The 55,775-nt window shown below is 55.2% G+C and carries 61 protein-coding genes, 2 tRNA genes and 1 riboswitch (2 of these 64 running past the window's edge); of the genes, 36 read left to right on the top strand and 27 right to left on the bottom strand.

What is annotated here, in order from left to right; genetic code table 11:
* The 4 genes in view from leuS to Q0746_RS09800 are tightly spaced (at most 9 nt apart) and all read left to right on the top strand, a layout consistent with a single transcriptional unit that may run on beyond the window.
* On the top strand, window positions 1-39 hold the end of the coding sequence (gene leuS / locus Q0746_RS09815) for a leucine--tRNA ligase (RefSeq protein ID WP_298259678.1). The gene continues 2,493 nt to the left of window position 1, outside the view; 39 of the gene's 2,532 nt are visible here — the last part of the coding sequence; its start codon lies off the left edge, out of view; the stop codon is at window positions 37-39.
* On the top strand, window positions 26-511 hold the full coding sequence (lptE, locus tag Q0746_RS09810) for an LPS assembly lipoprotein LptE (protein ID WP_298259677.1): 486 nt from the start codon (window positions 26-28) through the stop codon (window positions 509-511). The genes leuS and lptE overlap by 14 nt, the downstream gene beginning before the upstream one ends.
* Before the next feature lies 1 nt (window position 512).
* Window positions 513-1,535: a DNA polymerase III subunit delta gene (holA, locus tag Q0746_RS09805; protein ID WP_298259675.1), complete on the top strand. Its 1,023-nt coding sequence runs from the start codon at window positions 513-515 to the stop codon at window positions 1,533-1,535.
* A gap of 9 nt (window positions 1,536-1,544) precedes the next feature.
* Window positions 1,545-2,132 carry a glutathione S-transferase family protein gene (locus Q0746_RS09800; RefSeq protein WP_298259673.1) on the top strand — a complete coding sequence of 196 codons (588 nt, stop codon included), beginning with the start codon at window positions 1,545-1,547 and terminating at the stop codon, window positions 2,130-2,132.
* Window positions 2,133-2,424: 292 nt separating this feature from the next.
* Here Q0746_RS09800 and Q0746_RS09795 read toward each other — a convergent pair whose 3' ends face one another.
* From Q0746_RS09795 to Q0746_RS09780, 4 genes are all read right to left on the bottom strand, one after another.
* Entirely contained in the window at window positions 2,425-3,582 is a 1,158-nt protein-coding gene (locus Q0746_RS09795) for a TIGR03862 family flavoprotein (protein WP_298259671.1), read from the bottom strand.
* Window positions 3,579-4,862, bottom strand: coding sequence for a mechanosensitive ion channel domain-containing protein (locus Q0746_RS09790; protein ID WP_298259740.1), 1,284 nt, complete (start codon window positions 4,860-4,862; stop codon window positions 3,579-3,581). The genes Q0746_RS09795 and Q0746_RS09790 overlap by 4 nt, the downstream gene beginning before the upstream one ends.
* 84 nt (window positions 4,863-4,946) lie before the next feature.
* Window positions 4,947-5,558, bottom strand: coding sequence for an enoyl-CoA hydratase/isomerase family protein (locus tag Q0746_RS09785; RefSeq protein ID WP_298259669.1), 612 nt, complete (start codon window positions 5,556-5,558; stop codon window positions 4,947-4,949).
* Window positions 5,555-6,310, bottom strand: coding sequence for an SDR family oxidoreductase (locus Q0746_RS09780; RefSeq protein ID WP_298259738.1), 756 nt, complete (start codon window positions 6,308-6,310; stop codon window positions 5,555-5,557). The genes Q0746_RS09785 and Q0746_RS09780 overlap by 4 nt, the downstream gene beginning before the upstream one ends.
* Before the next feature lie 130 nt (window positions 6,311-6,440).
* Between Q0746_RS09780 and Q0746_RS09775 the strand changes: the two genes are divergently transcribed.
* From Q0746_RS09775 to lpxK, 5 genes are all read left to right on the top strand, one after another.
* A complete protein-coding gene (locus Q0746_RS09775; protein ID WP_298259667.1) occupies window positions 6,441-7,787 on the top strand; it encodes a TldD/PmbA family protein in 1,347 nt (448 codons plus the stop codon).
* Window positions 7,774-8,565 (top strand): 3'(2'),5'-bisphosphate nucleotidase CysQ, encoded by a 792-nt coding sequence (locus Q0746_RS09770; protein ID WP_298259665.1) that lies wholly within the window; start codon window positions 7,774-7,776, stop codon window positions 8,563-8,565. The genes Q0746_RS09775 and Q0746_RS09770 overlap by 14 nt, the downstream gene beginning before the upstream one ends.
* Before the next feature lie 69 nt (window positions 8,566-8,634).
* Window positions 8,635-8,877, top strand: coding sequence for a DUF4170 domain-containing protein (locus Q0746_RS09765; RefSeq protein ID WP_298259663.1), 243 nt, complete (start codon window positions 8,635-8,637; stop codon window positions 8,875-8,877).
* A 35-nt stretch (window positions 8,878-8,912) separates the two neighbouring features.
* Entirely contained in the window at window positions 8,913-10,190 is a 1,278-nt protein-coding gene (locus Q0746_RS09760) for a 3-deoxy-D-manno-octulosonic acid transferase (RefSeq protein WP_298259661.1), read from the top strand.
* A complete protein-coding gene (lpxK, locus tag Q0746_RS09755) occupies window positions 10,190-11,167 on the top strand; it encodes a tetraacyldisaccharide 4'-kinase (protein WP_298259659.1) in 978 nt (325 codons plus the stop codon). The genes Q0746_RS09760 and lpxK overlap by 1 nt, the downstream gene beginning before the upstream one ends.
* Window positions 11,168-11,176: 9 nt before the next feature.
* Here lpxK and Q0746_RS09750 read toward each other — a convergent pair whose 3' ends face one another.
* Window positions 11,177-11,830 (bottom strand): DsbA family protein, encoded by a 654-nt coding sequence (locus tag Q0746_RS09750; protein WP_298259657.1) that lies wholly within the window; start codon window positions 11,828-11,830, stop codon window positions 11,177-11,179.
* 15 nt (window positions 11,831-11,845) lie between these two features.
* Window positions 11,846-12,313, bottom strand: coding sequence for a DciA family protein (locus tag Q0746_RS09745; protein ID WP_298259736.1), 468 nt, complete (start codon window positions 12,311-12,313; stop codon window positions 11,846-11,848).
* A gap of 170 nt (window positions 12,314-12,483) precedes the next feature.
* On the opposite strand from Q0746_RS09745, the gene mutY reads away from it, so the two are divergent.
* A complete protein-coding gene (mutY, locus tag Q0746_RS09740; RefSeq protein ID WP_298259655.1) occupies window positions 12,484-13,542 on the top strand; it encodes an A/G-specific adenine glycosylase in 1,059 nt (352 codons plus the stop codon).
* 88 nt (window positions 13,543-13,630) lie between these two features.
* Window positions 13,631-14,740, top strand: coding sequence for an alkane 1-monooxygenase (locus Q0746_RS09735; RefSeq protein ID WP_298259653.1), 1,110 nt, complete (start codon window positions 13,631-13,633; stop codon window positions 14,738-14,740).
* On the opposite strand, the gene Q0746_RS09730 is transcribed toward Q0746_RS09735, so the two are convergent.
* The 4 genes from Q0746_RS09730 to Q0746_RS09715 all read right to left on the bottom strand — a co-directional run bounded on the left by Q0746_RS09730 (window position 14,741) and on the right by Q0746_RS09715 (window position 18,319).
* Window positions 14,741-15,790, bottom strand: coding sequence for a hypothetical protein (locus Q0746_RS09730; protein ID WP_298259651.1), 1,050 nt, complete (start codon window positions 15,788-15,790; stop codon window positions 14,741-14,743).
* A 189-nt stretch (window positions 15,791-15,979) separates the two neighbouring features.
* Window positions 15,980-17,080 carry a site-specific DNA-methyltransferase gene (locus Q0746_RS09725; protein ID WP_298259649.1) on the bottom strand — a complete coding sequence of 367 codons (1,101 nt, stop codon included), beginning with the start codon at window positions 17,078-17,080 and terminating at the stop codon, window positions 15,980-15,982.
* 109 nt (window positions 17,081-17,189) lie between these two features.
* Window positions 17,190-17,804 (bottom strand): ribonuclease HII, encoded by a 615-nt coding sequence (locus Q0746_RS09720; RefSeq protein WP_298259647.1) that lies wholly within the window; start codon window positions 17,802-17,804, stop codon window positions 17,190-17,192.
* 104 nt (window positions 17,805-17,908) lie between these two features.
* Entirely contained in the window at window positions 17,909-18,319 is a 411-nt protein-coding gene (locus Q0746_RS09715) for a hypothetical protein (protein WP_298259645.1), read from the bottom strand.
* Window positions 18,320-18,479: 160 nt separating this feature from the next.
* On the opposite strand from Q0746_RS09715, the gene Q0746_RS09710 reads away from it, so the two are divergent.
* The 8 genes from Q0746_RS09710 to Q0746_RS09675 all read left to right on the top strand — a co-directional run bounded on the left by Q0746_RS09710 (window position 18,480) and on the right by Q0746_RS09675 (window position 25,645).
* Window positions 18,480-18,776 carry a hypothetical protein gene (locus Q0746_RS09710; protein ID WP_298259643.1) on the top strand — a complete coding sequence of 99 codons (297 nt, stop codon included), beginning with the start codon at window positions 18,480-18,482 and terminating at the stop codon, window positions 18,774-18,776.
* Window positions 18,748-19,452: a hypothetical protein gene (locus tag Q0746_RS09705; protein ID WP_298259641.1), complete on the top strand. Its 705-nt coding sequence runs from the start codon at window positions 18,748-18,750 to the stop codon at window positions 19,450-19,452. Before Q0746_RS09710 ends, Q0746_RS09705 begins: the two co-directional genes overlap by 29 nt.
* Window positions 19,453-19,713: 261 nt before the next feature.
* Window positions 19,714-21,591: a nucleoside-diphosphate sugar epimerase/dehydratase gene (locus tag Q0746_RS09700; RefSeq protein ID WP_298259639.1), complete on the top strand. Its 1,878-nt coding sequence runs from the start codon at window positions 19,714-19,716 to the stop codon at window positions 21,589-21,591.
* 53 nt (window positions 21,592-21,644) lie between these two features.
* Window positions 21,645-22,487, top strand: a complete 843-nt coding sequence (locus Q0746_RS09695) for an NAD-dependent epimerase/dehydratase family protein (protein WP_298259734.1) — start codon at window positions 21,645-21,647, stop codon at window positions 22,485-22,487.
* A complete protein-coding gene (locus Q0746_RS09690) occupies window positions 22,484-23,077 on the top strand; it encodes a sugar transferase (protein WP_298259637.1) in 594 nt (197 codons plus the stop codon). The genes Q0746_RS09695 and Q0746_RS09690 overlap by 4 nt, the downstream gene beginning before the upstream one ends.
* Window positions 23,078-23,200: 123 nt before the next feature.
* On the top strand, window positions 23,201-24,532 hold the full coding sequence (locus Q0746_RS09685; RefSeq protein WP_298259635.1) for a UDP-glucose/GDP-mannose dehydrogenase family protein: 1,332 nt from the start codon (window positions 23,201-23,203) through the stop codon (window positions 24,530-24,532).
* A gap of 77 nt (window positions 24,533-24,609) precedes the next feature.
* Entirely contained in the window at window positions 24,610-24,789 is a 180-nt protein-coding gene (locus Q0746_RS09680) for a PLD nuclease N-terminal domain-containing protein (protein ID WP_298259634.1), read from the top strand.
* A gap of 1 nt (window position 24,790) precedes the next feature.
* The gene (locus Q0746_RS09675; protein ID WP_298259631.1) at window positions 24,791-25,645 is read left to right on the top strand and encodes a YihY/virulence factor BrkB family protein; all 855 of its coding nucleotides are present in this window, start codon (window positions 24,791-24,793) and stop codon (window positions 25,643-25,645) included.
* Here Q0746_RS09675 and Q0746_RS09670 read toward each other — a convergent pair.
* On the bottom strand, window positions 25,642-26,685 hold the full coding sequence (locus Q0746_RS09670) for a LacI family DNA-binding transcriptional regulator (protein WP_298259629.1): 1,044 nt from the start codon (window positions 26,683-26,685) through the stop codon (window positions 25,642-25,644). The genes Q0746_RS09675 and Q0746_RS09670 overlap by 4 nt on opposite strands.
* A gap of 126 nt (window positions 26,686-26,811) precedes the next feature.
* Here Q0746_RS09670 and Q0746_RS09665 point away from each other — a divergent pair.
* The 4 genes from Q0746_RS09665 (at window position 26,812) to Q0746_RS09650 (ending at window position 29,918) form a co-directional block, all read left to right on the top strand.
* Window positions 26,812-26,888: transfer RNA gene (locus Q0746_RS09665), tRNA-Arg, on the top strand.
* A 155-nt stretch (window positions 26,889-27,043) separates the two neighbouring features.
* Window positions 27,044-27,901: a hypothetical protein gene (locus tag Q0746_RS09660; protein WP_298259627.1), complete on the top strand. Its 858-nt coding sequence runs from the start codon at window positions 27,044-27,046 to the stop codon at window positions 27,899-27,901.
* Window positions 27,898-28,371 carry a plasmid mobilization relaxosome protein MobC gene (gene mobC / locus Q0746_RS09655; protein WP_298259625.1) on the top strand — a complete coding sequence of 158 codons (474 nt, stop codon included), beginning with the start codon at window positions 27,898-27,900 and terminating at the stop codon, window positions 28,369-28,371. Before Q0746_RS09660 ends, mobC begins: the two co-directional genes overlap by 4 nt.
* The gene (locus Q0746_RS09650; protein WP_298259623.1) at window positions 28,368-29,918 is read left to right on the top strand and encodes a relaxase/mobilization nuclease domain-containing protein; all 1,551 of its coding nucleotides are present in this window, start codon (window positions 28,368-28,370) and stop codon (window positions 29,916-29,918) included. Before mobC ends, Q0746_RS09650 begins: the two co-directional genes overlap by 4 nt.
* A 196-nt stretch (window positions 29,919-30,114) precedes the next feature.
* Here Q0746_RS09650 and Q0746_RS09645 read toward each other — a convergent pair whose 3' ends face one another.
* Together Q0746_RS09645 and Q0746_RS09640 are read right to left on the bottom strand one after the other, a co-directional pair.
* Window positions 30,115-31,545: an HD domain-containing protein gene (locus Q0746_RS09645; RefSeq protein WP_298259621.1), complete on the bottom strand. Its 1,431-nt coding sequence runs from the start codon at window positions 31,543-31,545 to the stop codon at window positions 30,115-30,117.
* Window positions 31,546-31,594: 49 nt separating this feature from the next.
* Window positions 31,595-32,989, bottom strand: a complete 1,395-nt coding sequence (locus tag Q0746_RS09640) for a radical SAM protein (protein WP_298259619.1) — start codon at window positions 32,987-32,989, stop codon at window positions 31,595-31,597.
* 45 nt (window positions 32,990-33,034) lie between these two features.
* On the opposite strand from Q0746_RS09640, the gene tmk reads away from it, so the two are divergent.
* Window positions 33,035-33,655, top strand: coding sequence for a dTMP kinase (tmk, locus tag Q0746_RS09635; RefSeq protein WP_298259617.1), 621 nt, complete (start codon window positions 33,035-33,037; stop codon window positions 33,653-33,655).
* A 283-nt stretch (window positions 33,656-33,938) separates the two neighbouring features.
* Window positions 33,939-35,051, top strand: coding sequence for a hypothetical protein (locus Q0746_RS09630; RefSeq protein ID WP_298259615.1), 1,113 nt, complete (start codon window positions 33,939-33,941; stop codon window positions 35,049-35,051).
* A 104-nt stretch (window positions 35,052-35,155) separates the two neighbouring features.
* Here the strand turns inward: Q0746_RS09630 and mcrC are convergent, their stop codons facing one another.
* Genes mcrC through Q0746_RS09605 form a run of 5 tightly spaced genes read right to left on the bottom strand, consistent with a single transcriptional unit; the run spans window position 35,156 to window position 39,698 of the window.
* The gene (mcrC, locus tag Q0746_RS09625) at window positions 35,156-36,226 is read right to left on the bottom strand and encodes a 5-methylcytosine-specific restriction endonuclease system specificity protein McrC (protein ID WP_298259613.1); all 1,071 of its coding nucleotides are present in this window, start codon (window positions 36,224-36,226) and stop codon (window positions 35,156-35,158) included.
* Window positions 36,226-38,019, bottom strand: a complete 1,794-nt coding sequence (locus Q0746_RS09620; RefSeq protein WP_298259611.1) for an AAA family ATPase — start codon at window positions 38,017-38,019, stop codon at window positions 36,226-36,228. Before Q0746_RS09620 ends, mcrC begins: the two co-directional genes overlap by 1 nt.
* 51 nt (window positions 38,020-38,070) lie before the next feature.
* Complete coding sequence (locus Q0746_RS09615; RefSeq protein WP_298259610.1) at window positions 38,071-38,970, bottom strand: HNH endonuclease; 900 nt, start codon at window positions 38,968-38,970, stop codon at window positions 38,071-38,073.
* Window positions 38,971-38,974: 4 nt separating this feature from the next.
* Complete coding sequence (locus Q0746_RS09610; RefSeq protein ID WP_298259608.1) at window positions 38,975-39,271, bottom strand: hypothetical protein; 297 nt, start codon at window positions 39,269-39,271, stop codon at window positions 38,975-38,977.
* A 4-nt stretch (window positions 39,272-39,275) separates the two neighbouring features.
* Window positions 39,276-39,698: a helix-turn-helix transcriptional regulator gene (locus tag Q0746_RS09605; RefSeq protein WP_173488226.1), complete on the bottom strand. Its 423-nt coding sequence runs from the start codon at window positions 39,696-39,698 to the stop codon at window positions 39,276-39,278.
* A gap of 367 nt (window positions 39,699-40,065) precedes the next feature.
* Between Q0746_RS09605 and Q0746_RS09600 the strand changes: the two genes are divergently transcribed.
* A complete protein-coding gene (locus Q0746_RS09600; RefSeq protein ID WP_298259604.1) occupies window positions 40,066-41,160 on the top strand; it encodes a tyrosine-type recombinase/integrase in 1,095 nt (364 codons plus the stop codon).
* 268 nt (window positions 41,161-41,428) lie between these two features.
* Here the strand turns inward: Q0746_RS09600 and queF are convergent, their stop codons facing one another.
* The 5 genes from queF to Q0746_RS09575 all read right to left on the bottom strand — a co-directional run bounded on the left by queF (window position 41,429) and on the right by Q0746_RS09575 (window position 44,045).
* Entirely contained in the window at window positions 41,429-41,890 is a 462-nt protein-coding gene (queF, locus tag Q0746_RS09595; protein ID WP_298259602.1) for a preQ(1) synthase, read from the bottom strand.
* A 19-nt stretch (window positions 41,891-41,909) separates the two neighbouring features.
* On the bottom strand, window positions 41,910-42,620 hold the full coding sequence (gene queE / locus Q0746_RS09590) for a 7-carboxy-7-deazaguanine synthase QueE (protein ID WP_298259600.1): 711 nt from the start codon (window positions 42,618-42,620) through the stop codon (window positions 41,910-41,912).
* Window positions 42,617-42,970, bottom strand: a complete 354-nt coding sequence (queD, locus tag Q0746_RS09585; RefSeq protein WP_298259598.1) for a 6-carboxytetrahydropterin synthase QueD — start codon at window positions 42,968-42,970, stop codon at window positions 42,617-42,619. Before queD ends, queE begins: the two co-directional genes overlap by 4 nt.
* The gene (queC, locus tag Q0746_RS09580; protein WP_298259595.1) at window positions 42,970-43,671 is read right to left on the bottom strand and encodes a 7-cyano-7-deazaguanine synthase QueC; all 702 of its coding nucleotides are present in this window, start codon (window positions 43,669-43,671) and stop codon (window positions 42,970-42,972) included. The genes queD and queC overlap by 1 nt, the downstream gene beginning before the upstream one ends.
* A 298-nt stretch (window positions 43,672-43,969) precedes the next feature.
* Window positions 43,970-44,045 (bottom strand) — tRNA-Lys (locus tag Q0746_RS09575).
* A gap of 107 nt (window positions 44,046-44,152) precedes the next feature.
* Here Q0746_RS09575 and dapF point away from each other — a divergent pair.
* The 6 genes from dapF to Q0746_RS09545 are packed head-to-tail and all read left to right on the top strand — an operon-like array spanning window position 44,153 to window position 48,538.
* Window positions 44,153-44,989, top strand: coding sequence for a diaminopimelate epimerase (gene dapF, locus Q0746_RS09570; RefSeq protein ID WP_298259593.1), 837 nt, complete (start codon window positions 44,153-44,155; stop codon window positions 44,987-44,989).
* Window positions 44,986-46,218 (top strand): tRNA (N(6)-L-threonylcarbamoyladenosine(37)-C(2))-methylthiotransferase MtaB, encoded by a 1,233-nt coding sequence (gene mtaB, locus Q0746_RS09565; protein WP_298259591.1) that lies wholly within the window; start codon window positions 44,986-44,988, stop codon window positions 46,216-46,218. The genes dapF and mtaB overlap by 4 nt, the downstream gene beginning before the upstream one ends.
* Window positions 46,215-46,844 (top strand): glutathione S-transferase, encoded by a 630-nt coding sequence (locus Q0746_RS09560; protein WP_298259589.1) that lies wholly within the window; start codon window positions 46,215-46,217, stop codon window positions 46,842-46,844. Before mtaB ends, Q0746_RS09560 begins: the two co-directional genes overlap by 4 nt.
* 18 nt (window positions 46,845-46,862) lie before the next feature.
* A complete protein-coding gene (locus Q0746_RS09555) occupies window positions 46,863-47,495 on the top strand; it encodes an FMN-binding negative transcriptional regulator (protein WP_298259587.1) in 633 nt (210 codons plus the stop codon).
* Window positions 47,492-48,106 carry a glutathione S-transferase gene (locus tag Q0746_RS09550; RefSeq protein WP_298259585.1) on the top strand — a complete coding sequence of 205 codons (615 nt, stop codon included), beginning with the start codon at window positions 47,492-47,494 and terminating at the stop codon, window positions 48,104-48,106. The genes Q0746_RS09555 and Q0746_RS09550 overlap by 4 nt, the downstream gene beginning before the upstream one ends.
* 3 nt (window positions 48,107-48,109) lie before the next feature.
* The gene (locus Q0746_RS09545) at window positions 48,110-48,538 is read left to right on the top strand and encodes a GNAT family N-acetyltransferase (RefSeq protein ID WP_298259584.1); all 429 of its coding nucleotides are present in this window, start codon (window positions 48,110-48,112) and stop codon (window positions 48,536-48,538) included.
* A 31-nt stretch (window positions 48,539-48,569) separates the two neighbouring features.
* Here Q0746_RS09545 and Q0746_RS09540 read toward each other — a convergent pair whose 3' ends face one another.
* On the bottom strand, window positions 48,570-49,022 hold the full coding sequence (locus tag Q0746_RS09540; RefSeq protein ID WP_298259582.1) for a TrmH family RNA methyltransferase: 453 nt from the start codon (window positions 49,020-49,022) through the stop codon (window positions 48,570-48,572).
* Window positions 49,023-49,158: 136 nt separating this feature from the next.
* On the opposite strand from Q0746_RS09540, the gene petA reads away from it, so the two are divergent.
* From petA to Q0746_RS09525, 3 genes are read left to right on the top strand one after another with little or no spacing between them, the layout of a single operon-like run.
* Window positions 49,159-49,722, top strand: a complete 564-nt coding sequence (gene petA, locus Q0746_RS09535; protein WP_298259581.1) for a ubiquinol-cytochrome c reductase iron-sulfur subunit — start codon at window positions 49,159-49,161, stop codon at window positions 49,720-49,722.
* Between the two features lie 13 nt (window positions 49,723-49,735).
* Entirely contained in the window at window positions 49,736-51,070 is a 1,335-nt protein-coding gene (gene petB, locus Q0746_RS09530) for a cytochrome b (protein ID WP_298259579.1), read from the top strand.
* A gap of 13 nt (window positions 51,071-51,083) precedes the next feature.
* A complete protein-coding gene (locus Q0746_RS09525; protein ID WP_298259578.1) occupies window positions 51,084-51,893 on the top strand; it encodes a cytochrome c1 in 810 nt (269 codons plus the stop codon).
* 66 nt (window positions 51,894-51,959) lie between these two features.
* Here Q0746_RS09525 and Q0746_RS09520 read toward each other — a convergent pair whose 3' ends face one another.
* From Q0746_RS09520 to thiB, 3 genes are read right to left on the bottom strand one after another with little or no spacing between them, the layout of a single operon-like run.
* Entirely contained in the window at window positions 51,960-52,655 is a 696-nt protein-coding gene (locus Q0746_RS09520) for an ATP-binding cassette domain-containing protein (protein ID WP_298259576.1), read from the bottom strand.
* A complete protein-coding gene (locus tag Q0746_RS09515) occupies window positions 52,642-54,189 on the bottom strand; it encodes a thiamine/thiamine pyrophosphate ABC transporter permease ThiP (RefSeq protein ID WP_298259574.1) in 1,548 nt (515 codons plus the stop codon). The genes Q0746_RS09520 and Q0746_RS09515 overlap by 14 nt, the downstream gene beginning before the upstream one ends.
* Window positions 54,165-55,148, bottom strand: a complete 984-nt coding sequence (gene thiB, locus Q0746_RS09510) for a thiamine ABC transporter substrate binding subunit (RefSeq protein ID WP_298259572.1) — start codon at window positions 55,146-55,148, stop codon at window positions 54,165-54,167. The genes Q0746_RS09515 and thiB overlap by 25 nt, the downstream gene beginning before the upstream one ends.
* Before the next feature lie 36 nt (window positions 55,149-55,184).
* A riboswitch (TPP riboswitch) is annotated at window positions 55,185-55,284 on the bottom strand.
* 92 nt (window positions 55,285-55,376) lie between these two features.
* On the opposite strand from thiB, the gene aroC reads away from it, so the two are divergent.
* On the top strand, window positions 55,377-55,775 hold the 5' end (the start) of the coding sequence (gene aroC, locus Q0746_RS09505) for a chorismate synthase (protein WP_298259570.1). The gene runs 696 nt beyond the window's last position; 399 of the gene's 1,095 nt are visible here — the first part of the coding sequence; it begins with the start codon at window positions 55,377-55,379; its stop codon lies off the right edge, out of view.

Raw genomic sequence — 55,775 nt, 5'->3', positions numbered from 1 at the left:
ATCGTGGTACCGGGTCGGATCATCAATGTCGTCATTTAGCCGTCGCTTCTTTCTGCTAGCCTTGCCCGCCTTAACTGCCGCATGCGGGTTTGAGCCTGTGTATGGCACGGGCGGCAGCGCGGAAAAACTGCGTGGGTCGATCCTTGTGGACGAGCCAACGACACGCGACGGCTTTGACTTAGTGGCCCAGCTAGAGCAACGTTTGGGCCGCGCCCAAGCGCCGACCTACGGGATGACCGTTACGCTCACCGTCGAGGAAAACGGCCTCGCAATTTCCGACACCAACGACATCGAGCGCTATAATGTTCTGGGTCGTGCGGATTACGTGGTGCGCAATCTCAGCACCAACGAAGACGTTCACAGCGGCAAAGTGAACACATTCACCGCCTATTCTTCTTCGGTCCAACCGGTGGCGACCCTAGCTGCGGAACGGGACGCAACATCCCGCCTGATGATTGCGCTCGCGGATAAGATCACATCCGACTTGTTGATAAACTCCGGCAAGTTCTAGGATGAAGCTGGCCCCGAAAGACGCCCGCGCGTTCTTCGCAAAGCCCGACCGAACCCGCGCCGGTTTGCTAATCTATGGACCAGACGCCATGCGGATCGCCATGCGCCGCCAAGAGGTGATCACAGCCTTGGTGGGGCCTCAGGGCGAAGAAGAAATGCGCCTGACCCGCATTCCCGGCTCCGAGCTGCGCAAGGATCCCGCCATGTTGATGGACGCGATCAAAGCGCAAGGGTTCTTTCCCGGTCACCGCGTGGCCTTTGTGGAAGATGCGACTGACACGGTGGCCAAGGCCGTCGATGCGGCGTTGAAGGACTGGCAACAGGGAGACGCGACGATCTTGGTGACCTGCGGTCAATTGACCCCGCGTTCTGCCCTGCGCAAGCTGTTTGAAGGCCACAACAATTCCTATGCCGCGGCGATTTACGCCGATCCACCCGGGCGCGACGAAATCGAGGCAGAGTTGCGCAACGCCGGTGTGACCGACATCCCACCAGAGGCGATGGGCGATTTGATGGATTTGGGCCGCGTGCTGGAGCCTGGTGACTTTCGTCAAACAGTTGAAAAACTGTCGCTCTATAAGCATGGCGACGCTACTCCGGTCACCTCGGAAGACATCGCGAATTGTGCCCCCGCCACCTCGGAGGCTTCCCTGGATGATGCGCTGGATATTGTCGCCGAAGGGCGGTTCCAAGAAATCGGCCCGATCCTGACCAAACTCGAAGCCCAAGGAGTCGCCGCTGTGCGCTTGTGCATCGGCGCCACCCAGCATTTTCGGAAATTGCATCTGGCTGCAAGCGACCCCAAAGGGCCTGAGGCGGGGATGGCACGCGCCCGCCCGCCGGTTCCCTTCAAACGCAAAGACCGGATGTTGCGGCAGGCCCGCGCTTGGGGGACGCATAGGTTGGAAACTGCTTTGCAGCTTTTGACCGATACGGATCTACAGCTTCGTTCTGCCAGCACTGCCCCGCAAATGGCGCTGATGGAACGTGCTTTGATCCGCCTTGCAATGATGAACCGCAGATAGGAGCCTCTTATGTATACTTTGATCGGAGTTACCCAAACCCGCGCCCTTCGCGTAAAGTGGACTTTGGAAGAACTGGGGTTGCCCTACACACAAGTGCCAGCTGCGCCGCAATCCGATGAAGCAAAAGAGCATAATATATCTGGCAAGGTCCCCGCATTGATCGATGATGGGGCGACCCTGACCGACAGCGTCGCAATCATCACATATTTGGCCGACAAACATAATGGCCTCACCTTCAAAGCAGGCACATTGGGGCGCGCACGACAAGACGGGTTCACTCATTTCATTCTGGATGAAATGGACGCAATCCTTTGGACTTCGGCCCGCCATAGCTTCATCCTGCCGCCCGAAAAGCGTGTCGCCGAGGTGAAGCCGTCCTTAAGGTGGGAATTCGCCCGCTCCGAGAGCTTGCTGGTCGCGCAAATGGGGGACGGCCCCTTTTTGATGGGGGAAGAGTTCACCATTTGCGATATTGTGTTGGGCCATTGTCTGGATTGGGCGAAGTCGGCAAAATTCGAACTGTCCGAACCCCGCCTTCAAGAGTACCTCGCGACCCTCCATGCGCGGCCTGCCTATATAGCCGCTCGCGCGTCATAACTGGATTTCCTGATGAAATACGCAATTCTCACTATCATGTTTCTGGGCGCTTGTTCTGCGCAGGCTGTGATTGACTCCGCCTTTCCTGACCGCGAAAAATTTGCGTTTCGCAGCAGTAACGGGGAAACTATTCTCACCTATGTTTGCGAGCCAAGGCAGTTGACGGCTTTGTTGATGTAATCACCCAATCTGAGCGCAAAGTCAGTCCACTGGGGTTAAACAAGGCTTTGGACAAGGAAATGGGCGACATAGTCGAAAAAACCGAAGAGCAGTTCCAATGCCTATTCTTCGATTACCGAGAGGCGTAGATCGCGGCGGCCTGACCAGCTTTGCGACCTGTCGCTAGACACCCAGTGATCAGATATCCGCCTGTTGGGGCTTCCCAATCAAGCATTTCACCGGCGGCAAACACACCTACACGACGACGCAGCATCAAATTGCCGTCAAGCGCCTGTGCTGCCAAGCCGCCCGCCGTTGAAATCGCCTCATCCATCGGACGCGGACCTTCATGCGAAATGGGAACCGCTTTGATGACTTGGGCCAGTGCCGCAGGTTGCTCAGGCAGTGGTCGCCCGAATTCCTGCAAAAGAGCCAACTTCGCAGCATCCACGCGCAGGTGCTTGCGCATGTGGTTCGACAAACTGTCTTTTCCACGCTTTCGACGCAGCCGCTTTTCTACGTCTTGCGATGATAGGTCGGGTAGCAGGTCTATAGTGAATGGCGCCCCGTCGCGCACAGCGGCCGACACCGCGTAGATGCCGCCACCTTCAAGACCTTTGGCGGAAATGACGGCCTCGCCGCGCGTGGACCCGTTTAAAGCGATGTTCTTCAAAGGTGCTCCGAGGTGGTCTTTCATATGCGATGACCACTGGACCTTGAACCCCATATTGGCGGGTTGGAAAGGGTGCAGGTCCTGAGGTTCAAAGTGCTTTGTCCATGCTCCATCAGAGCCTAACTTGCCCCAAGAGGCCCCGCCCAAGGCCAGAACAGTCGCGCTTGGGTTTTTTTCTACTACTCCGTCCGGGGTGTCAAAAGTGACGGCATTCCCTGCCCAGCCAGTCCAGCGCCACCGCGTATGAAATGTTACTCCCTTTGCGGTCAATCGCGCCAACCACGCCCGCAGCAATGGGGATGCTTTCATCGCTTTGGGAAAAACCCGACCAGATGAGCCCGTGAAAATCGGTTGCCCCAAATCCTCCGCCCAAGCCATGACTTCTGTCGGTCCGAAGTCTTGAAGTATCGGTCGCAGCCAATCCGCATTATATGCCTCAAGAAACGATTTCTCGGGTTCGTCTTTTGTCAGGTTCAAACCCGACTTCCCCGCCATAAGAAACTTGCGCCCGACCGAGGGCTTTGTGTCCGCTACCGTGACCTCATGCCCTGCGTCAGCCAGCATTTCAGCCGCCATCAGGCCTGCAGGTCCGGCTCCAATGACCAGTGCTTCGCTCACTTGGGCATCTCACCCTTGAACTCAATCACGCGGTGCGGATACGGGATTTCAATGTCGTTGTCTTTCAGGGCGTTCCAAATGCGGAACAGCACGTCTGATGTGTACTTGTGACGACCATCGTCGATCCCGTTGACCCAAAACTCGACCGAAAAATCGATCCCGCTGTCGCCAAAACCACGCAATTCACAATCCGCCGGATAAGGTTTCAGCAAGACGTCTGGATGCGACTGCACCGCCGCTTCGACGATGGCGGGAACCGTGTTGATATCCGTGTTGTAGGACACCGAGAACGCGGCTTCATACCGATTGGCGGAGCCTTGGTCGGAGTAGTTTACAACACGGGTAACGATGAAATCTTCGTTTGGCACCACAATCCAGCGCCCGTCGTAGGTTTCCAAAATGATCGCGCGGGCAGTCATCTTGACAATTGTGCCAGCTTCGCCGCCATCCAGCTCCACGAAGTCACCCACTGTGGCTTGGCCTTCCAACAGCAAAATCACGCCGGATATAAAGTTCGACGCAATCTTTTGCAGACCAAACCCCAAACCCACACCAATCGCACCGCCCAACACGGCAAGGCTGGCGAGGTTAATTCCCATGATGTTCATCAACAACAAGAAGGCCGCGCCGAAAATCACAATCTCAACAGCTTTGACGGCAAGTTGGCGCGTGGCGGGTCGCAACTCTTCTTGCTTGCCGATCATTGACGCACTTTGATCGTTGGACCATCGGCCCAACCAGAACAGCAGCGATCCCGCGATCACCCCGCGTACAAGCGACATGATCGAGAAGGAAATATTGCCGATATTAATGCGGAACTCGGTCAAAGCCACGGTGGCCGTGTCGAGCAGCCCCAGCGCATAGAGCGCCGCGATCGGGATAAGTATGAACTTGCCCAGAAGCTTTAGGAACGAATCTGTGACGATCTGTTTCACGAGAATGCGAGCGGCAAGGAACAAGAATATCCGTTTCCCGAAGGCAATCACTGCGCCGCTGTCAAACAAAGACCGCACAACTTGTTCACCGACGGCGGTGAAAGCATAGGCCAGCAAGGGCATCAAAAGGGGCAAGAACTGCAAAACAAAGCGACGCGTCGTCGCGACCAATCCCGCCGCCCCTTCTTCTGGTGTCAGCACACCGCTCAAAGTTCTGGTCAAGCGGCGGCTTACATAAATCGCCAGCACATAGGCCACCACCAGCAAAGCGAACTGCGACCATGCCGCAGGGCTGGTTAACCAACCGAGCGCTAGATCCATAGCTTGCGTGCCGTAGCCAAGCATCTTTTGAACAAATGGGTTGCTATCCAAGTTACCAGCCTTTGATGTTTTTTGGTTTACAGAGAACTATTAGATGCACGATGGCGCCTAGGCCAGCATTCCCTTGATTGCGGCGCTATGTTCGGGCGTCGCGGAGACAACATCCGCTGCAAGTGAAGTGGCCGTCTCCATCAGCGCGTCCCTCGTGACGATCCGGTCGATCAGCCCCCATTGCAATGCCTCGGGTGCCTCGATCTTCTGCCCAGATACCAAAATCATCTTCGCGCGGGACGGGCCGACAAGCGCAGATAGCCGCGCCGGATCGGAAGGTTGCGGTAAAAATCCCAATCGCATGACGGGGTAGAAAAACTTTGCACTCGGAACGCTAATGCGCAGATCGCAGGCCAACGCCATGCCCATGGCTCCACCAGCGAGGGTGCCATTTAGTGCCGCGATACTTAGTCCTGGGAAGTTTTCGACAGCTGTCGACAGGCGCTCCCATATCCGGTCAACGGCCAAGCCCTCTTTTGCCGCCTCCAAGTCTGCGCCTGCACTGAAGACTTCGCCTTCTCCGGTCAGAATTATCGCCTGCGCGCGACCTGCGGCTTCCTCAATGGTGATCGCCAGATCCTTCAGCATGCGCCGTGTCAGGGAATTCGCCTTTTCAGGCCTATTGATAGTGATAATCCAGATCGCATCGTCTTTGGTCACGTTTATCATCCCTCAACGCCTGCTCGTCTGCGCACAACCTCATCGCGCAGCGAAATCTCCTGACCCAAGTAGTCGTTCGCATCCGCCCCGCACATCCAAAGCAGTGCCTTGGCGGGCCAATCTGCGGGAATATGTACCGAAGGATCGAGCGTGCTGACCGGATTGATGCCGCTGGCTTTGATCTTGACCTGCATTTCTGTCGCTACCGTCCCCGGAGACAAACTCATGACGCGAATGCCTGCCGCCCCATGTTCTTGGTGGATGCAGCGGGTTAGCATCGCCGCCCCCGCCTTGGAGGCACAATACGCGCTCCACCCTTCCAATGGGCCATGCGCCGCTCCTGAACTGATGTTCAAAATGGTACCTTCCCCAAGGGACATCATGGTCGGCAAGACGGCTTTTGCGCCATAATAGACACCTTTTAGATTCACATCTATCAAAGTGCTCCATTGCTCGGGATCTCCGTCTTCGATCCGAGAGATAGGATCAATCAGACCCGCATTATTCACCAAAATATCTATACGACCAGTTTGCTCCAATGCGATTGTGACCGCCCGAACCCAATCATCATAGTTGGCGACATCAGTGGTGCAAACAATGGCCTGCGCCCCAATTTCAGCCGCAAGAACTTCTAGGTCGCGCTCGTTGCGCGCAAGGAGCACCACATTTGCACCAGCGCTTGCCATCACGCGCGCGGTGTCGGCGCCAATGCCTCGGCTTGCCCCAGTGATCAAAGCTGTTTTTCCTGATAGATCAACCATGCGATCCTCCATTGCTATACGCCCCATCTGACCCGTCTCAACCCGCAGTTGCAAGCAAAGCTTGCTGATGTCACCTTGCAAGGCAGCTCCCATAGGACTACCTCCAACCATAGATTTACCGGAGCACCCCATGTCCCAAAACCTATCCGCCCTGACCGACCGCATGTTGCAAGCCGCGCGCAATGCTGGCGCCGATACCGCAGATGCGATGGCCGTGGACGGCACATCGGTGTCGATCGATGTCCTAGGTGGCAAACTGGAACACGCCGAGCGATCAGAGGGGATCGATATCGGCCTGAGGGTCATGATCGGCCAGCGGCAGGCGGTTGTGTCGTCTTCCCTATTTGATGATGCAACCCTAGCCACCATGGCTCAGCGCGCTGTGGCAATGGCCAAGGAAGCACCGGAAGACCCCTATATCGGCTTGGCCGACCCGTCCCAACTGGCCAAGGATTGGGACGCTGACGCCTTGGAGCTATACGACCCCACCCCAGAGCCGAAGGCGACCGAACTAGAAGAAGACGCTAAACGTGCAGAGGCCGCAGCCCTAGCTCAACGTGGCATTAGTCAGGTTCAATCCGCCTCGGCCGGATATGGGCAACGGCGCATTCATCTGGCCACATCTAACGGGTTTTCTGGGGGCTACCAACGCTCTAGCCGAAGCTTGTCGTGCGTCGCCATTGCAGGTGAAGGCCCTGACATGGAACGAGACTATTACGGCGAAGGCCGTATCTTTCAAAATGAGCTGCCCAGCGCTGAGGACATCGGGCGCATCGCCGGAGAACGGACTATCGCAAGGGTCGGTGCACGACGCCCTAAAACCGGATCATACCCAGTGATCTTTGATGAACGCATCGCGGCCTCTTTGATCGGCCACCTGCTAGGGGCCTCGAATGGTGCCATGATCGGGCGCGGGTCTTCATGGTTGATGGGCAAGCTGGGTGAGCAGATATTGCCGGACGGGCTTTCGATCACCGAGAACCCCCACCGCAAGCGCATCTCTGGTTCCAAGCCCTTTGACGGCGAAGGGCTTCCCACTGCGCCACGTGATATCGTACGTGACGGGGTGCTTCAGGGCTGGACTTTGGACCTTGCGAACGCCCGAAAGCTTGGGATGACAAGCTCGGCCTCCGCCTCGCGCGGGACGTCCGGCCCACCAAGCCCAACAGTGTCTAACATTGCGCTAACTCAGGGAAGCGTGACCCTTCAGGACATGATGAAGGACATGGGAACCGGCCTTTGGATTACGTCCATGATCGGTTCGACAATCAACCCGAATACGGGGGAGTATTCACGCGGTGCATCAGGCATATGGGTCGAAAATGGCGAGCCACAATATGCGATCAACGAATGTACCGTCGCGGGCAACCTGCTGGATATGCTGCGACACATCCAACCCGCCAATGACGCACGCACGCATTTGTCACGGGTCGTTCCAAGCCTTTTGGTAGAGGGATTAACCCTTGCCGGAGACTGACGATCTACAGCTGCTGATAGACGCCGCACACGCAAGTGGCGATATCGCGCGCACATATTTCAATGCTCAACCGCAGGTGTGGGACAAGGCGGGCGGGGCTGGCCCTGTCACTGAGGCCGACCTTGCCATAGACACGATGTTGAAGGCGGATCTACTGGATGCACGGCCAGACTATGGCTGGCTTTCGGAAGAAACCGAGGATGACACCGCCCGCCAAACAAACGAGCACATCTTCATCATCGACCCGATAGACGGCACGCGTGCCTTTATCGCCGGAGAGCGCCATTTTTCGCATTCTTTGGCAATTGCCAGAAACGGCAAGGTCTGCGCGGCGGTCGTCTACGTCCCGATGATGGACCTGATGTTTACCGCCACAGAGACGGCCAATTCGACCCTAAACGGCGAGAATATCATCACTTCGGCACGATCAGACTTGGATGGCGCGACCCTGCTCACCACCAAACCAAACCTGAAGCCAGAGTTTTGGAACGGGGATGTGCCACCTGTAGAGCGCAAGTTTCGACCTTCCTTGGCCTATCGTTTGTGCCTTGTGGCGCAGGGGCGATACGACGCCATGCTGACTCTGCGCGACTGCTGGGAATGGGATATCGCGGCCGGTGATTTGATCGTGCGACAAGCTGGGGGCACGGTGACAGATCGACACGATGCGCCCCTCGTGTTCAACAACCCCCACCCGATGACAAAGGGGTGCCATGCAGCGGGGCCTAGCCTGCACAAAGCCCTGCAATCTCGCATTCGCCAACCCTGTCCACAATAAGCCCCTGTCCCTAACTTCGACCATCGCTTATTGTCGCCCTAAACCATGTACCAAATCCGGAGCTATCCCATGTCCCAGCGCCTGCATCTCGTCTTTGGTGGCGAGCTTGTCGATCCCACGAAAAATGCCTTCAAGGACGTCAACGACATCCACATTGTGGGGATGTTCCCAAATTACCAAACGGCATATGATGCGTGGAAATCCGAGGCGCAAAAGACAGTCGACAATGCGCATATGCGCTACTTCATCGCACATATTCACCGTCTGCGCGACGAACAAGCCGAAGCCTCTTCAACCGAAGAACTCGGCTAAGCAACGGCTGCCGCGCGGGTATGGCGTTTTCTCCTATGTTGGCACTCTACCTGACGGCTTCGCGCTGGATGGTTCCGCTCGCCAATCGCACACTTGCGTCGCGCATGGCGGAGGGCAAGGAAGACCCTGATCGCATCGACGAACGACGTGGTATTGCGTCTGCGCCCCGTCCGCGTGGGGAACTGGTGTGGTTTCACGCCGCTTCGGTTGGAGAATCTCTGTCTCTGCTCGACCTGATCGACGCCTTGATTGACGAGCGACCGGATCTCAATGTTTTAATCACGACTGGCACACGCACCTCGGCGGATCTGTTAAAGTCGCGCCTTCCGGATCAAACTGTTCATCAGTATGTGCCGCTGGATGCACGCCCCTTCGTTCGGGCGTTTCTTGACCATTGGAAGCCCGATGTTGCAGTTTGGACTGAAAGCGAGCTGTGGCCCGCGTTGATCCATGAGACCAAAGAACGCGAAATTGGGATGCTGTCGCTTAACACCCGCATGTCACAAGAATCCTTTCGCAAGTGGGCCCGATTTCGGGGGGCCGCACGGGCCCTTCTAAGCAAATTCGATCTGTTTTTGACCCAAGATCGGATAACGGCGAAACGCCTAGAGCGGCTTGGAGTAGCAAAGGATCGCTTGCGCGTTAACGGATCGCTAAAGGAAAGCAGCGGTGCCTTGTCGCATGACGAGAACCAGCGCCAATCCATTGCGTCGGCTCTCGAGACCCGACCGGTTTGGCTTGCAGCGTCCACCCACCCCGGAGAGGAAGAGATGGCGGCGGAAGCCCAAAGGATTGCCCGCCGTGCATCTCCTAGGTTGTTGCTAATCATCGCCCCCAGACATCCTGAACGCAGCGCTGCGATCGCGGCCTCATTGCGCAAGAAAGGCTGGCGCGTGGCCTTGCGGTCAGAAGATGTGCAACCAGATGGCGTTATGGACATCTACATCGCCGATACATTGGGCGAGATGGGCCTATGGTACCGCATTGCACCGTTGACCTTTTTAGGCGGCTCCTTGGTCAAAATTGGTGGGCATAATCCCTACGAGCCAGCGGCTTTGGGATCGGCAATCGTGCATGGGCCGCATGTATCGAATGCTCAAGGTATATATGATCGCTTGGACGAGGCGAATGCTGCCCGACAGGTGTTGAGCGCGCGGGACCTTGGTGAAACCGTTATGGAACTTCTAGAGCCGCATCGATCTGCCGAAATGGCACATGCCGCTTGGCAGGTGACCAGTGAGGGCGCAAAGGCCGCCGAAGTGGCCTTTGAAGAAATCAACGCCGCGCTTGATTCTTCGCCGGAGCAGCGCTGATGCAGCCGCCCGAATTTTGGCATCGCCCTGCGGGGTTGTTTTCGGCATTGCTCACCCCCTTTGGCGCGCTCTATGCCTTTGGGACCGCATGGCGTTTGTCACGCGGGACGCCAAGCAAGATTGACGTCCCAGTTGTTTGCGTGGGCAACATAAACGCGGGTGGGACCGGAAAAACCCCGACCGTTATTGCGCTGGTACAACGCCTACAGTCCATGGGGAAAACGCCTCATGTGGTGTCGCGTGGATATGGCGGAACCCTAAAAGTTGCCACGCGGGTGAATGAACGTCACCACAAAGCAGAAGATGTTGGTGACGAACCAATGCTACTTGCCGCCTTCGCGCCAACGTGGATTGGCGCCGACCGGTTCGAAGGAGCAAAGCTGGCAGTCGCCGAAGGGGCGGATGTCATCATTCTGGATGACGGATTTCAAAACCCCAAACTGCACAAGGATGTGTCACTCGTTGTCGTCGATGCAGCACGGGGATTTGGCAACGGCAAGGTGTTGCCCGCCGGCCCTTTGCGGGAACCTGTTGAAAAGGGTCTAAAACGGGCGGATATGCTTCTAAGCATCGGGCCTGCGAAGGCTCAACGGCATTTTGCGGAAACTTGGGGGGTCCCCCCATGCCCGCATTTGAAGGGGCGATTGCAGCCGCTTCAAACCGGTATGGACTGGCAGGGCGCCCGCGTTTTGGCCTTTGCTGGAATTGGGCACCCGCAAAAATTTTTCGCGACGGTAAAAGAGTTGGGCGCAGATGTGGTCAAGTCGGAAGCGCTGGAAGATCATCAACCCCTGTCCACCGCGTTGATGACCCGCCTTGAAAGCGAAGCTGCGGTGCTAGGCGCTCAGTTGGTGACGACAGAGAAGGATGCAACACGGCTTCCCGACGACTTTCGCGCGAAGGTGTTGACGGTTCCGGTCCGGTTGGACATCGAGGATTGGTCAGCACTGGATGCTGCGCTGACCAAGTTGTTCTAGGCTGATCAATTACAGCTCTGCGTCGAGGACTTTCTTCAGCTCGTCGTAGCTCATGTTTTGATGCAGCGTTCCATTGATGACCAATGAAGGAGTGGACCGGATGCCATCCGCGGTCGCGTTTGTTTGGTAGACGGCGGTCAGCGCTGCGGCCTTTTCCCCGTCCGTCAGGCAGGCGTCCAAAGTGGCGTCATCTAGCCCGGCTTGCTTGCCAAATTTGCGAAGGTTGATTGCGATCTGCGCCGGTTCACCTTGCGTCCACTCGCGTTGGTGCTCGAAAATCAGGTCGACAATGCCAAAGTAGCGTTCGCCACCGCCGCAACGGGCAACCATTCCAGCCCAAAGGCCGTAGCGATCAAAATACACCTCGCGGAACACGAATTTCACCTTTCCGGTGTCTACGTAATCTTTCTTAAGATTTTTGTAGGCATTGGCATGAAACGAAGCACAATGCGGGCAAGTGAAGGATGCATATTCGATCAAGGTAATCGGGGCGTCCGCATCACCAACAAACATCTCAACGACGCCAGAGGTATCAATGTCGCTGGCCTCGACGGTTTGCGCATTTACCGGCGATACAGGGTCGGACGAACTTCCAGTTAACACAAAAGCGCCAAGACCAATGGCCAAGACACCTACAATAGCGATCAAGATGTTGCGGTTCATCTGTTTGCGTTCCTTTTAGGTTTTTGCGTGTTTGGCCAAAACATTTTGACCCAATTTTTCTAATGCTCTGCGCAACCCATCACTTTCGACGTTGTTTGCCAACTCTTTACTGGCCGAAACGACATGTGCTGGCGGAGGCGGCTTTTCTGCTGGGGCGGGTTGGAAGGCTCTCTGGCCTTCGCTAAATCCCACCGGCGCTGTCTGGGTAATCCGAACGCGGCTGATGGCAGAATAGCCATAGCAGGCGTTAACTTTTTCGCGAATCTGCGGCAGCATCTGCTGTACCAACGGCGCGGTAGAGCCGGAGCAAAGCACCGTTAGCGTAGCCCCAAAGCCTTCGCGCCCGTAGCCCACATCCACAGGCTTCGCCATACGTGCGGTATCTTCTCCGACGATTTCACTCCAATGGGTCAACAATCGCATTACTGCGAACCCCCGTTGTTCACCTGCCTTGCGAATTTGCCCGTCGATGAAGCCCGACATGGCAGAAAACCCTTTTGACCCGCGTCGCCTGAAGGACGAGCGGCCCTTGGCTACTGGGGCGGAATATGGCGTCTGCTTGCGAGTCACGTAAATTGCCTTAGGTTGCGCGTTCAACTTAGCGCTTCACCGGTCCGGTGTCAGAGAAAAGCGACCAGCGAAAGGGATAAACTTTGCGTGAGCAGGCTTCTTCGGACGACTTACTGGCTTGGTATGACCGACATGCGCGTCAGATGCCGTGGCGAGTGTCACCACAAGATCGCGCCGCCGGTGTGCGCCCCGATCCTTACCGAATTTGGCTTAGTGAAGTCATGTTGCAACAAACCACAGTTGCTGCAGTCAAAGACTACTTCCTTAAATTCACGTCCCTTTGGCCGACAGTAAAAGCCCTAGCCGCAGCTGAGGACGCCGATGTCATGGCTGCTTGGGCAGGGCTGGGGTATTACGCACGCGCGCGCAATCTTCTAAAATGCGCGCGGACGGTTTCTGATGATTTCCATGGGCAGTTCCCGCAAGATCGTTCGGGCCTCGAAGCCTTGCCAGGTATTGGGCCCTATACCTCTGCGGCGATTTCTTCGATCGCCTATGACCTTCCTGAAACCGTACTGGATGGAAATGTCGAACGCGTCATGGCGCGGTTGCATGCCGTTGAAACCCCACTTCCGACCAGCAAACCCCTGCTGATGGAACACGCAAAGGCTCTAACACCGCAGAAAAGGGCCGGAGACTACGCCCAAGCGGTCATGGATCTCGGGGCCACAATCTGCACACCTAAAAAGCCCGCCTGCGGAATTTGTCCTTGGGTATCTGCATGTGTGGGGCGCGAAACCGGCATCGCCCCCGAGCTTCCGCGAAAGCTTCCCAAGAAGCCCAAGCCTACCCGTCGCGGCACTGCATATGTTTTGCGAAACTCAGCCGGTGATTGGTTGCTGGAAACGCGTCCTGAAAGCGGGCTGTTGGGTGGCATGCTTGCTTGGCCCTGCACCGAATGGGCTGAGGATCCGACGCCGGCCCCGGCCCCGCCCGCGCATTCAGACTGGCAAACCGCCGAAATGGAAGTGCGCCACACTTTTACGCATTTTCATCTTATCCTCGACGTGATGACGGCATTTGATGATTCAGAGCCTAACAAAGGCTCTTTTGTCCCTCACAGCCAGTTCAAGCCTTCGGATTTACCCACCGTTATGCGCAAGGTTTATGACGTGGCGAAACACCGCTTCGAGATGAATTGAGTGAACTTCAACATCGCGGTACAGTTCCTCGAACAACCAAACTTGCCACAGGTGCATCATGACAGCTTTACCCCCAAAAAAGGTTTCAATGTTCAGCGCAGCAGTTCCCTTTTGGCTGTCGCTTCTCATGGTTCCGCTTGCCCTTATCGGGGCCACTCAGGGCGGGTGGTGGCTGGCATTGCTGCCACTTTATGGCTGGGGAATGTTCTCTATTCTTGATGCAATCATCGGGTTGAATTTGGACAATGCCGATCTTGATACCCCCGAAGATGACCTGTTTTGGTATCGGTTCATCACGATTATATGGTTTCCCTTGCAGTTCATCATGATCTTTGGGCTGCTCGCCTATGCCACACGCGCCGCGCATCTATCGGGCAGCGAGAAAGTGGCGCTGTTTTTCGGCATCGGAGTGGTGTCCGGAACAATCGGGATCAACTACAGCCATGAGTTGATGCATCAAAGGAACCGTCTGGAACGCTGGTTGGGGGACTTGTTGCTGGCTTCGGTGCTGTATTCGCATTTCCGCTCAGAGCATTTGCTGACGCATCATCGCTATGTGGCCACCCCCAAAGACCCCGTGACAGCGCGCTATAACGAAGGCTTCCACCGTTTCTTTCCACGCGTTCTACGCCAAAGCCTGACTTCGGCATGGAACGCCGAGAAAGCCATGTTGGCACGCAAGCAACTCCCTGCGACAGATGCCTCCAACCCGTTTTTTCGCTACGCGGCGCTTCAGCTGGGAATGCTATTGCTGGCATTCATCGTTGGGGGCTGGACGGGGTTGGGCCTGTTTATGTTCCAAGCTTTCGTCGCCATCTGGCAGCTGGAGCTGGTCAACTATATCGAGCACTATGGCCTCACCCGAAAGCATTTGGGCGACGGTAAGTATGAACATGTTCAACCACGTCATTCATGGAATGCGTCGCATAGGGCGTCCAACTGGTTGCTGATCAACTTGCAACGCCATTCCGACCATCACTACAAACCGGACCGTCGTTTCCCGCTTTTGCAAAACTACACCGAAGAGGACGCGCCTCAGCTGCCCTACGGGTATTCGGTCATGACACTCACCGCGATGGTGCCACCCATTTTCCGCCGTATAATGAACCCGCGTGTGCGCAAATGGCGGGCGATGTACTATCCAGAGATCACGGACTGGGGCCCTTACAAGTCGGCAACGACGCCCATGCCAAGGTAGTTACAGGGCGTAACCGTTGCGCCTTGAAGCTTCTACAATTGGTCGCCAATAGCCCAGCGATGCGTCCGCCGCACTGCCATGGCGCGGCGCTTCGGTGCCGATCATTTCCGAACGTCGACGCAGGCCTTCCACTTGATAAGGGGACACACCGACGACGTAAATTGATGGCGCAATGTTTGAGCAGCGACGGTCTTCGTTCTCGGCTGAAAACCCAAGGTATGGCGCGATCAGTATCGTGCCGGGGCGCGCCTGAGCCATGATCGCATCCTCCATCTCGCGCAGACCATTTGGGTCTTTCAGCGGGCGGTAGAAGTAGATCACATCGTATTTCGAGTAATCTTTGAACAAGCGTGCATCTGCTTCGATAATGCAGTGTTCTGGTGCATTCAGCTTCGCCATTGCGGCGGCCCCGACCTTCACCTGTGTGGGGTTGTTCTCCAAGCCGGACGCGTCTGGGAAAAAGGGCAAGGCAGCCCAAATTTTGGTCCCCCCGCCGCATCCAACATCCAAGAACCTTGGTGGTGTGTCGCGCCCTTGAGCAAGGCAGATACGATACGCGGCGTGCATCAACGCCTCAAAATGGGTCGCGGGTAGCGCAATGTCAGGATGCGCGTCCGACAGCAAATTCATCATCGCCTCTGCCGAAGGTAAGGCCAACGTATGCAGTGCGGAATACAGGTGGTTGACGTATTTGTTGTGCGCGCCCTCCATGTAGTCCGATGGCTGCGGCATCAGTTGCTTACCCACAGGCGTTACCTGCTTGTTCACCATATCTTCGACATTGGGCCACAGGCGAAGACGGCGATGGGCCGCGTTATACCCAACGCGTTGCTCCATCTCAGAGGTATGAGCATCCCGATACCTCGGGTCCGACAATATCGAGCCTTGATCTTGCAACGCCGTACGCAACCTCACGCGGTATCGTGAAATGGGACGCCAAATCTTGGCAAATCCTGGCGTGCTTCGATCACAAGGGGGCAGCAAAAGGAAATCGGCCAGTTGCTTGGTCAACACCGCCAATTCGGATTCAATTTTTTCAAGTTCGGACATCAGGGGCCGTTCTGTCTGGGTACTAAATAAACAATATGCGCGTAATTTAGACATTAGTAACGAATGTGACCAGTACCACAAATCGTCAAACCGCGTAAAAAAAATGCCCCGCACCTTGGGTTAGGGCGGGGCAGTTGCGTGCTTGCGAAGTTTCGCAAACACTGGCGGTAACTGTTGAATTCGGTGTGTTTAGTTCATTTCTGCGCGGATTTGCTGGCGTAGAAGGTCAATCGGGACCTTTTTGCCATCGCGCTTGAATGTCCAATATGTCCAGCCATTGCAGCTTGGTGCGCCTTCAAGTGCGGCACCCACTTGGTGGATCGAGCCCTTGACGTCATCCCCAATCAACGTGCCGTCGGCGCGGATTTTGGCTTTGTGACGCCCGTTCAGGCTCCAGAGTTCTTCGCCCGGGTTAAGCATCCCGCGCTCAACCAATTGGCCAAAGGGCACACGCGGCTCTGCGCGTTTGGAACGGGTGACTTCCAAAGACGTGCGGTCAAACTTGCGCACGTTCTTCAGACGTTTTTCAGCAACTTCACGATAGGCTTCTTCGCGCTCAATTCCGATGAAATCGCGGCCCAGTTTCTTGGCCACTGCACCTGTTGTGCCAGTCCCAAAGAACGGATCAAGGACAACATCGCCAGGATTGGTTGTGGCAACCAATACGCGGTGCAGAAGGCTTTCAGGCTTCTGGGTCGGGTGGGCCTTGTCGCCTGCATCGTTCTTGAGGCGCTCATGACCCGTGCAGATGGGAAGAACCCAATCTGACCGCATCTGAGTACCTTCGTTCAAAGCCTTCAAAGCTTCATAGTTGAACGTGTATTTGCTGCCTTCGGACTTTGACGCCCAGATCAGCGTTTCATGGGCATTGGTCAAACGCTTGCCACGGAAATTCGGCATCGGGTTGGACTTGCGCCAGACCACGTCGTTTAGCATCCAGAACCCTTGGTTCTGCAACTCGTGACCAACGCGGAAAATGTTGTGGTAAGACCCAATCACCCAGATCGCACCGTTTGGCTTGAGCAAACGCTTGGCTGCCTTCAACCATGCTTGGGTGAATTGGTCGTATTTTTGGAAAGACGAAAACTGGTCCCACGCATCATCGACCGCATCAACTTTGGAATTGTCGGGGCGGTGAAGGTCGCCGCGCAATTGCAGGTTGTAAGGGGGATCTGCAAAGATCAGGTCGATGGAGCCTTCGGGAAGACTGTTCATCGCTTCAATGCAATCGCCGTTCATGATCGTGTTCAGTGGCAATGCGTCATGCATCACCTTAGTCATTTTACCCATTTTATCGCCTCAAGCTGGTGCACGTTTCGTGCTTGTTCGCTGTGTTGTGTACAGGATGAGTCAAAGGCGATTCGGTGTCAAAAGCTTTAAAATTCAATGGGTTGAAAATTTAGTGGTGACACAAGATATTGTGTACCGGCTTAAAACTACGTCTATGGTGAGGGGTAACACCGATTTCAGCTAGTGCAGAAATGTGACCCTTTGTGGGGTAACCGGCATTTTTGTCCCATCCGTAACCAGGGTATTGTTGCGCCAGTGCATCCATGTGTCTGTCGCGCGTCACTTTTGCCAGTATGGATGCAGCAGCAATTGACTGTGACTTGCCGTCACCTTTCACAATCGCAGTGGCCGGCGGTCGCATGTCTTTCGGAATTTTATTGCCATCAACCAGCACATGTTCAACTGCGCCCAAGCCTTCCACCGCGCGGCACATCGCCAAATGCGACGCGTGGTAGATGTTCAACGCGTCTATTTCCTCAACAGAGGCTTCCGCCACGCAATAGCGCGCAGTCGCAATGATCTGATCAAACAAAAGGCTACGTTTCTTGGCGCTGATCTTTTTGGAATCATTCAACCCTTGGGGGATGTTCAGCGGGTCCAGAACGACCGCTGCTGCAACGACAGGTCCGGCCAACGGGCCACGCCCAACTTCATCGGTTCCCGCAATGGTAAGTATACCTTGGGCAATCAACGCCTGCTCATATGTGAAATCTGGTCCTGTCATACCCACACCAAGATGTGGATTCGCAAAGAAGTGCAACCAAGACCCACCTCATGCCAAAGGGGGCGAGCACATGGCCCGCCCCCTCCTGCTCGACTTTTGTTTGATTAGGCTTTCCAACCATTCTTGCGCAGACAATGAGGCGTGTAGAATTTCCGCACGCCATGGCGGGTATCGATGGTGCGCTTACAGTTTCGCGGCAAAGCGTGACGCGCATTGTTTTTCATGCAGCGCGCGCCATAGACATCGCGAACACCGCGGTGGGTCCATTGCTCGCGCAGACAGCGATGCGGAGCGATCTTCTTTTTTGCGTGCCGCGGGCGGGTATGATGTGGTCTGTGGCGGTGCTGCGTTGCGACTTCGCGCTTATCCTTCTTTGCGGCACTGGCAATGATTCCCAGCAAGGCGAGGCCAGCGATGACCTTTACGACATCTTCATCCGCACGCGCCGGTGCGGTCGACATGGCGCTAAATCCCAGAGACAAGCTGAGCAGAGCGGCGATAAATTGGCGTGTCATGTTCGTATCCTTCATTGAGGCCCAAACAGCGGGCTTGTGATGAGAGGATTTTGACGGCGGTTGGTCTTGTCGCTCAATGACAGGGCGTTGATATCGGATAACCTTGGCAATTTGAGGCTGCGATATTGAATAACACCGCGGCGAAGACCATGATCAGTATATGAAAAATCACATCTATATACTTGCCCTCGGCTTTGGGCTTTCCTGCATGGCAATGCCTGCCACCGCTGCGTGCTATGCTGATTACAAAGCGAAGAAGGACAACCCGCTGAAACTGCACTATGGCGTAGCACAGGTTCCGGCCAGTGCTTGTACCTCGCCCAGGGCCGCAGCCAAGGCCATCGCGCCGCGACTGGAGGCCGCTGGGTGGAGCCTGCTGAACATAGTATCCGTGTTTGGCGATGAAGGTCTGAACGGGAGGAAGGCGAATGCCGGATCATACTACCTCCGCTTCTAGTAATGCGCCCTCACCGACACAGGTGATTGTGATCGGCATGGTGGTGATTGTCAGCATTTTGGCGGTTGCAGCGTTAGTGTTGTTTCTAAACCTACCGGATGCCAATGCCTTCAACATGCGCGTAGAGCGGATATTCATCGAGAACGACGCCCTGACTGAGGGCGGTGAAATACGTCTGCTGGAAATTCTGGCGCAATCTGGAACGGCATTTTCAGATACATTGGCCTCCTACCGGTTTATCATTTTCGTTTTGCTGGTTTTCGCCACCGCACTTCTCATTGCGGCTTTGGTCTCAATTGTGTTTCTCGTCAGTTTGGCGCGTCGAATGGCCGAGGTGGAGAAAAGCGGAATTCAGGTCAACTCTCTTGTGGTCAGTCGCGATGAGCGGATTGTCCAGATCAACGATATGGAATTCAAACTTACCGAGGCGGCCATGGAAACCATTTCCGTCTTGGCAGAAGCCCGCTTGGACGACGACATCCTGTCGGGTTTAGAGATTGAAGCAATGATCTCTGGCAAACCGGAAGTGGATTGTGACGAGGCCTCCGGCACGACCCGAATAAAGAGGCTACGCGACCATCTGGGAAACCAGATGATGAGTGAACTATTGATCAAGAATATTGCCCGCAAAGGCTACGTTTTGGCAGTGGAACCCAAAGCGATTAAAATGATCTAATGGATCCCGATCTCTACACTCCCCTAAAGAGGGCGTTAACCTTTTGTTGAGGAATTGGGCCTAGCCTTTAACCACATCTTGTATGGCCAGCACCGGCAGCCCCTATAAGCGTCTAAAATTGCAGCAGGAACTCGCCGTTTCCCCTCTACTTTAGGGGAATGAAGGTTGTGGAATCGCCCACTTCAAAGCTAAATCACTAAGATGTGTCAATTACGACTGCCCACCCGATGTTTGGTCGCGGGGGCAAAGGAAGTTCATTGAATGCTTGAGTATCTCGTTACGCTACCCAGAAAGACCAAGCACAATATCCTCTTAGCTACCGACGCCGCATTGGTGGTGATAAGCCTCGCCCTGTCAGTCGTCTTGTTTGTGGACACCGCGCCGGTCGACGAATTGCTGCGCTCAACCCTGCCGTTGTTTGTAATTGTGCCTCTCCTAGCGGTACCGGTGTTTCTAAAAACCGGCCTTAACCGCATTAAATTGATGGCCTTCGAAATTCACGACATGCGCAGAGGAGCTTTGGCGGCTCTTGCCGTTGCGGTCATCACCTCTGCTTGCGTCTTTTTTCTGGGCCTAGATTTCCCGCGCGCCGCCGCAGTGCTGACAGGGCCAATCTTTTTGAGCCTACATCTTGGCGTGCGTACGATCGGGCGAAATCACCTTTTGTCGCGGCGCTTGGGTGATGCGGGCCGCATTCCTGTGGCCATTTATGGCGCCGGCTCTGCCGGTGTTCAGCTTCTGGCGGCATTGCGCCAAGATTTACAAATGCGCCCCGTCATCTTTGTCGATGACAATTCCACGCTGCAAACCATGACCGTCTCTGGCATGTCTGTTTGCTCTAGGGCCAAACTGGAAGCCTTGGTTCACGAAGGCAAAGTGAAACGCATCTTGCTGGCGATGCCTTCGATGAATGAACAAAAGATGCGCAAACTGATCGGGGAACTTTCCGACTTGGGATGCGAAGTTCATGCTTTGCCGACCTACAATGAGTTGGTCGAAGGGTCTGGTTTGGCGTCAAACTTGCGCCCTGTAACGGCAGACCATCTTTTGGGGCGCGACAAAGTTGATCTGGAAACACCTGAAGTGGCGCGTGCCTACGCGGGGCGCCGGATCTTGGTAACCGGTGCAGGCGGCTCGATTGGCTCGGAACTATGCCGGCAAATCATTCTGTGCGGGCCGCAACGTCTGACCCTTTTGGATCACTCGGAATACGCCCTTTATACAGTGTCTCGGGAACTGGCACCGCTGGCGGCCATGCACGGCGTTGAACTTGTTACCCGTCTGGGCTCTGTGTGCGATCGCCATCGGATGACCAACGTCATGGCAGAGTCCGAGACCGATATCGTTCTGTTTGCAGCCGCCTATAAGCATGTCCCCCTTGTCGAGGAAAACGAAATCGAAGGCCTGCGCAACAATCTCTTCGGGACGTTGACGACTGCGAAAGCGGCTCAACAGGCGGGGGTAGAGCGCTTCATTCTGGTCTCGACTGATAAAGCCGTTCGCCCAACCAACATCATGGGGGCCAGCAAACGGCTTGCTGAACTTGCTATTCAAGACCTTCAAACACGATCTGAAGTGACTAAATTCGCTATGGTTCGTTTTGGAAACGTCCTTGGGTCGTCCGGTTCTGTAATTCCATTATTTCAAAGTCAGATAGCCGCTGGCGGACCGATTACCCTCACTCATGACAAAATTTCGCGCTACTTCATGACCATATCCGAAGCCGCCCGTTTGGTTCTGCTTGCGGGGGCCTATTCCGCGGGTGGTGAGGTGTTTGTTTTGGACATGGGGACACCGGTCAATATTCGCGATCTGGCCCGCCGAATGGTCGAATTGACAGGCCTAACTGTGCGGGATGAAAACAATCCGACAGGTGATATCGACATCCAAACCGTAGGGTTGCGACCAGGTGAGAAGCTTTACGAGGAACTTTTGATCGGCAACAACATCTTGCCTACTCCGCACGAGAAGATCATGCGGGCGGAAGAAGCATGCCTGTCACAGATCGAAATGATGCGGATACTAAAACAGATCAGAGCAGCCGTTTCCGCGAATGACCCCGACGCGTTGAGGGCCATCATTCGCACCAGCGTTGATGGGTTCCATACTGCTGATGTCGGTCTGGAAGACGTCGTTTGACGCAAGATATTGCGCACGCTCCTCTTTTGGAAGATCATCCTTCAATATTGCTCATGGGAGCCAGTGGACGTGTCTGCCGGCTTCTCTTGTCTCATTGGCGGGATGCCCCAACCAAAGATATCGCTGTCAAAGCACAGTCGCGTCAGGCAGGTTTTGATTTACAGTGGTCCCCCTTGGACGACGGGCCGCCTCCTCTGGAACGTTTCGTACAAATCCATGGCAAACCCAAAGCAATCATCGCACTGATAGGCGCAACACCCACGACACAAGGGGATATGGCTCAGACCACCGCACTTGCGGTGGCTGTGATCAAAGCCGCAGAACGCGCAGGTATCGCGCGTGTCGTCTTCGCGTCGTCTTCAGCCGTGTACCCTTTGAACGCCGATCTCACAGAAGATGTCCCCCCCGCCCCCACAAGCCCCTATGGCCTAGCGAAGCTCGAAATGGAGCAAGCCGTCGCATCGCTGCAAACCATCGTAGATGTCTGCTGTCTTCGCATTGGAAATGTTGCTGGCGCCGACGCACTTTTAGGTCAGGCAGAGCGTGCAACCAAGGATACGCCCATCGCGTTGGACCAGTTTCCCGACGGCAATGGGCCGCTGAGATCCTACATAAGCCCGCAGAAACTTGCGGCGTGTTTGGAGCAGATTGCGCATCACAATGCCCCCCTTCCTGACGTCTTGAATTGCGCCTCTTCGTCCCCGGTAGAAATGGCGGCACTACTAGATGCAGCCGATCTGGACTGGGTGTGGACGCCTGCCGCCGCAAGCCGAATGGCCAGTCAAAAGATAACCCTAGACTGCACTCTTCTGGGTCACATTGTCGGGGATACTCTGCTTGATGCCGACCCCAGCGACATGATAGCCGACTTGCGAAAACTGGGAGTCTTGGATTGACCCTATCAAAACGCCTGTTCGATCTATTTGCGGCCTTAGTTTTAGGCGCTTTACTGCTTCCAGTGATACTGGGGCTCGCCGCCGTGATAGCGTTCTTGGAGGGGCGTCCGGTGTTCTACATGGCCACCCGCATGCGATCTCCGACGCAAAGCTTTCGACTGATAAAATTCCGCACCATGTCCGTGCAAGACGCAGATCAAGGCGTGTCGGGGGGAAACAAGGTGAACCGGATTACACCGATGGGCGCAATGATGCGGCGCGCGCGCCTAGACGAGTTGCCCCAGCTTTGGAACGTTTTACGCGGAGACATCAGCTTCGTGGGTCCGCGCCCCCCTCTGCGCGAATATGTCGATCGCTTCCCTGATCTCTATGCTCAAGTGCTAAAAAGCCGACCTGGGATCACCGGATTGGCGTCGGTTGTGTTTCACCGCCACGAGGAAAAACTGCTGGCGAGTTGCACCACCCCTGAGGAAACCGACCAAGTTTATGCGCGGCGTTGTGTGCCTCGCAAGGCGCGGTTGGATCTTATGTATCAACGCAAACGGAGCCTGTGCTTGGACGCGTGGCTTATGTTGAAAACCGTGTTCTAGACCACCTATCAATGTGACGTACAAAGATCGCAGCCTTTTGTAGAACGCAGGTCACGGGGTGGCGTTTCGTTGACACCGATCGGCAGATTTCGCATCTAAATTCAGGCAATTCATGAGGGTACAATGAAAATCACGATGATTGGCACAGGGTATGTCGGCTTGGTGTCGGGCGTATGTTTTTCGGATTTCGGGCATGATGTCGTCTGTGTGGACCGCGATCCAACCAAGATCGAGATGCTCAAAAATGGTGAGGTTCCAATCTATGAGCCTGGCCTAGATGACCTGATGGCAAAGAATGTCGACGCAGGTCGTCTGTCGTTCACCACGGATCTACTTGCGGGTGTTACTGGTGCAGATGCTGTGTTCATCGCGGTTGGCACACCCACGCGCCGCGGGGATGGGCATGCTGACCTGTCGTTTGTCTACGCCGCCGCAGAGGACATCGCCAAAGCCTGCGCCACAGCGGGAAACCCCTATACCGTTATCGTGACCAAATCGACTGTGCCGCTTGGGACCAACCGTCAGGTAAAACAAGTCGTGCGCAAATCCTCGCCTGACTTGAATTTCGACGTCGCATCCAACCCTGAGTTCTTGCGCGAAGGTGCCGCAATCGACGACTTCATGAAGCCCGACCGCGTGGTGGTTGGCGTGCAAAGTGATCGCGCCGCAGAGGTTATGGCCGAGGTGTATCGCCCGCTTTATCTTCGTGACTTTCCAATTCTGACCACCGATCTGGAAAGTGCGGAGATGATTAAATACGCCGCAAATGCCTTCCTTGCGACAAAGATCACCTTCATCAACGAAATTGCGGCGCTCTGTGAAAAGACCGGTGCGGATGTGAAGCAGGTATCCCGCGGCATGGGGATGGACGGGCGGATCGGGAACAAGTTTCTGCATGCAGGCCCGGGCTATGGCGGATCCTGCTTTCCAAAGGACACTTCGGCATTGGCTCGGATCGGGCAGGAACATGCTGTGCCGATGCAGATCACCGAGACCGTCATGCGGGTAAACGACGGCATCAAGACACGCATGATCGAAAAATTGCGCGACCTGTGCGAAGGCAGTTTCAACGGCAAAACCGTTGCCGTACTTGGCGTGACCTTCAAGCCGAATACCGATGACATGCGTGACGCACCGGCACTTACAATCGTACCTGCATTGGTCGGAGGTGGCGCGAAAGTTCGCGTGGTTGACCCCCAAGGTTTGCGCGAAGGGCAAGCCCTTTTGCCAGGCGTGAATTGGGCAGAAGACCCTTACAAGGCGGTGCAGAATGCAGATGCGGTCGTGATTTTGACCGAATGGAACGAGTTCCGCGCATTGGATCTGAAGAAGTTGGCCAAGAAAATGGCAAATCCTCGCATGGCCGATCTACGCAACATTTACTCGGCAAAAGACGCCAAACGGGCGGGCTTTCAGGCCTATGAATCGATCGGGCGCGCAGGTTTCACACTTTAGGGCAAACAGACGCTTGGTAATTTTTCCGGCGCCGCTTACCTTCACGATATCCGCATTTTGACCAAGAGGAGCCTCCAATGGTCTCGAACTCCTTAATCGGCCTTATCGTATTTGCCTTGGACATTTGGGCGATTGCCTCGATTTTCAATGCCAAAGTCGAGCTTCCGCAGAAGGTACTGTGGATCGCACTGGTGCTTTTCTTGCCGGTGATCGGTTTCTTGATCTGGTACTTTGCCGGCCCCAAGCCAACCCGCTGAAATGTTGTTTTTGCGCGCATTTACTGCCGCCTATAGGTTTGTCAGCAAACTTTTGGTGACCATGGACGAACGCAACCTCAGCCTGATCTCGGCTGGTGTTGCCTTCTATGCGATGTTGGCGATCTTTCCGGCGCTCGCCGCGTTGATTGCCTTATGGGGCGTATTTCTTGATCCGGCGTTTATCGACGATCAAGTTTCCTTATTGCACGGCGTGATACCAAATGATGCGTTCGGCCTTTTCGACACGCAAGTCGACGCATTGATCCGCGCGAATGACTCGACCTTGGGATACACATCCCTTGTTTCCTTAGGGGCTGCGCTTTGGTCCACACGTGCCGGTGTGTCAGCCCTTATTCGTGGGTTGAATGCCGTTTATTCCGCCCCACATCGCACAGGCATCAGGCGCACGGTCGCGGCACTTTTGCTCACCATATGTTTGATTGCAATGTCGTTGATTGCCCTGACCGGCATCGTCATTTTTCCGCTTGTTTTGGCGGTTTTTCCCTTGGGGAAATATGCCGAAGATACCTTTGAGACATGGCGTTGGATTGTCGTGGTGACCGCGGTGATCATGGGCTTGGGGTTGATCTACCGTTTCGGTCCAAACCACCAAACCACTTTCCTGAAAGCCCGTTGGGTATCCCCAGGCGCGGTGATCGCACTCGTCATATGGGGGGCCGCATCTTGGGCCTTCTCGCTGTATTTAGCGAATTTTGGGAAATACAATGAAGTCTATGGCTCCATTGGGGCGGTGGTCGCCTTGCTCATGTGGTTCTACATCAGCGCTTGGGTCGTTTTGCTTGGCGCCACGGTGAATTGTGAACTGGCTCACCGACGGCAGCAAAGGCGCGCTTAAGAGGGGGCGCGCAGTGTATCGCCCGGTGCAAAAATTGGCGAAATCTCGACTCGCTTTTCAGTATCAGGAGCCAAGACACCGTCCGCTTCATCCGCAATCAATCGCGCGGCCGCCTTGCCGATCTCTACGCGGCAACTGTCCATTGTGGCCAATCTGCGCGGCAAGCCGTCAATCAGATCAACGCCGTTGAACCCTGCCAGTCCCAGCTTGCTTGGCACATCAATGCCGGCCTCCAAACAATACAGCAAACCACCTGCGCCAATCATATCGTTGGAATAATAGAGGAAGTCCAAATCTTTGTTGGTTTCCAATATGTTGGCGGTCATTTCCCGCCCTTTCGCCAAAGCTGAACCGCCGGAGTAATACTCTTCTGCTTCCAGTTTCAGCCCGTTTTCGCGCAACACGGCCTCAAATCCTTCGAACCGTTTTCGTGCGCGGTGATCCAATGGCATTTTGGTTCCAAGGAAGCCAATATTGCGATACCCGCGCTTCAAAATCTCTTTCGCCGTTTCGCGTCCTGCCCGCGTGTGCGAAATTCCGACCGCTGCATCCACTGCGGGCCCATCCACGTCCATAATTTCTACGATGGGGACACCGGCGTTTTCCATCATCCTGCGGGCAACATCTGTGTGTTCCAGCCCCGCAACGATCAACCCTGACGGACGCCACGATAGCATCTCAAAGATCACCTTTTCCTCTTTCTCGGGCAGGTAATCCGTCACGCCAACAACCGGTTGAAGCGGTGTTTCGTCAAAAATCTTTGATATCCCCATCATCACTTCAGGAAAAACCATGTTCGACAGTGAAGGGATAATAACGCCAACAAGATTCACACGATTCGAGGCCAAAGCACCGGCGATTTTATTGGGCACATAGCCAAGCTCGCGGGCGGCATGAAGCACCTTCTCGCGGGTCTTGTCCGATACCTCACCGCGATTTCGCAGCACACGACTAACCGTCATTTCGCTAACGCCAGAAGCCTCTGACACATCCCGAAGAGTAAGCTGATGACGATATTCAGGGCTGGAGCGTTCGACCAAGGGGGATCTCGTTATCTTGTGGATACACCCTTCATGCTAGCGCTAATACCTCCGGCATCCAAGGTGCTTCTGTTTCGTCATTAAAGGTTGCCTGCGAGGTGTTGTTTACGCAATACAAGTCCGAGTGGCCCCGTGGCTCAACTGGATAGAGCAGCCCCCTCCTAAGGGGCAGGTTGCAGGTTCGAATCCTGCCGGGGTCGCCAAAACCACCTGAAAAATATGGCTTATTTACAGGGCTTTGTGCGGAAGCCTGCAGAAAGCCCCGCCAGCTTTCATGCCGAGATCGGTTGAAACGGCCGATTTCTCGTACAAAACCTGTACAAAATTCGCACGTTTGTGCGTATTTCGGTGGCCAATCATGAGCCGCCATAGCTTTGATCCCGAAATCGCCGGGCGTGTCGGTCTGAACGCGGCTGTCATCTTTCAGAACATCACCTTCTGGATCGAGAAGAACCAAGCCAATCGCCGCAACCTTCGAGACGGGCGGTACTGGACCTACAATTCGATCTCGGCCTTTGGTGAGTTGTTCCCCTATCTGAGCGAGAAGCAGATCCGTACGGCGCTCGAAAAGCTGGTCAGTGCAGAGCTGATCATCAAGGGCAATTTCAGCGATGATCGTTATGATCGGACCTGTTGGTATGCCCTGGGCAACTCCATTTGCCCAAATGGGCAAATCGATCCGACCGAAAGGGAAGATGATGCATTTGCCCCTGAAGGCAAGCCATCTGCCCCAGAGGGCAAATCCTATAAGAACAGATATAAACCATATCAAAAACCAAATCCTTCGCGCGCGAAGGCGGCGGCGGAGGATGAAGTTTCTGAAAAGATTTTGTCCACCTATCCGGAGGATCGCATTCGCAGCAAAGCGGTTTGTCTCTCGCAAATCCGCCAAGCGCTGGCCGATGGTGTGGATGCCAAAGACCTCGAGGACGCCGTGCGGGCCTATGCGACCGAGAGCGAAGGCTTCACCCGCTCCAAGGTATGTTTTTCCGACAACTGGTTCAGCTCTGACCGTTGGTTGAAATACCTTCACGACGTCGAGGAGGCGCGAGAAGCGGGCAAAGCCAAAGAGGCTGAATTGCTGAAAGGTTTGGCCGACTGGGTCACGGACAAGCATCCCCTTTGTCGCCACATAACACCCGGCCAAGTGACCGCTTTGCTGGCCGCAAACCTAGTCAGCCCAGCTGAAGTCAAAGCGGCGGGGCTTAGAGCATGAGTGCGACCGATCTCCACAATGAGCAGAGAGCAAGGTTACCCACCGATTACATCGGCGGGACTTGTGAGGGGCGGCGAACCTCCCCTTCAAACCCCAACCAGACGCGCGCAAGCGACGTCAAAGAGGGTCTTTCCGAGAGCGTGATCTTTCGCTGCACACCGTCGGAGAAGGCAGCGCTTGTGGCCAAGGCGCGGGCTGCTGGCTTGCCCAATGCCACGCTGATGCGCGAGGCCTTGGGGATAACCGAGGCACGTCGGCGCAAGCCAATCCCAAGTGTTGACCCGACGCTGACCTTTGCGATTGCCCGCGTCGGCGGCAACCTCAATCAGCTCTCCCGCTGGATCAACGGCGCGGTCAAATCCGGTCGCGCGAGCCAGATCGATGCGCTCAAGGTCGCGGCGCAGCTGGTGGTCATCGAACGGCAGTTGGCGCAGATCGTGGCGGCACACACAGGCGGTGACGGCGAATGATCATCACGTTCTTCTCCAACGGCACCGGCGGCGGGGCGGCCCCCGTTGACTACCTGACGGCCAGCGAAGTTCTGGCCTATGACGAGAACCGCAATCTGATCCGTGATGACAACGGCCAGCCGCAAACCAAGATCCGCGACCCGCTGCCCGAGGTACTGCACGGCAATCCAGACCAGACCCGCGACCTGATCGATGCAAGCCCCAACAAGTGGAGCTACACGGCTGGCGTCATCAGCTTCACTGAGAGCGATGAACCCAGTCCCGCCGCCCAGCAAGAGGCCATTGAGCTATTTGAGGCTCTGGCCTTTTCTGGGCTGGACAGGGATCAATACGATTGCCTCTGGGTGCGCCACACGCATGAGGGCAATGTCGAGCTGCACTTCTGCGCGCCACGCCTTGAGCTTAGCACCGGCAAGGCGCTGAACATCGCTCCGCCGGGACATGAGAACGCCTTTTCCAGCCTGCGCGACCTGTTGAACAAGACGCACGGTTGGGCAGACCCTTTGGACCCAGAACGCGCACTGGAGGTAAGGGCGACGATTGAGGCCCCAACCCGCGCGCAGGGTCGCGAAGCGCTGCACGATTGGATCCTCGATCAGATCAGCGTCGGCACCATTTCTGACCGAGCCAGCATGATCGACACACTCACTGACGCGGGATTCGAGATCCCCCGCGCCAGCAAAAATTACATCACCGCCAAAGACCCCGACACCGGCGAACGCTGGCGTTTGAAAGGAAAGATTTTCCATGACGACTGGCAAGCCGAACCGCCTCGCCGAGAAATTGAACGCGGACCTGGAGACAATACGCAGCGACCACGCCGCCTTGATGGCATCTCAGCTCGAGAGCTTCAGGAGCGATTTCAGCAGCATTGCGACCAGCGCGCTGCATACAATCGAGACCGATATCAGATTCTTTCTGAGCGACAGCAAGAGCGAGTTGAAGAGGCGGAGCGAGACGATCCGGAGCTGGCTGACGATCTCGCCTTGGGTGATCGTGGGGATGGTTTCAGCCTGGATCGCGACAGTGCTGACGGCGAGTTGGTTTTGGACGGGTTTGATCACGCGTTCGGAGATGACGAGGCTTGGCCTGACACGGATCGAACAGTCCGGGCAGACATGGGTGACGCTGGACCCGAACCGGACCGAACTGAAGACCTGCACGATGGGGCAAACGCCCATCATCTGCATCGAGATCAAGGAGCCTTAAATGACGCAGCCCCTGACAGCATTGGAGAGCGAATTACTCGCATCCGTCGAGCGGTTGGTGACGGCCTGCGAGAGCTCAGCCAAGGAATTGCACGCTTTGGAGAAACGCTCGACCAGCAGGATAGAAAGCAAGGTGAATGGCTTGGCGCATTGCGTGGCGCTATTGATGAAATCACATCTCACGTCCGTCACCACATTGGCCGACTTGCTGCGCGAGGAACAGAACTACAAGACGCTTCAGGCGGCGTTAGAGACCAGCTGGAAACTAGCGAAAGACGCCGAGAAGCGGCTGAACGAGAGCTAGCTACGCGGAGTCGGGTCCAGAATCTCACCCATTAGTTCATTCGCAAAACTTGATGCTCCTCAGTCTCTGGCCGTTTGTCTTTCTGAACTTGTTTGGTTGAAGTGGGTGAGCCGGCCATTTGCCTTGGTCAAATTGGTGCAGTGCATCAACTTAAAAAAGGGGAGATCGGCACCTCACCCGACGATCGCCAAACTTTCCCTAGGCCTGAAAGACAAACGGCCGGGGAGCACTTTAATCGGATTTACTTAGCTGCTCGTCCATTCTGGCCTTCACCCCGGCCACAATGGAGGATTTTAAGCGGTCGCCAAGTCCTTCCTCAGTTTCGTCATAGTAAACGCGGTGGATACTGAACCGCGCTGCGCTGGCGACTATCGGGGAGATCGAAGCAATGTCCACGACTTTGCCGCCAACTTCTATGTTGATTTGCTGGGGATCTCCGCCTTCCTTATTGAGGGGCGTATAGAGCTTTCGGGGATAGTTGTCATAGTAGCAAGAACCTGACCAAGTTCCTGTTTGATGGATTAGATCTTGCGAGACTTGTTCGCATACTGAGTTCAGAATCCTCACGCGTCGGCTAGCACCAATACTATTCATCTTCGGACTGTTAGCTGCGGCCTCATCGGCATGCTTCCAGATGTCATGCATGGAGTAGAATTTTCGAGAGGCGATTCGATCGGCAATCGTCTTGATCTCGCGGTCAGGGGCTTCCTGAAAGAGGTGCAGAGATCCCCAGAACAAACTGTCATCAAGCAAGAGTGCGTTTTCCAGATTAGCCGGATCTCGGATGAAGCGAACTAATGCGTGGGTTGAACTCAGTCCAGCCAGTTTTTCGTTACCCTTTGAGATGCGCTCAAAAACTCGGCTCATCAACAGCGAAAACATGTACTCAATTCCGCGCGTACGCTTATGGAGATAAATGGTCGGATACAATTGAAACAACGTGACGGTGAATTGCTCAAGCGAGACGTATGCTTTGCTATTTACATATAGGAACCGGCCGTTGCCGCTATCACCAACGCGGAAATTTCGCATGAGCCAATCCAAGTCAATTCCGCCCGATGAAACACCTGCGAAATAAGGGTCTCGCTTTGCATAGTCCAAGCGATCAGCGTCGAGCTGGCCAGATACCAGGGACGTGTATATGCACGTTTTGTCTTTCTTCGAGATCATGTTCGCCACCGTCTCTGGGAACCCCACGCCTCCCATTTTCTCGAGCGCATGCGCAATAGACGAATCTTTGATAATCTGGGGGCTTACCTTTTCGTGGTCTACTGCGTCCATGAGCGGACTGCCTTGCACCTCCGGATTGCGTTTCGAGTAGAGGTCCATCGCCTTTTCGAATGCATGGCTGAACATTCCGTGGCCGATGTCGTGTAGTAGAGCTGCGGCTAGGCAAGCCTGACCTTGTTGTGACCATTCACCTCGCTTTACATCAGGCTCCACAATCGCCAGCAAACGTTTTGCCACCGCATAAACTCCCAACGAGTGAGCAAACCGAGAATGGGTGGCGGAAGGAAATACATGGTCGGAGAATCCCAATTGCTTGACGCGACGCAACCGCTGAAAAAACGGGTTCGATAGCATGCTCTTGAGCTCAAGCTCAGCCTGTCCTTCAAACTCGATTGACCCGTGAATAGGGTCCTTTATCATCTTCGTGGTCATTGATCCTCCTCAGAAAAAAACACTTTATCGGAATTTGTATCTGCTTAGCTCATGGGCTGGTAGTTTCGTGCACCTTGAAAGGCAGTAATTTAGGATCGGAAGCCGCCACGTCACGATCGAAGTCCTCTCTAGCGTAGTCTCGCGGGTAATAGGAGAAGCTTTTAAGCGCAAAATATGCGTCCTGATCCATAAAATGACGGCTTGTGGCGAGACTGGCTGCTTCGGCTTCTTCTGCGGGGAAGTCGGCGCTCAGGTGCATGGCGGTGATGCCAGTCGCCGCTGCAGAGCATTCATCAATTGGGCGTGCTCCAAGTCCACGCCACTCTTCGATCAGAACGTTGGCCGTTTTTGGTGGTCCGTACGCGAGCACAGGGCCGACTGAAACGCCTGCTACAGCATCTCGCCTTGCGTCGAGCCAAGCTGTGGTCTCTTCAAGAGTTTCTCGCGTCTCACCAGCGTATAGCAGCACATTGACCTTAGCTTTTACTCCATTGTCATGGCAAGCGGCCAAAAGATCGGAAGCGGCAGCGAGATAGCGATTTGGATCAGGAGCTTTCTTCATTGCTAGGATTTGGCGTGGAGACGCTGTTTCAAGTCCGAGATCGATTACACGTAGGCCTGCCCGAGCAAGGTGCTCAAGGGTTTTGGGCGTCATCACGTCGCACCGAGTTTCGGTGCGCCATGAGATATCGAGCGATTGGCGGTTCATCGCATTTGCGAAACCCTCTGCCCAGCGGGCATTCGGCAAGAACATTGATGCTTGGATGTAAGGATGGATTTCCTCGCCGCTGTACTGATTGTGAACAATGGCCATTGAGGCCGCTAGCGCGTCGCCTTCCCCGAGTTTTTCGATCTTGATGTCACGTTCTTCGCAGAATGCGCAGCCCATCCCGCAGCCGCGCGATGCCTCAATGCTGGGCTGGTAATGGCGAAAGCCCTCCACCAGACGATGGTTTAGGGTAAAATTGGGAGTCGGCTCTGAGCTACGAGATAGGACTGGCCTTTCAGTGAGAAGTCGTTCGATTACGCTTTCGCTTAGACCTGGGGCAAGCACATCGGCTTCTGGCAACATGGCTCGCAGCCACATTGGGTCGGGGCCAACAACCCAGCGACCACCTACGACAACGCGGCATTGAGGGTCAGAAGTTTTCGCGAGCTTGCAAAACGCTTGCGCCCAAGGAAGTGCATAAAAGCTCGGAATAGAGATCATCAGTGGATAGATCGACGGGAATCGATTGGTCTGCTTCAAATACCGAAATACGTCCTCGGGAGATCTGTGCTCGCCATGTAGAAGAGCAACATCATAACCGGACAATTCGAGTTTGGTGGCCAAAGACAGCGCCCCATAATTCAGATAAAGCTGCCTTCGGGCCAAAATATGATCGCGTTTTTTAGGCGAAAGCATGCCCGCAGAAACAAACGTTACAGAACTTGATCTATCCATTACACCCGCCGTACAACTTACAGGATATGTAAATAGGGGAATGTAATGCCGTTTGTAAGTATCGAAGGCATAGACGGCAGTGGCAAATCGTTGCAAACCAGCCTTTTAGCTGTGGAACTTGAAAATAAAGGCCTTGAGGTACTCAGAACCAAGGAGCCAGACGGGGGTGTGATCGGTGCCGAAATCCGTTCGATATTGGTCGCTGATCGCGCCGTTAGCCTGACACCTCTTGAGGAACTTCTGCTGATTTCAGCGGCACGAGCGAGCCATGTCGAACAAGTGATCAGGCCAGCTCTCAAAGCTTCCCAGTGGGTCGTCAGTGACCGCTTCCTAGACTCAACTTATGCGTTTCAGGTGCATGATACGGACATTTCCGAAGACTTCTACAGGCATATCGCGTCAGCGGTTGTTGGGCCAACCATGCCAGATCTAACGTTCATCTTGGACATCGACCCAGTGATTGCTCTCGAAAGACGCGCTAAACGCGAAGAGCTTGGCAGTCGAGATCCTTCAGAAGCCACACGGAACTTTTCCCGGATTCGAGAGGGTTTGCTAACAGTGGCGCAGCAGGAACCCGAAAGGTGCCGGGTAGTTGATGCTAATCGCCCAGCCGATGAGGTTGCTGCGCTGATTTTTTCCGAAGTGGAACGTTCGTGCCTAATGTGACGAAGTTCTCGTATTCTTAGTAAAGGTGGGTGATTGCCCGCGCGAGCACAGCAAAGGTAACTTGCGTGAATACAGTTGTGCAGCGGGGTGCAACAATGAACGGTAGCTTTGGGCCGCTTGACGAAATCGGCTTGAGCTACTATCCGGTCTGTGGCCTTCACGCAGGCCGGTGTGCCCGCCATGCAAAGCTAAGCAGCGTATTCAGCTTTGAATTCACACACTGCGCAAGTTGCGTGGGATGATTAGCAGCGGGCACCTAGTCAGATCCTATTGGAGATGACACATGACAAACTATCAGATGAAAAAAATTAGAACTTTGGGCAAGCGGTATGCGCGAGCCACGGCAATGGCACACACTGACGCTTTGAACATCCTCGCCATGGAGTTTGGCTTCGCTCACTGGAAAGCTCTTGCCGATGCGGTGAAGGAAGATTGGCTGCCGAGCGAAGAAGCGCTCGCTCAGGTCGAAGAAATCGTGCGCAAAGCAGGTGCCATACCGGATGCAAGAAATGACGCCTCGCACTTCCACGAACCAAAACCGGAAAACGGAGAGCTTCGCGGTCATCAATTTCAGATTGGAAGCTCTCTCGGGGATGTTTTCGTCTCGGGGAACGGATGGGACTTACGCATTCCTGAAGCTCCCTTCAAAGCACCTATTGTTGAAATTGATGAACGCTACGCAGAAACCAGCCCAGTCAAAGATCCAAGCTTTCTGGCCAAACTTATTGAGATCGCACAAGAGCGCAGTAAACGGATCCGCGCGCAGATGGCAGTCGATTGGCCTCGTCGGTCGACAAAAGCAGATCTCGACGGCGTAGCAAGACATCCACTGCGAGGGGGAGAAGCCTCTACCTGGTACTGTCACAGCTGTGATGCACAAATTGCAGGGTCACAATTGGCTGAGAATTATTGGCATTGCCCCAACTGCGGCACGCACCCTCTCAATATCCACGCTGAGCCGTTTGATGATCAGCTTCCTAGTAAGCCAGTGCAGACGCCAGATGCGGCGCAACGAGAGAAGCCGGAGGTACGGATTGTGGGGCCTAGGCTTACTCTGCACTTGAATGAGGAAACCGTCTCGACATTGATCCGGTGTGCCTTGCTCGAGGATGCGGCATCAGTCAACGAACGGCTAGGCGCAATGCGAGCGGAAATCAGCCTCCTAGATGGGGAAGAGGTCTGGATCACATTTGACGAGATGTTGTGGCCTGAACACAAAGAGCCAACTTCAGCATTGGCAGTCGCAAAAAAGCTGGGGCTTGAAGTTGAGCAAGAGGTTTCGTTTTCAACGGGGCCATTTGCTTGGCCGGACTTGGGACACATGACTTCAGACACTGCAGAATTTACCGAAACACTGCTGAAGGCCTATGAAAGCCATGGTGTGATCAAGCGGTGATGCTTTAACGATCCTTAAGTTGGGTGGTCGGGTACGTAAGCCCAACCACCCGTTTCTCACGCCAAGGCCGCGGTGTGCCGCACCTTATTCCATGAGTGCGCATACTATCCGGCCTCAGCTGTATCCAGCAGTCTTAGCTGCCGTTCAAAAATCGATGCGGAGGCAGTCAGGTCAATGGTTCTAAATGAAATTTCATGTCCTTGGACCATCATCATTTCATTTACATAACCTCCCGTCTGCGGGTGGAGCAGAATTCCTTTGGCTGACAGGCTGGGGGCATCAGACTCTTGTTCTTGGGTTCGGAGGTAGGAATACATCTGGTAGAGATACCCGCTCCGTAAGACCTCACTTCGATAGTTCGAAGAAGTGAAAATTTTCGTGAACTTTGTATCGATGACCACACGGTGTCCCGATTGGGCATGGTTCAATTCGATGTCTGTCTGCATGCCAGGAAGGATCCCATACAGGCCTGAACTCGCGTCAGAAACCGGCCAGGAAATGCGGCGACCCTGCGCAACGTGCCACCCTTTGGGTTCCAATTGAATTCGACAGGCGTTGCCGACTGCGCGTTCGAAAAGCCGCCGGATTAGCTGCTCAGTTGTTTCATCGCCAGGTTGCAGGGTGTTGCCTTCGATTTCCGTTGGAATGCTACCGTCAAACACCATGCGTGCGAGCGCAACCATCATTCGGTCTGCGCTCTCGTTCCGTCCGATCTGATCCGTTGCCAATTGAGCCCGCGAAGGTCGCATACCGGACACACCAAGGCGGGCAAAATCGGCAGCAAGTTTACGACATCGATGGGCCGTTTCGATGTTATCCACCCTAGCTGCGAGGCGCTCAAGCGCAGTACGCACCAATCTGTTCCGAGGCGTATCCATAACATGTTCTTCGAAGCGGCAGGCGACTTGTCCACGATCCATAAGCTGAGCAGTTTCAGTCGCCAGCATATCGATGCGACCGCGAACCCGTTGGAGCACTGCCGATTTAGAGCGATACCCTCTGCTTAGGTTCTTTCGCATTCTATCTTCGACCACATGCACCAGAAGCCGCCCGATGAGGTCAGGGAGGTCCCTGGCGTCCTCAACATCCCGCTCGTATTTGTCACGAAACTGGACTAGATCCGCGGCGTATAAGAACAAGATCCAAATGTTTCGGACGGGGATTTGCCTGGACATCACAACCCATTGCGCAAACGCGCCATTGCCTCAGTTGCCCGTTCTGGCGCGTCGAACCAGTATTCTTCTAACAGTGGTCCAATCTCAGTTTCGATGACATCTTTGAACCATGCCTTGGCGTCCTCAATGGTTTCGTTCGGCGTCACATATGAATGACCTATCCGGAACTGCGGGCCCAAGGATCTGTCAGATGAAATCTCATCGTTGAGTGCGGTCATTTGGGCCCGGATGAAATCGATCGTTTCCCCGTCGATGCCACGGTCTGAGCACCAGGCGGCCCAAGAGTCATTTAGAACAGGCACTAGGGAAACGAACGCAAAACGACGTCGCAATGCCAAATCTACAAGCGCCAAAGAACGATCAGCGACGTTCATTGTGCCAATGATGTAGAGGTTGTCAGGCACATGAACGCGCTCGCCAGGTTGTTTGCGATAGGCAAGCTCGATTGCATCTGCCCGGCTGCGTTTCGTGTTCTCCAGCAAAGTCAGCATTTCACCGAACACCTGCGCAGGATTGCCACGGTTGATTTCTTCGATGATCAAGACATGGGCAATGTCAGGTTGGGCACGCGCGACTTCGACGACCTGAAGAAAAATGCCGTCGGTGATGACGAGGCCATTCGAGCTAGGCCGATAGCCTCGAACAAAGTCTTCGTAAGACAAAGAGGGATGAAACTGGACTGAGCGCAGTTGCCCTGGGCTAGGGTTTCGTTTCCCGATGAGGGCCTTACCCAGTCTCTTGGCAAGCCATGTTTTCCCAGTGCCAGGAGCGCCCTGCAGAATGATGTTTTTCTTACTCTCTATGCGAGAGATCATTCCCTGCAGTGTGCTACGCGTCATGAAGCCACCGTCGGAAATGATGTCGTCTACACCATATGGCTCGATTGGTTGCTCATCATCGGCTTCTTCTTGCTCTTCAATTGCAGCGAGCGGCTCAATATCTTCTGCATATTTTTCCGCCCAATAGGGGTGTTTGAGGAAGCGTTCGATGTCCTGGTCTTTGTTCTCAAAGGTGAAGCCAACTAGTTGTCGAGCCATTTCATCGTCTTCGAAACGTGCCCGGGCAACAGTCGTCCGGTATGTGTAAAAGAACCATTCGCGAGGAGGATCGATTTCTTCCCAGGATACTTCGACCGTCTTTCCGTCATCGTGATTGCCGGTGATCGTCCCAATTGCTTTGATCCGCATCGCGCTGACAGCGCGTTCACGGTTGTCGAATGGCACATCATGTTTACGAGTGTATGTTGCCTTTATGGCAATTCGATCGCCTTGTTTCATTTGGCGCACGAGGTGCGAAAATTTGTCGTCGTAGCCGTTCTGCCAAATGCCATTTTCTAGGAAGCGAGGCGTTTGGTCCCCCTCATCCCAAGCCGCGCCCACAAACCAATAGTTCACTCCGTCTGGTACGATTTCGCCTTCAGGTGCCTGGTCCTCGTCCTCGTCGGCCTTGATCTCTGTACGCGCCTCGCGAAAGAGCTGGATTGCGAACTCATCAGTCAGCTCAGCTGTTTGTCCCGCATCGGTCAACGCCCAAACACCGCGTTTCGGTGAATAAAGTAACCCCGCTTTCGTCAGGTAGAATCTGCCCCATGCAACCCGGTTTTCAAACGTGGGGCGGCCATTCTTATTAACCTTTGACATATCTTCGTCTGAGAACTCGTACCTACGCGCGATCTCATCAAAAACTTCTCTCGGCTTCGCCTGACCGCCTAGATCTCGTAGCACTTCGACTAATGGGCCGAAGTAGCTAACAAATTGGGGCACCCCTTCGATTTTCTGTTCAAATAGTCTCACGAGTAACTCCACCTATCATCTGTATGCAAAAGCCCGGAAATCAGTGGGCCATCACTGCTTAAAACAATTCTCTCTGTGCCAGGTTACAAACTCAGTCCTTGGCCGGTTGGCGAGGCGATCCGGCACCAAGACCTTGCCGGACGCGTTGATCATGGACGTCACGGCTTCGATGTCGTTGCTCTGACGGGAAACCAGAATTGTCAGGTCGTCAGCCAACCCAACGAGGCCGCGATCAAACATCCAATGCGCAGTTCCAGACAGGGCCAGCCCGTTGCTAACGATGTCGGGGCCGTCATGCTCTACTGGTCTGATATGAGCGGCTTCCACCTCTGCACGACCGCCGCCATTGATGAGACGCAAGCCCGTAATGGCACACCGTTCGCCGTAGGCGCGCAGGACATTCTTCCTGAAGTTTCGGTCGCGAACCGCGCGGTTGGTCAATTGGTTGACGCGTTCCCGTGCGGGCATGTGTTGGAAAGGTGTTTGCGCGTCCTGAAACCCTGGCAACTGCATCGTGTCGCCCACGCGAGGCAGGATGTCCTCATCGCGTCCAAGACCACGTTCGACTATTCGGGCAAAGTCTTCAGCTGAAAGGGTTCTTACTGCGGCTTGCGCGCGTCCGGATATCTTGCCTTGATCGTTCAGCAATCCTCTTTCGATGATCGAGTTCTCGTCCCGGAATGAAACTGGGTCGCCGAAATCAAGATACGTTCCCGGTTCGATCACTGCCAAGAACATGTCCTGCTTCCTAGGATCCGGAATGATCTCCTGGACCTTAGCGACAGCAAAGTACCCTTTGGTCTCTTTGACTTTGCTTGGCTCCAGGTAGACGATCCAATCCCCTTCGCACTGTTGGGCGCGCGAGAGGTATTGCTTAGGAAATTGATACTGCTCCGAGGGAATGTCGTCGTAGATCGAGTCGCTGCGATGGATGAAGATACCGAAGGCCATCGGATCACCCGTGTTGAAGGCGTTCTAGTTTTCGATCGGCCGCGCGTAGGGTCAGCACCGCGCCTGTCAAAAATGGAAGTGCAAAGCCAGCCGCAGCGATGGCAAAAATTATGATAGCGGCCAAAACCGAGTATTCGGTAGGCTGTTGTACCAATGATAGTCGGCCCAAGCCGATCAAGTAGAACACGCTGGTTCCTAGGAAGATCAGATAAAGCGGCCCTAAGGGGTCAATCACCTCACGACGGGTGCGCTCCAAGACTGAGTGTCGCAACATGTTCCAGCGTTTGCTTGCCTTGTTCACCAGATTACTCCCTTACCAGCTCGATCCATGTGTGCACGTCATCATCCGTCACTTCACGGCCTTCGACATGCGATTGATACCAGCGCGCGACGATGGCCCCGCGCTTTTCGCTTTTGATTTTTATGCCCTCATCGGTGAGGTGTTTATCCAGCGAGCTTTCGATGTGCTTGAGGGCCTCGAAATCATGCCCAGCCCGAATGGATTTTGTGCCGAGTAGCAGCCAGGCGACGTCAATATTATAACGGCTTTGCATCTTGACGAGGGCCTCGACCGGGACACCGCGTTTGCCTTTTTCGTAGCTGTGGTAGGCACGATGTGACACGCCAATGGCTTCAGCCATAGCAGCCTGTGAGACGCCTATTTCATTGCGACAGATCGCGAGGCGCGCGCCAATCTCTGCAAACAATTCAGCATCATCTCGCACCATGCAAGTTTCCTAATTGACGGGTGCGCAATTTTGTATAAACATAGCACAAAATGACGCATATTTACGTTTTCACCCATCTGACCACGTCAGAAGGTGCAGAACAAGCGATTCCATGCGCATCGCCGATTCAACTTAAGCGGACAAGGACGACTGAAATGGCGGAGACCAACTATTCAGACAGCTCTCAGATCCTGGGGCTTGGGAAGACGCCCGCCCAATGGGTCGAAGTTATGGCCGGGATGGGGATCGATATTTCGGAACGCACCTTGCGCGAGCGAGCAAATGAGACGGGCGCATTCTATCGCCTTGGGCGGACGATGCTGATCACGCCCGCGCAGATTGATACGATTTTTGAAGGAGGCCAGTCATGCCGCTCCAAATTTACAAGAGGGGCCGTGTCTACTGGGCCAAGGGGTGGATTGAATACAACGGCAGGCCAATCGCCGGCCCATACCGGCGAAGCACTAAGGCATCTACAGAAGAGGGCGCACGGGACTGGATAAACCATGAGACCGAACGCCAGATCCGTCGCTATGTCGTGGGCGACGAACCGAGCAAGACGTTCTCCGATGCAATCATGCTCTACAACGCATCCCCAAAAGCAGCGAAGCAGTTGATCCCGATTGTAGAAGCAATCGGCGACCTGTCGCTGAGTGCGATTTCTGGCGCGCTACTGAAAAGCCTTGGTCCGAAGCTGAAACCCAAAGCGTCGACCGATACTTGGTGGCGCGAAATCGTGACGCCCGCGAGCGCGGTGATCAACAACGCGCACGAGCTTGAAGGCACGCCGCTCATCCGTGTGAAGCCTTACGATAAGTTTGAGCGGATCGCGCAGGACAAGCGACGAGGGAAGCTCAGCCGCGTCGAGCGAACGCCAGCCGACAAGGAATGGATCGAGGCATTTTGCCGTGCCGCCGATCCATACAATGCCGCACTGGTGCGTTTTATGTTTGAGACGGCTGCACGGATTGATCAGGCTGTATCACTGGAGCCGGATGACCTTCGGCCGCATGAAAACAAAGTCCGAGTGAAAGCGCAGAAGGGGCATCCGGAAAGCTGGATCACCGTCTCGCCTCAGATGATGGACGAGCTGCTCGCACTGCCAGCCAAACGGCCGAAGAACCGCAAGACCGGCAAATTCATGAAAGCCCGTGTTTTCGGCTATGGTAGCTCCACCGGCTACAACACGCGCTGGAAGACGATCTGCAAGCGCGCGGGCATCCCGTACCTTTCTGCCCACCCAGCAGGACGGCACGGGTTCTTCACGGAGCTTGTTGTCCGTCAGGGCGTCGATCCCGTCACAGCAGCCAAGGCGGGACGCTGGTCAGACCCCAATTTGCCCATGCGCATCTATGCCCACGCAGAGACCGATGAGGCCGACATCAGGGCTCGTTTTCGTACAAACCACGTACAGGATGATGCTGTACAAATACCCAACAGCAAGAAATCACATAAGGAATAGCGCTATGAACGCATCCCTCCTAAGGGGCAGGTTATTGGTTCGAATCCAATCGGGGTCACCACTCCTTCTGGGACGTTGCCAAGATGCCGTAAATCACCCATTTGCGCGGCTGAGCGCAGTGGCTCAAAGGCAGGGCTAGCGAGGTGAATGTCCTAGTTCTCACACTTCGCAAACCCGTACCGCGGTCGTTGGGAATCACAAACACAACAAGTGCGTGTACGAGTGGTGGAATGAACTCCACCGACAACACAAACGATATTCGTGATACTCACCCTCGGCCGCGATATGGCGGAACGCCTTGGTCGGGGATCCACACTCCTTCGGGCATCGCACCGGTTTGCCAGAACACATCTATTGGAATGCCTCCCCGCGGATACCAGTACCCGCCAATCCGCAACCATTGCGGGTTTAGGAAGTCGACCAACCGCCGCGCGATCGAAATTGTGCAGTCTTCGTGGAAGGCGCCGTGATTGCGAAAGGCCCCGAGGAACAGCTTGAGCGACTTGGATTCCACCAAAAATTCACCCGGAACATAGTCCAGCACCAAATGTGCAAAGTCAGGTTGTCCGGTCATCGGGCAAAGTGATGTGAACTCTGGCGCGGTGAAGCGCACGCAATAGGCCACGTCAGCTTGCGGATTAGAGACGCGTTCTAGCACTGCATCTTCTGGCGAGGTCGGCAAATCGGTTTGGCCGCCCAATTGTTTCAGATCACTGTAAATCGTTTCCATCTTTGTCTCCTTGAACGGGTCAAACCCCGCGCTTGTTTCCCCAAAGCAGGACATGCAACTGCGGCAAAATCCGTGGCGCGAACCAGCTGTCTTCCATCGTCTTATCGACAAGCCACCCCAATTTGTCCGCCAATCCCTGCGGATCAACTGCGACATCAGGATCGACCTCTAGATTTCCGGGCTGCAGGAACAATGGCAAATTTGGGTATTTGCCTGCCACTTGTTGTGCCCACGCATAATCCACCTCGTCGAAGATCACGATCTTCATGACGATGTCGCGCGCGCCATTCGCAGCACTTAGACAAGCCTCAAAGGCCTCCCAGTTGACGACTTCGCCGCTGGAGGGAGGTTTTGGGCTGAGAACCAGCGTGTTGAGATCAGCAAACCACGGCTTGGAAATCGACCCTTGGGTTTCGCAGGCGAAGCGGTACCCAGCCGTTTGACCAAGCGCGATAAGCTGCGTGAAGTCTTGGATCGCGGGATTGCCGCCAGACAGGGACACCGTGAGAGGTTTGCCCTTGGACAGACGCTGCACCTCTGCCCAAACGGCCTCGGTACTCATCGACTGCCATGTGTGACGGTAAGCCGGTTCGACCGCATGCAGGCTATCGCACCACGAACAGCGATAATCGCAACCACCGGTCCGTACAAAGACGGTCGGCTCCCCGATCAATGCACCTTCGCCTTGGATCGTTGGGCCGAAGATTTCTGCAACGCGTAGTTGGCTCATGGGCGGTACTCGGCCCAAGTTTTTGGCGTCTCGCTCACCTTCACCGCGGCCGTTTCCGGCCAAACGGCGGCGCACCAATCATAGAAATGCCGCGCCATGTTTTCACCCGTCGAAGCCACATCCATGACGTCGTTCAGGTGGCGGTGATCAAAGGTGCTGTCGATATAGGCTTTGAGTTCCTTCAACTCTCCGTAATCGCGCACAAACCCGTCGGCATTGAGCGTTTTTGATGCCAGCTCCACGACGACTACGTAGTTGTGCCCATGAAGACGCGCGCATTGATGATCATCGGGCAAATGCGCCAATTGATGTGACGCGGAAAAGTGGAACTCTTTCGTAATGCGGTACATCACTTGCATTCCTTCTGCGCAACAGCCGCGACCCAGAACTCTGGATCCGCATAGGGTGTGGGATCTGTGACATTGGCAAGGTGGAAAGCCTCGCGCCGTTCAACGCAGGTGCCGCAACGCCCGCAGTGTGTTTCACCGCCTTTGTAGCAAGACCATGTCTGAGCGAAGGGCGTGTTATGGCGCGCGCCCTCCGTCACGATATCGGCCTTGGAGCGATGCACAAAAGGCGTGTAGAGCGACACATCCGCATAGCCATCAAGGGCCGCCTTTTGCATGGCGTCAAAGGCTTCGGTAAAGGCAGGGCGGCAATCTGGATAGATAAAGTGATCCCCCCCGTGCACTGCCGTCGCCACCGCCTGATCCCCATTTGCGGCAGCCACCCCAAATGCCACCGTCAACATGATCGCATTTCGGTTGGGCACTACGGTGACGCGCATGCTTTCTTCGGCATAGTGCCCGTCAGGCACGTCAATATCGTCCGTCAGGGCTGAGCCTGTGAGTGCCGCACCAATGCCGCGCAGATCAATAACATCGATAGGAACATCAAGCCGATTTGCACACATGGCGGCATAGTCCAGCTCCTTGCGATGACGTTGGCCGTAATCGAAGGATACGAGGCGAGTAAGCTCATGTTCCCGCGCAACAATATGCGCAAGCGACACAGAATCGAGCCCGCCGGAGCAGATGACAATCGTTTTCATTTCTTAACCCTTGTTTTGATATCCGGGTAGGCTGCGACCGGAATGCCGTCGTTTAGAATGATTTCAGTGAAGAACCAAGTACCGATCATCAATCATCTGCAAATCCTAGTAACCCGACAGGTCGCCCTTGGAGAAAACCTATCCGAGGCCGTATCCAGATCGCCCGGTGAGGCAGTTCGGCAAAGCTGTCTTCACTGAGCTAGCCATCCGAGACAATCCGGATTTTCCCATCAAAGGAACATTGTTTGCGCGTATGCACCATACGCGCGTTCTTGCGAATCATTCACTACTTGAAAAGTGGTGAGCCCTGATGGGTTCGAACCATCGACCTACTGATTAAAAGTCAGTTGCTCTACCAACTGAGCTAAGGGCCCACTGAGGACGCTATCTAGAAAGGTCGCCCCATGGGGTCAACCCCCAAATCCAACAGAATTTGCACCTTCTCTTCCATTGTGTCCAAGCGAAGGTTATATCGCGCCCTATGCAACCTGCAGAGACCTCTCTTGGCCTGCCCTTCATGAAAATGCACGGGCTAGGCAATGACTTCGTGGTTATTGACCAACGGGGCAATGATATACGTGTATCCGAAGCCATTGCGCGGGCAATCGGCGACCGTCATCGCGGTGTAGGCTTTGACCAACTTGCGGTTTTGGATGACATCGACGATGCGGACATCGGATTAACTTTTTTCAATTCTGACGGCTCAACGGCGGGCGCCTGTGGCAATGCAACCCGCTGTATTGCCCGATTCGAGATGAACAGGCGGGGAATCACCTCCTTGTCGCTGAAGACAGAGCGTGGCGTGCTATTGGCAGAAGATGCTGGCAACGGGCTTACCCGTGTGAATATGGGCGCACCCTTGCTGGACTGGCGCGACGTACCGCTTGCCCGCGAGATGGACACGCTGGAGCTACCAATCGAAGGCAAGCCCAGCGCCACCGGTATGGGGAATCCCCATTGCACATTTTTCGTTGATGATGCGGAAGCCATTGACTTGGCCAGCTTCGGCCCAGCGCATGAGCATAACCCGCTGTTTCCTGAGCGCACCAATGTGCAGGTCGCGCAACTCATCGGCGAGAATCATTTGCGGATGCGCGTGTGGGAACGTGGCGTCGGTGTTACTTTGGCCTCCGGATCGTCCTCTTGTGCCACTGCGGTCGCCGCTGCCCGCCGCGGATTGACGGGTCGCCAAGTGCGTATCGATCTTGATGGCGGGCGTATCGACATTGATTGGCGCGAAGACGGCGTTTGGATGACTGGCCCCACTGCGCATGTCTTCTCGGGCCATTTCACCCCTGATTTTCTGGCCGCGCTATGAAGCCGCCAATTTTTTCCACCCACGGGTGTCGTCTCAACGCCTATGAAACCGAAGCCATGCGCGAATTGACCCAAGGCCAAGACAACTTGGTCGTGGTCAACACCTGTGCGGTCACCGCCGAAGCCGTGCGAAAGGCCCGACAAGATATTCGCAAGTTGCGCCGCGAAAACCCCGATGCCCGGCTTGTGGTCACCGGATGCGCAGCCCAGACCGAGCCTGAGACGTTTTCCAACATGGCCGAGGTCGACAACATCATCGGCAACACTGAAAAGATGAACCGCGCCACTTGGGGGTTCTTGCCAGATACCGAGAAGGTGCAAGTCGACGACATCATGTCTGTGGAGGAAACTGCGGGTCATCTCATCGACGGCTTTGGCACCCGCGCCCGCGCCTATGTGCAGGTTCAAAACGGGTGCGACCATCGCTGCACCTTTTGCATCATCCCCTACGGTCGTGGGAATTCACGTTCCGTACCCGCAGGCGTTGTCGTCGATCAGATCAAACGCCTCGTCGATAAAGGCTACAACGAGGTGGTGCTTACCGGAGTTGACCTGACGTCTTGGGGCGCGGATTTGCCAGCAACACCACAGCTTGGCGATTTGGTCCTGCGCATTTTGAAGCTTGTCCCTGACCTGCCGCGTCTGCGCATTTCCTCTATCGACAGCATCGAAGTTGATGAGGCCCTCATGCAGGCCATCGCAACCGAGCCGCGCTTGATGCCCCATCTGCACCTCAGCCTGCAAGCAGGGGACGACATGATCCTGAAACGTATGAAGCGCCGCCACCTACGCGACGACGCGATCAAGTTCTGCGAAGACGCCCGCAAGCTGCGCCCAGACATGACATATGGTGCCGACATAATCGCGGGCTTCCCAACCGAAACGGATGCAATGTTTGAAAACTCGCTCAAGCTTGTCGAGGATTGCGATCTGACGTGGCTGCATGTCTTCCCTTACTCTGCACGCCAAGGCACACCTGCGGCCAAGATGCCCGCCGTGAATGGCAAGGACATCAAAACCCGCGCCGCGCGTTTGCGGGCTGCGGGTGAAGCACAGGTTCAACGTCATCTGACAGCCCGCGTGGGCCAAACCCACAATGTGCTGATGGAGAACGCCCGCATGGGGCGGACCGAGCAGTTTACCGAAACGCTGTTCGACATCGACCAACCTGTCGGCCAGATCGTCCCCGTTCAGATTATCGGGACAGCGGGCAATCAGCTGCGCGCATGACCGATATCCTCTATAGCTTCCGCCGCTGTCCTTACGCCATGCGCGGACGCCTTGCGATCCATGTCGCGGGTCTTCGGCTAGAGCACCGCGAAATCCTCCTACGCGACAAGGCCCCCGAATTTTTGGAAGCCTCGCCCAAGGGGACCGTTCCTGTGGTTGTGACCTCCGATCTGGTGATCGAGGAAAGCTTGGATGTGATGCTATGGGCGCTCGCGCAAAACGATCCCGAAAACTGGCTGCATGACAAAGACGCCAGTCTTGCCCTGATCGCGCATAATGACGGGCCGTATAAGCAAGCTCTGGATCGCTATAAATACGCCAACCGCCATGACAACGACCCAGAAACTTGGCGCGGCCTTGGGGCGGAAACTTTGGCCACATATGACGCGACCTTGTCCAAGACATCCTACCTTCTTGGTGACCATCCCCGCCTTGCTGATATGGCAATCTTTCCCTTCGTGCGTCAGTTCGCCAATACTGACCGCATGTGGTTTGATGCCCAACCTTGGCCGCATCTACAGAAGTGGCTAGCGGGCCATCTGGCTTCGGACCGGTTCGACGACATTATGGTTAAGCGTCCAAAATGGCAGGCCGGCGATCCAACGACACTTGCACCCACCGCCTAACCTCGCCAAGAATGCGGCATGCATCCGAACACTGCCTTCCGCCAAGACCCTCAAACACGCAACATCGCATTTGCGCGGGAACGCGGATTTGGGACATTGGCGATCAATGGCGACGATGGTCCGCACACCGCGCATATTCCCTTTTTGTTGTCCGAAGACGGTCAAGAGGCGGAGTTACACCTTGTGCGGTCCAATCAAATCGCGCGGGCCTGCAAGGCGCCTTTGAAAGCCGTTGTCACCGTGACTGGCCCCGACAGCTATATCTCGCCGGATTGGTACGGGATTGATGATCAGGTACCCACATGGAACTACGTTGCAATCCGCCTCACGGGCATGCTCCACCCGTTGCCACAGGACGCCCTGCACCCGTTGCTTGATCGTCTGTCGGCGCATTTCGAAGAAACCCTGAGACCTAAAACTCCGTGGACGACTGGCAAAATGTCAGATGGTGTGATGGAGCGAATGATGCGCCAGATTCAACCCTTCCAGCTTGATGTCGCGAAAATCGAAGCTACGTGGAAACTAGGGCAAAACAAATCAGACGATGTCCGCGAATTGGCCGCCGATCATGTGGCTGGCTACGGCATCGGGCAAGAAACACACATTCTTTCAGCGCTTATGCGCGGTGCAAAACCGGAGACCTCAAAATGAAGCTTTTTTCCAGCCCTACATCGCCATATGTACGCAAAGTTCTGGTGGTGCTTAGGGAAACGGGCCAGTTGAATGACCTTGAAACTGAGGTGGTTGGCGGCACCCCCATTGATCCGGGCAGTTTGCCGCGTGACCTGAACCCTTTGGGTAAAATTCCGGCCCTTGCCCTTGATGATGGGACCGCAATCTACGACAGCCGCGTGATTTGCCGTTTCTTCGACAATCGCGCCAAGTCCGGCCTTTATGGAACCCCTGAAACCACATGGCAGCTGCAAACTCTGGAGGCCACAGCCGATGGCATCCTCGATGCGGCGATTTTGATGGTTTATGAGGCCCGTGTGCGCCCTGAAGACAAGCAATATGCCGACTGGATAGAGGCCCAATGGCGCAAAATTAATACCACATTGGATGCCTTGGAGACCTCTTGGATCGATATTTTGTCATCGGATGAAATGCACATCGGCCAAATCGCCACCAGTTGTGCCTTGGGGTATCTTGACCTGCGATCTGCTGATCGTGATTGGCGCAAGACACGTCCGAAACTGGCCGCGTGGAACGCGGAATTTGCCAAACGCGATAGCATGGTCGCCACAGTTCCGGTTGCAAATTGAAACATGGTCCAGATTTCACGCACCAACGACCTTGAAGCCTGCCTCGACATTCGTCGAGCGGTGTTCATTCGGGGGCAAAACGTCCCCGAAGAGATCGAAATTGACGGCGAAGACGGCGATTGCATTCAGTATCTTGTCACAGTTGAGAATACGCCAGCTGCAACGGCTCGGGTTAAATCACTGGGATCCACTGCGAAAATACAACGTGTTGCCGTATTGGAGTCGCAGCAAGGCACTGGTTTGGGCGCAAAGTTAATGCGCTTCATTCTAGATGACATTCGAACGGAGTTTGAAACCGTGGTGCTCGGCTCACAAATGCACGCAATCGGGTTTTATGAAAAGCTGGGGTTTGTGGCCTTTGGCCCCGAGTATGACGATGCAAATATCCCCCATCGCGAGATGACGCTGAGTTTCAACAAGGCGCCACGCTAAATTCGGCAGCGAATATGGGGGGCGCCTCGCCTCACTCCCGTAGCTGCCGATGCGCTTCTGCAATGGCTATACCAGCAGATATAGCTACGTTCAGGCTTCGCCCGCCCCCTGGCATCGCGATTTTAACCCGTCCGTCAACGGCCTCATGCACATGATCCGGCACACCAGCACTTTCCCGCCCCACCATCAGGCAATCCCCGTGCTGAAATTTGAAATCCCACAAATCCGTCGCCCCTTTGGTGGTCAACAGCACCAGCCGACCCGGCTTTTTGGCGGCAAATGTATCCCAGCTGTCATGATGATGCACTTCAGCGTTTTCGGCGTAATCCAACGCCCTAGTTTTCAACAATTTTAATGAAAACGGGAATCCGCATGGTTCAATGACATGCAGGGGCGCATTAAAACACACACCCAAACGCACCAATGACCCCAAATTCGGGGCCAAATCGGGCTCAAACGCTGCAATTTGGACATACTGCGACAAATGGCTTCCTTCTGTGGTCGTTCTTGGGTGGACGTTGAGGTGTCTTAGAATATATCTAGCCTCGATATCCTGCGCCATAGGTGCGGATTCTTCAATTTACCGGCCGCATAAGCGGTCCGACAAGGGAGAAGTTCTCGTGTCCCACGCAGACGACCATAGCGGCGAAACCCGTCGCGACTTTTTATACTACGTCACCGCAGGCGCAGGCGCAGTCACCGCAGGGGCCGCAGTTTGGCCTTTGGTGAACCAAATGAACCCATCGGCAGATGTGCAGGCCCTTGCCTCCATTGATGTTGATGTGTCTGGCATTGAGCCAGGGACGCAGCTGACGGTCAAATGGCTCGGCAAGCCGGTCTTTATCCGCCGCCGGTCCGCTGAAGAAATCGAAGCCGCGCGTGCTGTTTCGGTGTCAGAATTGCCTGACGCGGGCGCAGAGAACGAAAACCTCGGACCAGAGGCCGACGCTGAAGACCAGAACCGCTCGCTTGATGAGAACGGCGAATGGCTGGTTATGATCGGCGTCTGTACGCACCTTGGCTGCGTGCCATTGGGTGATGCGGGCGAATTCGGCGGATGGTTCTGCCCTTGTCACGGGTCGCACTACGACACTGCTGGTCGTATTCGCAAAGGTCCGGCGCCGCGCAATATGCTGGTGCCTGTCGCTCAATTCACGTCGCCTGACGTGCTGAAACTCGGTTAAGGGAGAAACGATTATGGCTGGTATCCCACACGACCATTATGAGCCAAAAACTGGCGGCGAAAAGTGGCTTCACTCGCGCCTGCCGATTGTTGGCTTGCTCTATGACACCCTGATGATCCCTACTCCGAAGAACCTGAACTGGATGTGGATCTGGGGTATTGTTCTGACATTCTGCCTTGTGCTGCAAATCGTGACCGGCATCGTGCTGGCCATGCACTACACGCCACATGTTGATCTGGCGTTTGCCTCCATTGAACACATCATGCGTGACGTGAATGGCGGTTATATGCTTCGCTACTTGCACGCCAATGGCGCGTCGCTGTTCTTTGTGGCGGTTTACGCCCACATTTTCCGCGGCTTGTACTACGGTTCCTATAAGGCACCGCGCGAGATTACTTGGATCATCGGTATGATCATTTACCTCGCTATGATGGGTACTGCATTCATGGGCTACGTGCTTCCATGGGGCCAGATGTCCTTCTGGGGTGCGACTGTGATCACCGGCCTGTTTGGCGCCATCCCTGGTGTTGGCGAAATGCTGCAAACATGGCTGTTGGGCGGACCTGCGGTGGATAACGCCACGTTGAACCGCTTCTTCTCGCTGCACTACCTGCTGCCTTTCGTGATCGCCGGCCTTGTTGCTGTTCACATCTGGGCATTCCACACCACAGGGAACAACAACCCGTCTGGTGTAGAGGTGCGTCGCACTTCCAAAGAAGACGCGGCAAAAGATACGCTGCCGTTCTGGCCTTACTTCGTGATCAAAGATCTGTTCGCACTTGGCGTGGTCATGATTGTGTTCTGGGCAGTTGTTGGCTTCATGCCAAACTTCCTTGGCCACCCTGACAACTACATTGAAGCAAACGCGTTGGCGACACCTGCGCACATCGTTCCGGAATGGTACTTCTTGCCGTTCTACGCGATCCTGCGGGCCTTCACTGCGGACGTATGGGTTGTTCAACTGGTAGAGTTCCTCAGCTTCGGCATCGTTGACGCGAAGTTCTTCGGTGTGGCTGCCATGTTTGGTGCGATCGCCGTTATGGCCGCAGCACCTTGGTTGGACACGTCGTCGGTACGTTCCGGCCGCTACCGCCCGATGTTCAAATGGTGGTTCGCTCTGCTGGTTGTCGACTTCCTCGTTTTGATGTGGGTCGGCGCTATGCCAACAGATGAGCCTTTTGCCACGATCTCTCTAATCGCTTCTGCCTATTGGTTTGGTTACTTCTTGGTAATCTTGCCGTTGCTCGGCGTGATCGAGAAACCATTGGCCCGTCCTGCGACCATCGAGGAAGATTTCGATGCGCATTATCCAGCCAAGGGCAGCGACTCAGTCGCAGCTTCAGAGTAAGAGGAAAACACCAATGCTCAAGAAACTCTCACTCGTAGCCGTCTCGGCAGTAGCTTTCGCTTCCGGCGCATATGCCGCCGGTGACGCGGGCCATGTTGAGGACTTCGACTTCTCGTACGAGGGGCCGCTTGGCACCTATGACCAGAACCAGCTTCAGCGCGGGTTGCACATCTACACTGATGTGTGCGCCAGCTGTCACGGTCTGAAGTTTGTGCCAATGCGTACTTTGTCTGACAAAGGCGGCCCAATGCTGCCGGAAGACCAGATGAAGGCCTACACAAAGGCGTATCCAATCAACGACGAGCTGGCTAACCCCCAGCTTTTCGATAAGGACACCGAAGAATTTCGCGCGCTGAAGCCCACCGACAACTTCCCAGCCGTTGAAAGCCAAGGGGCACCTGACTTGTCCTTGATGGCCAAAGCCCGTTCTGGCTTCCACGGCCCTTACGGTCTGGGTATCAACCAGTTCGTGAAAGGCATCGGCGGCGCAGAGTACATCGCATCGATCCTCACCGGCTACACTGGCAAGGAAAAAGAAGAGGCTGGTACAACCTTCTACGAGAACACTGCCTTCCCAGGTGGTTGGATCGCTATGGCGCCGCCTCTCTATGGTGAAGATGTTGAATTCGCTGACGGTCACGCCAACGATCTGCACAGTGAGGCAGAAGACATCGCAGCCTTCTTGCGTTGGACAGCAGAGCCACATCAAGACGCGCGCAAACGCACAGGCTTTGTTGCCGTGCTTTTGATGATCTTCCTGACGGTAACGCTGTATCTGACCAACAAACGCCTCTGGGCGCCGATCAAGCGCAAAAAAGACTAGGCGTTTTCGATACTGTTTTAAAAGGCGCTTCCCTCGGGAGGCGCCTTTTTCATTGGCATACCCCTATCAGTCGCCGAGGTAGTCACGCAGCAACGCGGGTGGCGCATCCAAAAACGGGCCTGTAGGCACCGGCGCATGGGCCAAACCGTCAGCGACCAAAACCGTGCTGCCACCCAATTGCCGCGCGTCTTTCGGATCGTGCGTGACCATAAGCACGGTCAGGCCGCGCTCAGTTGCTATTTCTCCCACCAAGGCCAACATCTCTGCGCGCAACGCAGGTCCAAGTGCCGCAAAGGGCTCGTCAAGCACCATCAAGGGCTTGTCGCGCAGCAACACTCTGGCCAAGGCAATTCGGCTTTGTTGCCCGCCTGACAGCGCCGCAGGCTTTCGGTCGCCGTAGCCGTTTAGACCAACTCGATTTAGGGCGTCTTCCACCGAGGACTGCTCGCTCAATGAGAGTTTCAAATCCGGCTTGAGACCAAGCCCAACATTCTGCGCCGCGGTGAGATGCGGGAACAAATTGCTGTCTTGAAACACCATCGCCAGAGGTCGGTCAGCAGGTGCGGCATTGGTAATATCACGCCCCTGCCAACGAATGTGCCCCCCCGCGACGGACACAAACCCAGAAAGTGCGGATAGCAGTGTCGATTTTCCGGCTCCAGAGGGCCCGATAACGGAGACGCGTGCTCCTGTTTCTATTGAAAAATCTGCACTCAGCCTAAATTTTCCCTGCCAGATTTCAACCTTTTCAAACGTCAGCATCAACACGCCCCCCACGGTCCAAAACCCAAAACAGGGTCAAGCTAAGCGCCAACAGCACCAAAGCAGCGGCGAAGGCTTGATCCATTCTGTAAGCCGTCATCAGATTATAGAGCGCCAGCGGCAAAGTTGCGCGGGTCGGATCTGCAAATAGCGTGATCACGCCAAGATCGCCCATCGACAGCGCCGCAGCCAACCCCGCACCGAAACCCAACGGTCTGCGCAACCTCGGTAGCAACAAGATGCGAAGTCGCGCCCAGCCCTTCAGCCCCAACGAGGAAGCGAGGCGTCCGTAGTCCGACTCGACCTGTCGCAGCGTCGGTGCCAGCGCACGCAAGGTAAACGGGAGACTCATCGCCGCATTCACCACCACTGTGACGGGCAAGGCCAGTAGCACCGGATCAATCCAGCGATATGTCAGGATAAACAACCCCGTCCCGATCACGAGCGGAGAAGCAGCAACCGTCAGATAGCCCACGGCTTCTATGCCGCGCCCCCATTTCAAAGACAGCAAAGCCAAGGCCACTGCCAACACCACTGTCAGTCCGGCCGACACGAGTGCGACCCACACCGACCGCCATGCGGCGCCCAGAATGCTTGGCGGTAGATCAACAAGCCCGGGCACCCCCTTCACAACAATCAGCGCAAGGGGGGTGATCAAGAAAATCGCAACCACGCTGATAACAAAGCCATCGATCCACAAGGACCCATCATTGCGTTGAACCACGCGATCCAAACCGGCCCCCTGACCTACAGGCACCGAGATTTTCAACGACAACAGGGCCAGCACAGTGCAGGTCAAAAACTGCACCAACCCAAGCAAAGCGGCTTTTGACAAATCGAAGTCGAACCGGAAGGCTTGATAGATTGCCAACTCAATCGTTGTGGCCTTTGGCCCGCCGCCCAAAGCCAAGGCAACGGCGAAGCTTGTGGTGCAAATCAGGAAAATGATCATGATCACGCCAGGCAACACCTCGCGCAGCATGGGCCACTCCAAGTGGCGCGATATGTCACGTGAGCTAAACCCCAAAGATTGAGCCAAGCGGAACCGTTCTGCGGGAATGGCCAGCCAAGCCTGCAAAATCAAACGCGTCGCGAGCGGCAGGTTAAAGAACACATGCGCCAGTATCACCCCGTGCCATCCGTAGATTGAAATCGGCTCTAATCCAGCCCAAACCAGTGTTTTTGATAGCAGACCACTCCGCCCGTAGATCGCCAACAAGCCAAGTACCGCGACGATAACCGGAAGAATGAACGGGGCGCCGAGAATGGTCAAAAGCAACGACCGGCCCCAAAAATTGCGGCGCGCCAAAGCCCGTGCAACGGGTATCGCCAGAAGGGCGCTTAGGACCGCCGATACAGCCGCTTGCCACAAAGTGAACCGTACTGCGGACCAGTCACTTTTAGAAAGCGCTGACATCTCCTCTGCCCGCCACGCCACTGCGCCCAGAGTTCCAAGTGTCAGCAACACAAGCAGGGCGACGACCGCCGCCCCGCCAAGAGTTGATAGGGTTATTGGCTGAACGCGCTCAGCCATTGTTCCAGCGCTGCGTCACGCAAATCTGCTGCTTCGTTTTCCGAGTAGAACAATGCTTTCTCCGGCATGTTCAACTTCTTGAACCCGTCTGGAAGCTTGTCGGCATCCAGTTTTGCAGGGAACGACCAATTGGCTGTTGGGATCATCTCTTGGAACGTGCCCGACAGCACGAAGTCCATGAAGGATTGTGCCAGTTCCGGCTGCTTGCTGGTTTTAACCTGCGCCACCAATTCGGTCATGAAGTAGTGACCTTCGTCAAAAATCGCAGCCTTCTTGGTTTCATCTTCTTCTGCGATGATGTGGTAGGCTGGGGACGTGGTGTAGCTGAGAACCATATCAGCTTCACCATCGGTGAACATGCCGTAGCTTTCGGACCAACCTTTGGTGACGGTCAGTGTCTTCTTCGCCAGCTTGTTGAAAGCCTCTTGGCTGTCGTCACCGTAAACCGACTTGATCCAAAGCATCAACGCCAGACCCGAAATTGAACTGCGCGGATCTTGAAGCACAACTTTCGTTTCTTCATCCGCCAAGAAGGCCTCAAAGCTGCTCGGAGCATCGGCCGTTTTCTCGGTGTTATAGATGAATGCCGTGTGGCCCCAGTTGAATGGCAAAAACACGTCGTCCGCCCATTCGATAGGCAAGGTCAGGTCACTCGTGTCTTGCCCATGCGGCAGGAATAGACCCGTTTCGCGGGCCTTTTTGGTCACGTCAGTGTTCAACCCGATAACGACATCAGCTTTCGTGCGGTCGCCTTCCAGCAAAATACGCGGCAACAGGTCGCCGGCCACATATTGCACATCGCAGGCGCATGATTCTTCGAAGGCAGCTTCGATTTTCGGGCCAGGGCCCCATTCGCTGGTAAAGTAGTCAGGGGCGTAGATTGTCAGCACTGGCTTGTCCTCGGCAAACGCCGAAGTGCCCAATGCGATCAGTCCTACGCTCAAGAGGGTCTTCTTCATCTCAATTCCTCCAAAACGACGGACGGAGTGGGGAGTGAGAGCATCTCAAACCTTCCCTCCGCCGGTCTTAACCGGTTCAGGTTCAACGGGTCAGCACATGCTATCTCAGCCCATAGAGGCCCCCCGAGGTAGCGTTGTATCTAAGCCCCAACCCTTACTCGGGCAAGTTGAAAGCGCTTGAGCGTCGCGAACCGCGACGCTAGACCACTGACAAAAGGGAGACACCCCATGTCGATGAACAGCTTTGGCCATCTATTCCGCGTAACCACTTGGGGCGAAAGCCACGGGCCGGCACTGGGTGCAACTGTTGACGGGTGCCCCCCCGGCGTACCCTTGACGGCCGAGATGCTCCAAGTCTGGCTCGACAAGCGTAAACCCGGCCAAAATAAATACACCACCCAGCGCCGCGAGGCTGATGAGGTGCGCATTCTGTCTGGCGTGTTTGAAGGGGTCACAACCGGCACGCCTATCCAGTTGATGATCGAAAACACCGACCAGCGGTCCAAAGACTACGGCGACATCGCTGAGAAGTTCCGCCCCGGACATGCTGACATCACTTACTATCAGAAGTATGGCATCCGCGATTACCGTGGCGGCGGGCGGTCGTCTGCGCGCGAAACAGCCGCA

The sequence above is a fragment of the uncultured Litoreibacter sp. genome (assembly GCF_947487515.1).
In the GTDB taxonomy this organism is placed as follows: domain Bacteria; phylum Pseudomonadota; class Alphaproteobacteria; order Rhodobacterales; family Rhodobacteraceae; genus Litoreibacter.
Note: the sequence above shows the minus strand (reverse complement) of the source record. Positions and strands in the feature narration are given on the sequence as shown.

Coding starts and splice junctions, on each gene's coding strand:
- Q0746_RS09775 (WP_298259667.1), top strand. CDS start 6,441: ATGTCCCAAAACCTATCCGCCCTGACCGACCGCATGTTGCAAGCCGCG.
- holA (WP_298259675.1), top strand. CDS start 513: ATGAAGCTGGCCCCGAAAGACGCCCGCGCGTTCTTCGCAAAGCCCGAC.
- queD (WP_298259598.1), bottom strand. CDS start 42,970: ATGTACCGCATTACGAAAGAGTTCCACTTTTCCGCGTCACATCAATTG.
- Q0746_RS09555 (WP_298259587.1), top strand. CDS start 46,863: ATGCATCCGAACACTGCCTTCCGCCAAGACCCTCAAACACGCAACATC.
- thiB (WP_298259572.1), bottom strand. CDS start 55,148: ATGAAGAAGACCCTCTTGAGCGTAGGACTGATCGCATTGGGCACTTCG.
- Q0746_RS09700 (WP_298259639.1), top strand. CDS start 19,714: ATGCTTGAGTATCTCGTTACGCTACCCAGAAAGACCAAGCACAATATC.
- Q0746_RS09680 (WP_298259634.1), top strand. CDS start 24,610: ATGGTCTCGAACTCCTTAATCGGCCTTATCGTATTTGCCTTGGACATT.
- Q0746_RS09745 (WP_298259736.1), bottom strand. CDS start 12,313: ATGTCGGGCTTCATCGACGGGCAAATTCGCAAGGCAGGTGAACAACGG.
- Q0746_RS09605 (WP_173488226.1), bottom strand. CDS start 39,698: ATGGTGCGAGATGATGCTGAATTGTTTGCAGAGATTGGCGCGCGCCTC.
- Q0746_RS09765 (WP_298259663.1), top strand. CDS start 8,635: ATGTCCCAGCGCCTGCATCTCGTCTTTGGTGGCGAGCTTGTCGATCCC.
- dapF (WP_298259593.1), top strand. CDS start 44,153: ATGCAACCTGCAGAGACCTCTCTTGGCCTGCCCTTCATGAAAATGCAC.
- Q0746_RS09720 (WP_298259647.1), bottom strand. CDS start 17,804: ATGACAGGACCAGATTTCACATATGAGCAGGCGTTGATTGCCCAAGGT.
- lpxK (WP_298259659.1), top strand. CDS start 10,190: ATGCAGCCGCCCGAATTTTGGCATCGCCCTGCGGGGTTGTTTTCGGCA.
- Q0746_RS09685 (WP_298259635.1), top strand. CDS start 23,201: ATGAAAATCACGATGATTGGCACAGGGTATGTCGGCTTGGTGTCGGGC.
- Q0746_RS09615 (WP_298259610.1), bottom strand. CDS start 38,970: ATGGCCTTCGGTATCTTCATCCATCGCAGCGACTCGATCTACGACGAC.
- Q0746_RS09660 (WP_298259627.1), top strand. CDS start 27,044: ATGAGCCGCCATAGCTTTGATCCCGAAATCGCCGGGCGTGTCGGTCTG.
- queF (WP_298259602.1), bottom strand. CDS start 41,890: ATGGAAACGATTTACAGTGATCTGAAACAATTGGGCGGCCAAACCGAT.
- Q0746_RS09675 (WP_298259631.1), top strand. CDS start 24,791: ATGTTGTTTTTGCGCGCATTTACTGCCGCCTATAGGTTTGTCAGCAAA.
- mcrC (WP_298259613.1), bottom strand. CDS start 36,226: ATGTCCAGGCAAATCCCCGTCCGAAACATTTGGATCTTGTTCTTATAC.
- Q0746_RS09560 (WP_298259589.1), top strand. CDS start 46,215: ATGACCGATATCCTCTATAGCTTCCGCCGCTGTCCTTACGCCATGCGC.
- Q0746_RS09525 (WP_298259578.1), top strand. CDS start 51,084: ATGCTCAAGAAACTCTCACTCGTAGCCGTCTCGGCAGTAGCTTTCGCT.
- queE (WP_298259600.1), bottom strand. CDS start 42,620: ATGAGCCAACTACGCGTTGCAGAAATCTTCGGCCCAACGATCCAAGGC.
- Q0746_RS09715 (WP_298259645.1), bottom strand. CDS start 18,319: ATGACACGCCAATTTATCGCCGCTCTGCTCAGCTTGTCTCTGGGATTT.
- Q0746_RS09710 (WP_298259643.1), top strand. CDS start 18,480: ATGAAAAATCACATCTATATACTTGCCCTCGGCTTTGGGCTTTCCTGC.
- Q0746_RS09520 (WP_298259576.1), bottom strand. CDS start 52,655: ATGCTGACGTTTGAAAAGGTTGAAATCTGGCAGGGAAAATTTAGGCTG.
- mtaB (WP_298259591.1), top strand. CDS start 44,986: ATGAAGCCGCCAATTTTTTCCACCCACGGGTGTCGTCTCAACGCCTAT.
- Q0746_RS09695 (WP_298259734.1), top strand. CDS start 21,645: ATGGGAGCCAGTGGACGTGTCTGCCGGCTTCTCTTGTCTCATTGGCGG.
- Q0746_RS09790 (WP_298259740.1), bottom strand. CDS start 4,862: ATGCTTGGCTACGGCACGCAAGCTATGGATCTAGCGCTCGGTTGGTTA.
- Q0746_RS09725 (WP_298259649.1), bottom strand. CDS start 17,080: ATGGGTAAAATGACTAAGGTGATGCATGACGCATTGCCACTGAACACG.
- Q0746_RS09650 (WP_298259623.1), top strand. CDS start 28,368: ATGATCATCACGTTCTTCTCCAACGGCACCGGCGGCGGGGCGGCCCCC.
- petB (WP_298259579.1), top strand. CDS start 49,736: ATGGCTGGTATCCCACACGACCATTATGAGCCAAAAACTGGCGGCGAA.
- Q0746_RS09730 (WP_298259651.1), bottom strand. CDS start 15,790: ATGTCCGAACTTGAAAAAATTGAATCCGAATTGGCGGTGTTGACCAAG.
- Q0746_RS09550 (WP_298259585.1), top strand. CDS start 47,492: ATGAAGCTTTTTTCCAGCCCTACATCGCCATATGTACGCAAAGTTCTG.
- tmk (WP_298259617.1), top strand. CDS start 33,035: ATGCCGTTTGTAAGTATCGAAGGCATAGACGGCAGTGGCAAATCGTTG.
- Q0746_RS09600 (WP_298259604.1), top strand. CDS start 40,066: ATGCCGCTCCAAATTTACAAGAGGGGCCGTGTCTACTGGGCCAAGGGG.
- mobC (WP_298259625.1), top strand. CDS start 27,898: ATGAGTGCGACCGATCTCCACAATGAGCAGAGAGCAAGGTTACCCACC.
- Q0746_RS09640 (WP_298259619.1), bottom strand. CDS start 32,989: ATGGATAGATCAAGTTCTGTAACGTTTGTTTCTGCGGGCATGCTTTCG.
- Q0746_RS09750 (WP_298259657.1), bottom strand. CDS start 11,830: ATGAACCGCAACATCTTGATCGCTATTGTAGGTGTCTTGGCCATTGGT.
- Q0746_RS09800 (WP_298259673.1), top strand. CDS start 1,545: ATGTATACTTTGATCGGAGTTACCCAAACCCGCGCCCTTCGCGTAAAG.
- Q0746_RS09780 (WP_298259738.1), bottom strand. CDS start 6,310: ATGGTTGATCTATCAGGAAAAACAGCTTTGATCACTGGGGCAAGCCGA.
- Q0746_RS09515 (WP_298259574.1), bottom strand. CDS start 54,189: ATGGCTGAGCGCGTTCAGCCAATAACCCTATCAACTCTTGGCGGGGCG.
- Q0746_RS09545 (WP_298259584.1), top strand. CDS start 48,110: ATGGTCCAGATTTCACGCACCAACGACCTTGAAGCCTGCCTCGACATT.
- Q0746_RS09705 (WP_298259641.1), top strand. CDS start 18,748: ATGCCGGATCATACTACCTCCGCTTCTAGTAATGCGCCCTCACCGACA.
- Q0746_RS09630 (WP_298259615.1), top strand. CDS start 33,939: ATGACAAACTATCAGATGAAAAAAATTAGAACTTTGGGCAAGCGGTAT.
- Q0746_RS09735 (WP_298259653.1), top strand. CDS start 13,631: ATGTTCAGCGCAGCAGTTCCCTTTTGGCTGTCGCTTCTCATGGTTCCG.
- queC (WP_298259595.1), bottom strand. CDS start 43,671: ATGAAAACGATTGTCATCTGCTCCGGCGGGCTCGATTCTGTGTCGCTT.
- lptE (WP_298259677.1), top strand. CDS start 26: ATGTCGTCATTTAGCCGTCGCTTCTTTCTGCTAGCCTTGCCCGCCTTA.
- Q0746_RS09785 (WP_298259669.1), bottom strand. CDS start 5,558: ATGATAAACGTGACCAAAGACGATGCGATCTGGATTATCACTATCAAT.
- Q0746_RS09760 (WP_298259661.1), top strand. CDS start 8,913: ATGTTGGCACTCTACCTGACGGCTTCGCGCTGGATGGTTCCGCTCGCC.
- Q0746_RS09645 (WP_298259621.1), bottom strand. CDS start 31,545: ATGACCACGAAGATGATAAAGGACCCTATTCACGGGTCAATCGAGTTT.